The sequence below is a fragment of the Nostoc sp. genome, from assembly GCF_036917755.1.
Classification (GTDB): domain Bacteria; phylum Cyanobacteriota; class Cyanobacteriia; order Cyanobacteriales; family Nostocaceae; genus Nostoc.
Genome location: NZ_JBALFC010000094.1, coordinates 1 through 49,508, shown reverse-complemented (window position 1 = coordinate 49,508; position 49,508 = coordinate 1). Strand labels below are relative to the sequence as shown.

The 49,508-nt window shown below is 41.5% G+C and carries 42 protein-coding genes, 1 other RNA gene and 2 pseudogenes; 28 read left to right on the top strand and 17 right to left on the bottom strand.

Going from position 1 to position 49,508, the window contains the following annotated elements:
• Positions 1 to 19 precede the first annotated feature (19 nt).
• From V7L05_RS20385 to V7L05_RS20370, 4 genes are all read left to right on the top strand, one after another.
• Positions 20 to 262, top strand: a complete 243-nt coding sequence (locus tag V7L05_RS20385; RefSeq protein ID WP_335166647.1) for a hypothetical protein — start codon at positions 20 to 22, stop codon at positions 260 to 262.
• A complete protein-coding gene (locus tag V7L05_RS20380; RefSeq protein WP_335166645.1) occupies positions 219 to 929 on the top strand; it encodes a DUF6391 domain-containing protein in 711 nt (236 codons plus the stop codon). Before V7L05_RS20385 ends, V7L05_RS20380 begins: the two co-directional genes overlap by 44 nt.
• Before the next feature lie 124 nt (positions 930 to 1,053).
• Positions 1,054 to 2,055 carry a glycosyltransferase gene (locus V7L05_RS20375; protein ID WP_335166643.1) on the top strand — a complete coding sequence of 334 codons (1,002 nt, stop codon included), beginning with the start codon at positions 1,054 to 1,056 and terminating at the stop codon, positions 2,053 to 2,055.
• 408 nt (positions 2,056 to 2,463) lie between these two features.
• Positions 2,464 to 2,826, top strand: a complete 363-nt coding sequence (locus V7L05_RS20370) for a hypothetical protein (protein WP_335166641.1) — start codon at positions 2,464 to 2,466, stop codon at positions 2,824 to 2,826.
• A gap of 123 nt (positions 2,827 to 2,949) precedes the next feature.
• On the opposite strand, the gene V7L05_RS20365 is transcribed toward V7L05_RS20370, so the two are convergent.
• The 5 genes and pseudogenes from V7L05_RS20365 to V7L05_RS20345 all read right to left on the bottom strand — a co-directional run.
• Positions 2,950 to 4,152: an FtsW/RodA/SpoVE family cell cycle protein gene (locus tag V7L05_RS20365; RefSeq protein ID WP_335166639.1), complete on the bottom strand. Its 1,203-nt coding sequence runs from the start codon at positions 4,150 to 4,152 to the stop codon at positions 2,950 to 2,952.
• Positions 4,153 to 4,670: 518 nt separating this feature from the next.
• Entirely contained in the window at positions 4,671 to 4,877 is a 207-nt protein-coding gene (locus V7L05_RS20360; protein WP_334826620.1) for a phycobilisome linker polypeptide, read from the bottom strand.
• Between the two features lie 223 nt (positions 4,878 to 5,100).
• Complete coding sequence (apcB, locus tag V7L05_RS20355) at positions 5,101 to 5,589, bottom strand: allophycocyanin subunit beta (protein ID WP_334948665.1); 489 nt, start codon at positions 5,587 to 5,589, stop codon at positions 5,101 to 5,103.
• Between the two features lie 65 nt (positions 5,590 to 5,654).
• The gene (apcA, locus tag V7L05_RS20350; protein WP_292760851.1) at positions 5,655 to 6,143 is read right to left on the bottom strand and encodes an allophycocyanin subunit alpha; all 489 of its coding nucleotides are present in this window, start codon (positions 6,141 to 6,143) and stop codon (positions 5,655 to 5,657) included.
• A 401-nt stretch (positions 6,144 to 6,544) separates the two neighbouring features.
• A pseudogene (locus tag V7L05_RS20345) lies at positions 6,545 to 9,850 on the bottom strand (phycobilisome rod-core linker polypeptide); the annotation flags it as partial.
• Between the two features lie 494 nt (positions 9,851 to 10,344).
• Here V7L05_RS20345 and V7L05_RS20340 point away from each other — a divergent pair.
• Entirely contained in the window at positions 10,345 to 10,875 is a 531-nt protein-coding gene (locus V7L05_RS20340) for a hypothetical protein (protein ID WP_335166637.1), read from the top strand.
• A 28-nt stretch (positions 10,876 to 10,903) separates the two neighbouring features.
• Entirely contained in the window at positions 10,904 to 11,554 is a 651-nt protein-coding gene (locus V7L05_RS20335) for a YdcF family protein (RefSeq protein WP_335166635.1), read from the top strand.
• 16 nt (positions 11,555 to 11,570) lie between these two features.
• Here the strand turns inward: V7L05_RS20335 and V7L05_RS20330 are convergent, their stop codons facing one another.
• The 9 genes from V7L05_RS20330 to V7L05_RS20290 form a co-directional block, all read right to left on the bottom strand.
• Entirely contained in the window at positions 11,571 to 12,554 is a 984-nt protein-coding gene (locus V7L05_RS20330) for an NAD-dependent epimerase (protein WP_335166633.1), read from the bottom strand.
• Between the two features lie 4 nt (positions 12,555 to 12,558).
• A complete protein-coding gene (locus tag V7L05_RS20325) occupies positions 12,559 to 13,674 on the bottom strand; it encodes a glycosyltransferase family 4 protein (protein ID WP_335166631.1) in 1,116 nt (371 codons plus the stop codon).
• A 248-nt stretch (positions 13,675 to 13,922) separates the two neighbouring features.
• Entirely contained in the window at positions 13,923 to 14,723 is an 801-nt protein-coding gene (locus V7L05_RS20320) for a hypothetical protein (protein WP_335166630.1), read from the bottom strand.
• 120 nt (positions 14,724 to 14,843) lie between these two features.
• Positions 14,844 to 15,791: a glucosamine inositolphosphorylceramide transferase family protein gene (locus tag V7L05_RS20315; protein ID WP_335166628.1), complete on the bottom strand. Its 948-nt coding sequence runs from the start codon at positions 15,789 to 15,791 to the stop codon at positions 14,844 to 14,846.
• A 146-nt stretch (positions 15,792 to 15,937) separates the two neighbouring features.
• A complete protein-coding gene (locus tag V7L05_RS20310) occupies positions 15,938 to 17,101 on the bottom strand; it encodes a glycosyltransferase family 4 protein (RefSeq protein ID WP_335166626.1) in 1,164 nt (387 codons plus the stop codon).
• Between the two features lie 16 nt (positions 17,102 to 17,117).
• Positions 17,118 to 18,233: a glycosyltransferase family 4 protein gene (locus tag V7L05_RS20305; RefSeq protein ID WP_335166625.1), complete on the bottom strand. Its 1,116-nt coding sequence runs from the start codon at positions 18,231 to 18,233 to the stop codon at positions 17,118 to 17,120.
• A gap of 103 nt (positions 18,234 to 18,336) precedes the next feature.
• Complete coding sequence (locus tag V7L05_RS20300) at positions 18,337 to 19,521, bottom strand: hypothetical protein (protein WP_335166623.1); 1,185 nt, start codon at positions 19,519 to 19,521, stop codon at positions 18,337 to 18,339.
• Positions 19,522 to 19,575: 54 nt separating this feature from the next.
• Positions 19,576 to 21,102, bottom strand: coding sequence for a lipopolysaccharide biosynthesis protein (locus V7L05_RS20295; RefSeq protein WP_335166622.1), 1,527 nt, complete (start codon positions 21,100 to 21,102; stop codon positions 19,576 to 19,578).
• Positions 21,103 to 21,176: 74 nt separating this feature from the next.
• On the bottom strand, positions 21,177 to 23,372 hold the full coding sequence (locus V7L05_RS20290; protein ID WP_335166620.1) for a GumC family protein: 2,196 nt from the start codon (positions 23,370 to 23,372) through the stop codon (positions 21,177 to 21,179).
• Between the two features lie 763 nt (positions 23,373 to 24,135).
• Between V7L05_RS20290 and V7L05_RS20285 the strand changes: the two genes are divergently transcribed.
• Both V7L05_RS20285 and galE read left to right on the top strand, forming a co-directional pair.
• A complete protein-coding gene (locus V7L05_RS20285; RefSeq protein ID WP_335166618.1) occupies positions 24,136 to 25,548 on the top strand; it encodes a sugar transferase in 1,413 nt (470 codons plus the stop codon).
• A 9-nt stretch (positions 25,549 to 25,557) separates the two neighbouring features.
• The gene (galE, locus tag V7L05_RS20280) at positions 25,558 to 26,574 is read left to right on the top strand and encodes a UDP-glucose 4-epimerase GalE (protein ID WP_335166616.1); all 1,017 of its coding nucleotides are present in this window, start codon (positions 25,558 to 25,560) and stop codon (positions 26,572 to 26,574) included.
• A 19-nt stretch (positions 26,575 to 26,593) separates the two neighbouring features.
• Here galE and V7L05_RS20275 read toward each other — a convergent pair whose 3' ends face one another.
• A complete protein-coding gene (locus tag V7L05_RS20275) occupies positions 26,594 to 27,358 on the bottom strand; it encodes a 2-phosphosulfolactate phosphatase (protein ID WP_335166614.1) in 765 nt (254 codons plus the stop codon).
• 176 nt (positions 27,359 to 27,534) lie between these two features.
• Between V7L05_RS20275 and V7L05_RS20270 the strand changes: the two genes are divergently transcribed.
• The 14 genes from V7L05_RS20270 (at position 27,535) to ssrA (ending at position 37,777) form a co-directional block, all read left to right on the top strand.
• Positions 27,535 to 27,876, top strand: a complete 342-nt coding sequence (locus tag V7L05_RS20270; protein ID WP_335166612.1) for a hypothetical protein — start codon at positions 27,535 to 27,537, stop codon at positions 27,874 to 27,876.
• Positions 27,873 to 28,310: a type II toxin-antitoxin system VapC family toxin gene (locus V7L05_RS20265; protein ID WP_335166611.1), complete on the top strand. Its 438-nt coding sequence runs from the start codon at positions 27,873 to 27,875 to the stop codon at positions 28,308 to 28,310. The genes V7L05_RS20270 and V7L05_RS20265 overlap by 4 nt, the downstream gene beginning before the upstream one ends.
• Positions 28,311 to 28,386: 76 nt before the next feature.
• On the top strand, positions 28,387 to 28,641 hold the full coding sequence (locus tag V7L05_RS20260) for an element excision factor XisH family protein (RefSeq protein ID WP_335166649.1): 255 nt from the start codon (positions 28,387 to 28,389) through the stop codon (positions 28,639 to 28,641).
• Positions 28,629 to 28,958 (top strand): XisI protein, encoded by a 330-nt coding sequence (locus tag V7L05_RS20255; RefSeq protein ID WP_190911841.1) that lies wholly within the window; start codon positions 28,629 to 28,631, stop codon positions 28,956 to 28,958. Before V7L05_RS20260 ends, V7L05_RS20255 begins: the two co-directional genes overlap by 13 nt.
• An 82-nt stretch (positions 28,959 to 29,040) precedes the next feature.
• Positions 29,041 to 30,222: a class I SAM-dependent methyltransferase gene (locus V7L05_RS20250; RefSeq protein ID WP_335166607.1), complete on the top strand. Its 1,182-nt coding sequence runs from the start codon at positions 29,041 to 29,043 to the stop codon at positions 30,220 to 30,222.
• 547 nt (positions 30,223 to 30,769) lie between these two features.
• Positions 30,770 to 31,210 carry an ATP synthase subunit I gene (locus V7L05_RS20245; RefSeq protein WP_335166605.1) on the top strand — a complete coding sequence of 147 codons (441 nt, stop codon included), beginning with the start codon at positions 30,770 to 30,772 and terminating at the stop codon, positions 31,208 to 31,210.
• A gap of 60 nt (positions 31,211 to 31,270) precedes the next feature.
• A complete protein-coding gene (gene atpB, locus V7L05_RS20240; RefSeq protein WP_335166603.1) occupies positions 31,271 to 32,032 on the top strand; it encodes a F0F1 ATP synthase subunit A in 762 nt (253 codons plus the stop codon).
• A gap of 152 nt (positions 32,033 to 32,184) precedes the next feature.
• The gene (atpE, locus tag V7L05_RS20235; protein WP_196521630.1) at positions 32,185 to 32,433 is read left to right on the top strand and encodes an ATP synthase F0 subunit C; all 249 of its coding nucleotides are present in this window, start codon (positions 32,185 to 32,187) and stop codon (positions 32,431 to 32,433) included.
• A gap of 291 nt (positions 32,434 to 32,724) precedes the next feature.
• The gene (locus V7L05_RS20230; RefSeq protein WP_334948645.1) at positions 32,725 to 33,156 is read left to right on the top strand and encodes a F0F1 ATP synthase subunit B'; all 432 of its coding nucleotides are present in this window, start codon (positions 32,725 to 32,727) and stop codon (positions 33,154 to 33,156) included.
• A gap of 161 nt (positions 33,157 to 33,317) precedes the next feature.
• Positions 33,318 to 33,890, top strand: coding sequence for a F0F1 ATP synthase subunit B (locus V7L05_RS20225; RefSeq protein WP_335166601.1), 573 nt, complete (start codon positions 33,318 to 33,320; stop codon positions 33,888 to 33,890).
• Entirely contained in the window at positions 33,887 to 34,441 is a 555-nt protein-coding gene (gene atpH, locus V7L05_RS20220) for an ATP synthase F1 subunit delta (RefSeq protein WP_335166599.1), read from the top strand. The genes V7L05_RS20225 and atpH overlap by 4 nt, the downstream gene beginning before the upstream one ends.
• A gap of 199 nt (positions 34,442 to 34,640) precedes the next feature.
• Positions 34,641 to 36,161, top strand: a complete 1,521-nt coding sequence (gene atpA / locus V7L05_RS20215) for a F0F1 ATP synthase subunit alpha (protein ID WP_335166597.1) — start codon at positions 34,641 to 34,643, stop codon at positions 36,159 to 36,161.
• 128 nt (positions 36,162 to 36,289) lie between these two features.
• Entirely contained in the window at positions 36,290 to 37,237 is a 948-nt protein-coding gene (locus tag V7L05_RS20210; protein ID WP_335166595.1) for a F0F1 ATP synthase subunit gamma, read from the top strand.
• A 150-nt stretch (positions 37,238 to 37,387) separates the two neighbouring features.
• Positions 37,388 to 37,777, top strand: a transfer-messenger RNA (tmRNA) gene (gene ssrA / locus V7L05_RS20205).
• 247 nt (positions 37,778 to 38,024) lie between these two features.
• Here ssrA and V7L05_RS20200 read toward each other — a convergent pair.
• A complete protein-coding gene (locus tag V7L05_RS20200; RefSeq protein ID WP_335166594.1) occupies positions 38,025 to 38,483 on the bottom strand; it encodes a helix-turn-helix domain-containing protein in 459 nt (152 codons plus the stop codon).
• Positions 38,484 to 39,660: 1,177 nt separating this feature from the next.
• Here V7L05_RS20200 and V7L05_RS20195 point away from each other — a divergent pair.
• The 5 genes and pseudogenes from V7L05_RS20195 to V7L05_RS34810 all read left to right on the top strand — a co-directional run bounded on the left by V7L05_RS20195 (position 39,661) and on the right by V7L05_RS34810 (position 45,088).
• Positions 39,661 to 41,379: a diflavin flavoprotein gene (locus V7L05_RS20195; protein WP_335166592.1), complete on the top strand. Its 1,719-nt coding sequence runs from the start codon at positions 39,661 to 39,663 to the stop codon at positions 41,377 to 41,379.
• A gap of 9 nt (positions 41,380 to 41,388) precedes the next feature.
• A complete protein-coding gene (locus V7L05_RS20190; protein ID WP_335166590.1) occupies positions 41,389 to 41,523 on the top strand; it encodes a hypothetical protein in 135 nt (44 codons plus the stop codon).
• Between the two features lie 6 nt (positions 41,524 to 41,529).
• Complete coding sequence (locus tag V7L05_RS20185; protein ID WP_335166588.1) at positions 41,530 to 43,242, top strand: diflavin flavoprotein; 1,713 nt, start codon at positions 41,530 to 41,532, stop codon at positions 43,240 to 43,242.
• A gap of 540 nt (positions 43,243 to 43,782) precedes the next feature.
• Positions 43,783 to 44,241, top strand: a pseudogene (locus tag V7L05_RS20180) (DUF4114 domain-containing protein); the annotation flags it as partial.
• Between the two features lie 667 nt (positions 44,242 to 44,908).
• The gene (locus V7L05_RS34810) at positions 44,909 to 45,088 is read left to right on the top strand and encodes a hypothetical protein (protein ID WP_442937123.1); all 180 of its coding nucleotides are present in this window, start codon (positions 44,909 to 44,911) and stop codon (positions 45,086 to 45,088) included.
• 20 nt (positions 45,089 to 45,108) lie between these two features.
• Here the strand turns inward: V7L05_RS34810 and V7L05_RS20175 are convergent, their stop codons facing one another.
• Entirely contained in the window at positions 45,109 to 46,401 is a 1,293-nt protein-coding gene (locus V7L05_RS20175; RefSeq protein WP_335166586.1) for a dicarboxylate/amino acid:cation symporter, read from the bottom strand.
• 196 nt (positions 46,402 to 46,597) lie between these two features.
• On the opposite strand from V7L05_RS20175, the gene V7L05_RS20170 reads away from it, so the two are divergent.
• Positions 46,598 to 49,228 carry a DNA polymerase III subunit alpha gene (locus V7L05_RS20170; protein WP_335166584.1) on the top strand — a complete coding sequence of 877 codons (2,631 nt, stop codon included), beginning with the start codon at positions 46,598 to 46,600 and terminating at the stop codon, positions 49,226 to 49,228.
• Positions 49,229 to 49,508: the final 280 nt, after the last annotated feature.

Genomic DNA, 49,508 nt, shown 5'->3' with positions numbered 1-49,508 from the left:
GCCCAATGCCCAATGCCCAATGCCCAATGCCCAATGCCCAATGCCCAATGCCCAATGCCCAATGCCCAATGCCCAATGCCCAATGCCCAATGCCCCATGCCCAATGCCCCACGCCCCAACTAAACAATCATCCACAAAAATTAGTAACAATTTAGTGGTGCAAGCGTTACATTTGAAAGAAATATATGTTACTCATCAGCTTGGAGAGCAGTGTTCCAATGAATACTTCTGCTTCTTTTCAGGGTGGCTCGTCTCCCTTTGAATTTTTTAAGTTTGATCTTACGATACCTGTATCTGAGAAAGTTCCGAGTCTTGAAGACCGATTTTCAGACTTTCCGCAACCCACACAAGATGCCGACTTACTCAGACAGCTATCGTTTATTCCAGGGTTGAAAGAAATTTTGATGCTGCGGCAGGTTCACGCTTTAGAACATGCTACTGTTTGGGTTCTTAGCGAATCAAAAAGTGCCTATCCTGCCAAAGGAGAACCCACTAACGTTCAACGAGATAACGAACTATTAGGCGGTTTGTCTACTGAGCAGGGATTCTACCTCTATGGTGAGGTGAATATTAGTGATTTGCGGCGTGCGGTCACACTTGCTCGACATCGCCTCACCAGTGGAGAATGGGATTTGGCTGTACATCCCCGTTGCGGCACAAATTTATCAGTAGCAATGCTCTTAACAGCTGGACTAGCTGTGGGTGTGCATCTGTTGTTACCATTTCGACCAATCGAGCAACTTATAGGTTTAGGGTTAGCTGCGACGACAGCTGCTGAACTCGCACCTGATTTAGGTTCTATGGCACAGCGTTACTTAACAACTGCCATTCCTTTTAACCTAACAATTGAAAATATTACCCGTACACGCGACGTTTGGGGGCGTGAGGCACATTTTGTGAAAGTGGGCTGGAGAGACTTCGGGGGATGAGAAGCATGAGGGAGATGAGGGAGATAAGGGGGATGAGGGGGACAAGAAAAAATTTTCTCCATAGTCTTCCCTATCTACCTCATCTCCCCCTGCTCTCTTATCCCCCCACTCCCCTAAAAAAATTATGAGAAAACTTTACTTTTTACTACCTGGTACAGATGGCAAATTTGCCTGTGGTGGTCTTTGGGCAGAATTAAAAGCACTTAATCTGGTTCAGCATTTCTGTAGTGCTGATGTTGTAACTTACCGTCAACGGGAAAAAGGTAAGCTTTTTATTGATGATTTGCTAAAAGAGAAAGATTTAAATGATGTAATTTTTGTCATCAGTTGGGGATTTGATATAGCTCAACTCGTGGCTAAACTTAAGCAATACAATGTCGTTTACCATGCCCATAGTGCAGGTTATCCATTTAGACTAAGAGCGAGTATTCCGATCATCACTGTTAGCCGCTATACAATGGGATACTGGGGAGAGAAATCACCCAATTCTCTCATTTATTATTTGCCCAATCAAATTTCTGATGAGTTTCAAAATTTAGGTCTGGAACGGGATATTGATGTTTTAGTTCAGGCTCGTAAGTCTTCTGAGTATTTAATTAAAGAATTAATTCCAGCGTTGCAAAAACATTGTAAAGTATTGGTTGTTGACTCCTATATAGAGGATTTACCTGGACTATTCAACCGAGCTAAGGTTTACCTCTATGATTCGGCTGAGTACTGGGCACAACAGGGTGTTAGTGAAGGATTTGGTCTGCAACCAATGGAAGCCCTTGCCTGTGGTTGTCAAGTATTTTCTAGTGTCAACGGTGGACTGGCAGATTACTTAGATCCGGGATTTAATTGCTATAAAATTGCTGGATATTCCCAAGAATATGATGCCCAACGTATTCTGAAAGTACTTAATTCTTCAGTAGAGTTTAGCTTGTCTGAAGATTTTTTGGTTGAGCATCGGACTGAAAATATTATTACTCGTTTCCAAGTTATTCTGGATGAGTTAAATGAGTTTTTTGACCACAAAATCCAGCAGCCTTCTAATATTAAGAGTTTGACAAGAATACGTATGTTAAAGTTATTTGCACAGAGGATATACGATAAGTTGGGGAAGAAATACTTTCACTTGAAATAGAGACTTCCAAATAAAAATATATTCAATTATTTATTGTGGGGTGGGCCGGAAAGCCATTAGTGTCAACTTAAGGTTAAAACCCATTTGTCAACGATAGGTTTTGTGAGAAACGAAGTATAAAGGTGAACTTTTTTCTGCCTTTTATACGCAAGCTGGGAGTGATGCTAATAAACAAAGCATTAATAGTCCCTGAAAAAGTTCGTTTTTTGTCCCTTTCAAACCGAATTTTTCAGCATAAATGCTTATTGACATAGTCAGTTTGAGCTTAACTTGACACCAATGGCATCTTGCCCGCCCAGTAACCAAAGGCGGGCAAGATGCCATTGGTGTCAAGTTAAGAAAAATAGAAACTTGTCAAGTGGCTAAAGCTCAGTAGTTAAACTCAACATAAGGGTGTTGAGAATAGCCATGAGTAAGCTACGGAAAAAACAAGGAAATCCAGACTTTCGACATCAGGTAACTTGCCCAGCCCCAACAAGTCAAGAGATAGAATCACGGTTGCTAGAACTGCTAACTCCAGGGACATTTGCCAATCTCAAAGGGGTAAAAGACAAAGAGCGTAGTTTGCGCGTAGGCGTAGCCCGCCGCTTGTATTTTTTCCATCGCGCACGATGCCGAAGGCGGGCTACGCCTACGCACAATTCACAATTACAACTTATCCCTTGGTTGGTTGAACATCAGCGTTCTATGGGCTTGGTCAATGCCATTCCTCAACGACATCGGCGCAATGCCTCAAGGTCGCTTTACATCTGGGCTGAGGCTTTAACTTGACACCAATGGCATCTTGCCCACCCAACTGAATTTTTGAGGAAGTGCGATCGCTTGAGTCTACTAACTCAATTCCGATTTTTCTGATAAGTTTTTCAGGAAGTGCGATCGCTTGAGTGTACTAACTCAATTCCGATTTTTCTGAAAAGCTCGGCGTCTGCGCCCATTTTCAAACAGAGGTTTTCGCAACGGTACTACCTCAGCTTCACTACTTTCGCGTGCTACCCGAATCAGCAACCCAGTAGCTATTAAGCTGGCAATCATCGAATTACCACCATAACTAAACATGGGCAAAGGTAAGCCAGTAGTCGGTAGAGAACCTGTAGCAACACCGATGTGGAGCAATGATTGTCCTACCATCAAAATCGTCACACCGATCGCTACCAATCGATGTACTATATTTTTAGCCTTCAGCGCCACGATTAATCCGAGAGTAGCGAATGTAGCTAAAAGTGCCAACAACACCATACTGCCAACAAAGCCAAACTCTTCAGCGAACACGGCAAAAATAAAATCGGTGTCCTGAATTGGTAAATAAAACAGCTTTTGTTGAGAAAGCCCATATCCAGCTCCCCAAGTTCTACCAGAACCCACGGCTAGTAGACTTTGCACTAACTGGTAGCCATCTCCTGTAGCATCCGCCCACGGATTCAGGAATGACATCACCCGTTTACGCTGATACTCTTTAATACTAATACTGAGTATGGCCAACATCACTCCACCAATTGCTGTTCCTCCCAGATACTTGTAAGGTAAGCCAGCAGCGAGAGCAATTAGCCAGATAGTCATGCCGCAAAGTGCTGTTGTACTCAAGTTAGGCTGGGCAAGAATTCCTAAAAGTACCAGACCGAAAATACCCAACCAAGACAAGCGAACCCGCCAACTGATTCGTTCCCACTGACCAAAAAGCCGCGCACTTTGCAGCACCAAAAAGGGTTTAATTAATTCTGAAGGTTGAATCGGAATTGGCCCGATCGCAATCCAACGCGCTGCGTCAAAAGCCTTTTTTCCGAATCCTGGGATCAGTGTGACAAAAATTAACGCCAAAAACAGCAACAAAAACCAATGGGATAGTCCCAAAATTTTCTGCAACGGTAAATTAACAATAATATTGAATCCGATTAAGGAAACTAAGACCCAAAGCAGTTGACGCTTAAAGTAGTACAACCCATCATGTTGACGGGCGTCAGCGACGGGATAGGATGCTGAAAATAGCATGATCAAGCCAGCGAACAGCCAAATCAATGTTAACCAGCGCAACAACCGCGCTTCTAATGCCCAGTTGGAGACGGAAATATCAAAAATTGGAATCAGGCGGCGTAGATTCACGATCAGTACAGGTAAAAAGTTAGGAATTAGGAGTTAGAAATAAAACTCATAAATCATAACTTATAACTCATAAGTAGGCTTTGCAACTATAAATCTTAGGGTTTTCAACTTCAATACACCGCTCGATCAATATTTCTGAAAAATTGCGTTGGCCATGCCCGCCGAATGCGAGTGCGTCTCCTAGAGAAGGCATCGCCCCACCGAATGCGAGTGCGTCTCGTAGAAAAGGTATCGCTACTCAGGGTTCATAAAGTAGTATTTTCTACTTTGCAAAGATCCTTTAACAGCGATCGCTCGAAAATATGAGCAATACTTCCGAATTTGCAACGAGTGTGGAGAACGTAAACCATGCGGTTGGATGCCTAGCCAACTCATCTGTCAGAGTTGCGCTGAGAGGAATCACGGTGTTATTTATTAAATACTTAATTACCAGATTTTTTGTAGTATCAATTCTCAACAAAAAAGAGGTCTTTGCTGACCTCTTACCAATTCCCTAAAATAATGTTGTATTTACAGAATTACGACAAGCCAGTATTAGCACCTTGCTTACCAGTTACCAGCTGCACCTTGATGATTTTGCCGCCTGCTTTTTGAATGCGTTGCTGTTCGCGGAACCAGTTCTCATAGGGAACTAGCTTAGTGAAGTAAGTATTTTGCAGTTCGCGTTGGGTACGAATTCGGGTTTGGCTGGGAACTAGAGCAGTAATTTTAAACAAACGGGACATATTCTGAAAATCTCCTGTATACTTTGTGAAAACTTTTTTTATCTCAAAATCTTGAGTGCAAATCTTTTAATCATTCAAAGGCTGGAAATCAAACATCAATACTAGACCACCAACACTCATCAATGATAATTTACCAAGATAAGCAATATAACGTTCTAGCACTCACGGTTGATTTCCAGACCTTAATAAAGCCGCACCTAAATTCTTAAGCGCAAACTACCTCTTAGCTTAAGCCAGAAGAGATATAGTCTAAGTAAACACCGACTTCCTTACCAGCATCAGAACCTACCAAGCTGGCGGCTACTTCCTTGATTGCTTGGATAGCTTGCACGGTAGCACCGACGGGAACGCCTAAAGAGTTGTAGGTTTCCTTCAAGCCATTTAGCACACGCTCATCTAGGATGGAAGGATCTCCAGCCAACAAAGCGTAGGTAGCGTAGCGGAGGTAGTAGTCTAAATCACGGATGCAAGCAGCATAGCGGCGGGTGGTGTACATATTGCCACCGGGACGGGTGATGTCAGAGTACAGCAAAGATTTTGCTACAGCTTCTTTGACGATCGCAGCAGCGTTAGCGCTGATGGTGCTAGCAGCACGTACCCGTAGTTCGCCTGTGGAGAAGTAAACTTTTAGCTTTTCTAAAGCAGCGCTGTCAAGGTATTTACCTTGAACGTCTGCGGAGTTAATGACAGCGGTAATTGCGTCTTGAGCCATGTTGTTAATTCCTTATTTCCAACCGTATTGCAATACTTCTGTTTCAGTAGGTAAACAGCTTTACCCTATCCTAGAAGAGCGCCAACTAGGTAGTCGAAGTAGCTACCAGCTTCACTAGCGTCATCACCAGATAGCAGGCTAGCAGAGACATTCTTCAGCCCACGGATACCTTCAGCAACACCATCGATAGGAGTTCCCAAGGACTTGTACAGTTCACGGGCACCGATAACACCAATTTCTTCGATGGGGGTAACATCACCAGCAACGATACCGTAGGTAACGAGGCGGAGGTAGTAATCGAGGTCACGCAGACAAGTAGCGGTCAATTCTTGACCGTAAGCGTTCCCACCAGGAGACACAACATCAGGACGCTTTTGGAACAGTTGATCGCCAGCTTGCTTAACAAGCCGTTCACGATTTTCTGACAAAATTTGAGCAATCCGCACACGGCGCTCACCACTTGCAACGAAGGATTTGATCCGATCTAACTCACCAGGGCTGAGATAGCGGGCTTCTGCATCAGCATTCACGATAGCTTTCGTGACAATACTCATTAATGGATTCCTCCAATACGAATGAAACCAGGATTTGATTAAACTGGCGCGACTTGAAATTTGGTTTACTGAGTTTGTTTTCTCGTTCTTTTAGACACAACAGTTTGATAACTGCTACGGCTGATAAATTACGAGTTTGCTTGAGTCAACATAAGTTCACAAGCTTTTAAACTCAGTTACCTTCCGCAAAACATTTTCCGGCATTCTGTTGAGCATTTATGACTGCTCTTAACACTTTGTAATATTGCTTTTCAGAATTTACCGTTTAACTGCAATCTGAGAGCGTTATTACGAAAGGTTACGAAGGGGCATTGGGCATGGGGGATGGGGCATGGGGGATGGGGCATGGGGCATTAACTCCCCACTCCCCACTCTCTACTCCCTACTCCCTACTCAACCGCTACGCTGCCGAGGTAGTTACCTACTGGCAGAGATGGGAAGCGGTTGTAAGGCACAACATCTTCACCGAAGTAGCAGCTATATTCTGGGCTTTCGACTATTGCTTCTACAGCAGATGACAAACCGCTATCGGCTAGCAGCTTGTTATACTGGCTAATTTCTTCCTGAGTTGCGGGTGTACGCCCCAACAGGTGGCGGAAGAGGAACTCAATCACCTTGGCATGAGGATAAGGTGACAAGAAGCGCTGGCGATAGATTTGGGAACTGGCTAGTTCACGCACAAACTCCCGGACGGAAATTTCACCATTCTGGAGTTTGCCGTCTAGGTCAGTACGGCGGAAACTATCAGGCACTTCACCGCTAAATACATCCAACACTTGCCGATAAATGGCGTTGATTGCCTGTTGTTTTTCGGCTTGGTTGGTGCTTTCCGTTAAACGGTAAATGCGTGCATTTTTACGCACATCTAGTTCCACGGATTGTCCGCTACCATCGTTGTAGGAACGACCCAGTTCCGCAAAGGAGGGCTTGTTCTGGTTTATACCATTTGTTTGCGCTGCAATATCTGCGATCGCCTGTACCACGAGCGGTGTATCGTTACTAGCTCCGACGCGGGCTTGCACTGGCTTAAAGCTCGGCACAACTACGTCATCGTTTTGCTTGGTTAGCTGGTTGTACAGCTTCTCCGTATTCGGGAAGTTTGCCGCAGGTAGGGTCGGGAAACGACGGTAAGGCACCGTATCTTCACCAAACACTTGGTTATATTCCACACTATCTACCAGGGCACCAATAAAGGCACGAATACCTTGAGTAGCCAAAATCTGGTTATACTTGCGGATTTCTGCTTGGTCTAGTGGCGCACGTCCGAGGAAGTGTTTGGTTCCCAACTCAATTACTTTGGTGTTGGGGTAAGGTGTGTAGAACTCTTTCAGGTAGAGGTTAGAGTAACCCAAACCTTCAATAAATTCCTTCACACTAATTTCGCCATTCCCCAGCTTACTTTCCCATTTAGTAAATTCGTTTTTAGCGATGTAGGGTGCAATATCCCGCTCAAAAATCTGACGATAGGCAGCGCTAATCAAAGTTTTTACTGCAACTTTGTCACTAGTATTCGCCACCAACTTGAAGATTTTGGTTTGTTCTCGTTGCTTGCTGACACCTTGGTTAATGCGGAACTGAATATCTGGTTCTGACCGATTTTCTGTGACTGTACCCAGTGTCACAAAGCTCGGCGTTACTTCCTTCTGGACTTTCGCGGCAACATCATCACGAATGCTACCAACGCGCAATTGTCGCCCTGATACACCACCAGGAGTCAGATACCGTTCGTAAGGAATTGTATCTTCACCAAATGCTTCGTTGTATTCTACGCTGTTAATAATCGCATCAACTACCGCGTAAAAGCCCTGTTTAGCGGCGATGTCGAAATACTTGTTGATTTCTTGACGACCATAGGTTGGACGACCCAACAAGCGGCGGTGAATATACTCGATCGCTTTACAAACATATAGCGATGTCCAGTAGAGATTGCGGAATACATCCGACTTAGCCAAACCACGGATAAACTCCCGCACGGAGATGTTGCCGTTTTCCAGCTTGATTTCCAATACCTTCTGGCGCTGACCTTCGTAGACATCGCGACCGAAAACTTGCAGGTAAGCAGCTCTAATCACTGCTTGGGTGGAGCTTTCGGAGTATCTGACGCTAGAACCTTTGGCAGCCTTTTTACCAATAGTACCAGGCAGTTGATCTAACTTGAACACCTTCGGACCAAGAGTACCAGGAGCTTCACCCCGCGCCTTGGGATTACTATTTTGGTTATTAATCCCTGCCCCTTGGTGAATCAGGATGCGTTTGGTATCCTTACCAAAAGGAGCTGGACTGGTGCTGGGGTTGCGAGTTTCTTTCGGGAAAATCGCCCCAAACTGAATTTCCAAGGGGTCATTACCAGAACCGTAAGGATGCTGATCTGGTAGGGGTTGCTCGTAAGCGGCAAATGTAGTGATGAACTGAGGTATCTTGCGGAAAGGCGCACTGTAGTTAAACAGGTCTTGCTGCGGTCCCCAGTTGCGACATTCTTGTGCTTCTTGACCCAGACCCCGGAGGTAGGGTACCGTTTCTTCACCAAAATAGTCGCCGTATTCAGCAGAATCTACTAAGGCATCTACCAAGGCTGCTAGACCACCCTTAGAAATAATCGAAAAGTATTTTTGTACTTCTTCGCGGCTACTTGGTCCCCGTCCCAAAATGTGACGGAAAGCTAGTTCGATGACTCGGCTGTTAATAAAAGGCTGGTAAAACTGTTTTTGGTAAAGGGGAGATTTAGTTAGACGACGGACAAACTCTTTCACAGAGATGTCGCCATTCTTCACCTTGGATTCTAGGTCAGATATGGACAAGCTATAAGCACGGGTAATGTCGCGCTCAAAGATTTGCCGATATGCAGCTTTGATTACCTCATTTTTTTCGCTAGCTGATAACCCAGTCTTCATCACAAACTTGGGACGCCGTTCTGCCGCATTAAAGTAAATTTGGGGCAGTTGCAACCCTTGCTGGTCGCTAGAGGGGCGTTGGCGCAGTTTATTTGAAGGTGTGGCTGCTTTGAATTCTGTTAACAAAACATCCATGTACTGAGACACAATCTCTGTAGCCTCAGCATCGTTGCGGAAAAAAGAAAGTGACCCGGCTTTGATTTCCTGCAAAGCTACCAGCGTTGCTTCACCAGAGCAGGCATTTTCAATTATTTCCCGCAAACCCCGTGTATTCACCGCTATGATGTTGGGGTCGCCAGCAACGATCGCATAAGTAGCGTAGCGCAAGAACCAGGATAAATCCCGCAAGCTCTTGGCCATGTTGCTCGGACCATAACGAGCAATGTTAATTGGTCTGAAACCTGCGGGTGTTGGGCCACTGGGGGATGAGTTAAAGATTGAGCGTAAATTTTCGAGGAACCCACCACGACTTTCAACGTAGGTTACGGTTCCCAGTTGCATCCCTTGTTGAACATTAGCACCACCACCAGCAGTTACTAGTTCTGCTTCTCTAGGCTTTTCTAAAAAAGCCATTGGCGAACCACCGACAAAAATCCGGTTGGCAGCCCGAGATACGATAATCTCGGCATTTTCCGTGAGCGTCTGGGAAATTTCTAGACGCTTTGCACCAGATGCAAAATAGCTTGCCAGTTCATTTAATTCACCACTTCCCAAGAAACGGTCTTGCTGCTCCGCTTGGGTAATTGTAGCTACTGCTAGGGTTTGATATAGTTGCGGACGCGCAACTGAGCTTCCACCACTCGCCTTAACACTCATCGGATTTGTAAAACTCCCATCATAAGCGTTTATGTGTTAAGTCTGGATCGTTTTGAGGCTTGACACATCGGTGTGTCTATGCTTTATGAGCTTGAGAGTATTGCCTGCAAAACTGCCAGTAAATTAACCCAGTTAGCTTTTAGATTAGAACGTTTTGCGTTCTCAAGGCTGGTTTATTAAGAAGTGTGTAGAACCTCGATCTTGAATGTATCCAGTCTTAAGAATGGGTACTATTGTTTGGCTGAGACAAAATATAAGTTTTGTAACTACTTTTCGGTAGACAGTGGACACCAGACGATTATTGCAACTGGTGCAAAATCTCTGTTGAAACCAAACTGACTTTAGCAACGTCAGTGGATAGTAGTCATTAGGGGATATTAAGTTATTTTTGCTACTACTAGCTTTATGTTAATAAATAACGCCATCCGGGAAATAATTCTCAAATTATGGTGGTTTTAGCTTTAGCTATTAGCATTCTTTAACAGGAAAATACTATGCTCAAAAGTTCTAAATTTAACTATTTATTCAATGTTACCCTGTCTGCGAGCGCAATTATCTTGGCTGTCACTCCGGCAAATGCGCTTCCAGAACAAAACATCAATACCGTTGTTAAATGGGCAAAGACCAGACCTCAACTACCAACTCTGAGATACAACAGCGAAGCCCACGGCTACGAGGGTACAAAGGGAAAATTATACTTTTATGCTGATGTCACTTCTGAAAATGGGATAGTGACTAAAGAAGGAATAACTGTGAGTGGTGACTCAAGCCTGAAATTCACCACAAAAAATGCTAAAGCAGTGAAATTGTTACAAAATATTTATAATTTTAATATTGCCAATGACTTCCAGAAGTCTCGATATGTCACCAAAGTTGGACGTGACCAGTTTTATCGCGGGCAAAAGTTGGCTTACATCGCTGCTGAGGTACAGGGTGGGTCATCATTGCAGATAATTCCTTTGAATAAGTTGCAGGGATTTATAGATAATGCCAAATATTGCCAAACCAATCAGTGTGACATTTAATTAACCCTGTTTTGAAATTTGACATTTTATGCTGAAGGGGCGACGTAAATTTCTCGGCTTGATTCCTGGTTTCGTAGTAGCTAGCAGTAGCAGCATACTTTTGAGTTTCAATACCCAAAAAATATTAGTAATGATCGTTTTGGCGATCGCCTTTTTCTTCGCTAGTATTATTCCTGTAAGAATAGCTGTTGCACTTCATCAAGCCCCAATACCCCAGGCTATTTTAGTCTTAGGGGGTGCTTCCGAAAGAATGGAGTTTGCTGCCCGATTTTGGCGATCGCATACTAATGTAGATATTTGGGTTTCCGATTATGCTAGGAATCTGGATGTTAATCGCCGTATTTTCCAACAGTTTGACGTTCCGAATCAGCGGTTACACTTAGATGGTAGAGCAACGGATACTGTGACTAATTTTACGACTTTGATAAAAGATTTTGTCAGGCAGAAGTTACAGCATATTTATCTAATTACATCCGATTATCACATGAAGAGGGCAAGAGCGATCGCCGCGATCGTTCTCGGTAGTCACGGGGTTGCAGTTACACCTGTGGAGGTTCCTTCGCTAGGAGACAAGTCAGAAACCTTGATGCGGGTGTTGCGAGATTGTGGGCGATCAATTCTGTGGGTTGTGACTGGGAGGACGGGAGCTAGTTTTAATCCGCGTCTTGAAAAACTATGATTTTGTCTACTAAGCACTAAATACCATAGTAAGATTTGAACCACGATGTAAATTTATCTAATCCTACTTCAATTGGTGTACTCGGTCTGAACCCGACATCTCGAACGAGATCATCAACATCGGCATATGTGATTGGAACGTCACCCGGCTGCATTGGCAAAAAGTTTTTCTGTGCTTTTTTACCCAAATGACTTTCTAGCACTTCAATAAAGTGTAGTAGTTCTACGGGTTGATTGTTGCCGATGTTATAGATTTTGTAAGGAGGAATCCTCCCATCTAAATCTGGTGTAGGGATTTTATCAATAACTCTCACCACACCTTCAATAATATCGTCGATGTAAGTAAAGTCTCGTTGCATCTTGCCATAATTGAATACGTTAATTGGTTCACCTGCCAAGATGGATTTTGTAAAGGAATAGTAAGCCATATCAGGACGACCCCAAGGCCCATATACCGTAAAAAAGCGTAGTCCTGTAGCTGGAAGGCAATACAGATGACTGTAGGTGTATGCCATCAGTTCATTAGCTTTTTTTGTGGCGGCATAAAGGCTGATGGGGCGATCAACATTGTCGTTTACAGAAAAGGGGATCTTGGTATTGGCTCCGTATACAGAACTTGAAGAAGCAAATACTAGATGTTTGACTTGGGAATGACGGCAACCTTCCAGAATATTAATGAAACCGCCTAAATTGCTGTCTGTGTAAGCATGGGGATTTTTGATGGAGTAGCGCACGCCTGCTTGAGCAGCTAGGTTGACTACAATATCAAACTGATGATCTCTAAATAATTTTGCTATACTTTCTCGATCTGCTAAGTCTAATTTATAGAATCTAAAGTTCTTATTTTCTTGTAGTTGTTGAAGGCGATCGCATTTTAGTTTAACATCGTAATAGTCGTTTAAATTATCTAAGCCGACAACTGTATCGCCTTGAGATAGCAGTTTTTGACAGAGGTAAAAACCAATGAAGCCTGCTACACCTGTAACTAGAATAGAACTCATAGTCTTATCTTTTTTTCTTAACTTTGTCTGCTAGTACGCGATCATAGATTCCTTCGATTTGTTGCACCATTAAGTTAGCATCAAATAGTTGCCGTGTAAGTTTACGGGCATTGTTCCCCAGTCTTTCTCTTTCTTCTGGATGTTGCAATAAGTAGTTTAAATGTTGAGCTAGCAGTTCTATTTTCTTTGCAGGAAATAGAAAGCCTGTTTCATTGTGATGTACAATTTCGGGAATGCCATAGATGTTAGGAACAACAACGGGCTTTCCGACCAGCATAGCTTCAGTCATGGCGCGTCCTAAGCCTTCCCATAGAGAGGATAGGGCAAAAATATCGGAAACTTTCAGAATTTCAGGAACATCTTCTCGTGAACCGAGGAATCTTACTTTATCTTCTATACCAAGCTGTTGAACTTGACTTTTTAGACTATTAAGGAGGTTGCCATCGCCAACTAACAGTAACAGAGTGTTGGGATAATTTTCTAGAACTTTGGCAAAGGCATCTATAAGAAAGTAAGGAGCTTTTTGTTCGTCTAAGCGACCTACTATGGAAATTGTTTGCCAACCTTCAGGAATTTTCAGGGTATGTCGAGTATGTTGGAGATTAGAGGGACGATCTAATTTGGCAAAGTCGATGCCACTGTATACTGTTTGTGAATTGTCTAAGCTGAGAATGTTAAGCTTTGCAGCTTCTTGACGGTTGAGTTCGCTAACAGTGATAAAAAAATCTGTAAAAGGACGAACGCTGCGTTCTATATTGATATAGAATTGGCGTTTCCATTTAGGCATAAAATCATGAAATGGAAAGCCATGAATAGTATGTACAACAGGAATTCCTACTATTTTGCCAGCCCAACGCCCCAAGATTCCTGCTTTGGAACTGTGGGTATGGAGGAGGTCGAATTTTTCTTGTCGAAGTAACCTTACAACTTCGATTAGCGTCGCAATATCTTGTAAGGGACTGAGCGGATTAACAAGATTAGGAAGGGGGTGAAAAACATCTGCTGCTTTTTGTGCCCGTTCTTGCCAGAAACCATTGGGATTAGAGGCGAGGTGAACTTCAAAATATGAGGAATTATGTTTCTCTAGAGTTAGGAGCGTATTGTCTTGTGCCCCCCCCATAGTGATACTAGTAATTAAGTGTAGAACTTTCATAGTTTAAACATAAGGAGAGTCCAAAGATGGTATTGCCTACAACTTAGCGATAGATGTTCTGCCCATTTACTTCTAATAGGCTGATTGTTTGAAGTTCCGATCCTATAAATGGTTCAGGAATACGAATTCATTCGTTCTTTTGCAAACCAGTAGGCAAAAGTTCAGGATGAGTATTCGTACCATTCCAGGTGAGAAAACATTTATTGGACAAGCCACTACAGCCCAGATAATCTGCGTTGCAGGGTAGCTTTAAATAAAAATGGTAGTCCCTTAAATATCTTCAATAATTTTAAATAAAACTTACCCTTTATAGTGATGCCACGATAACAGTTAAAAGTTTTGACGATTTCTCCACCAAATTTCTCTTTAAACTTGTTAATGCCTAGTTTCTCCTCATCTGTATTACCAGCATACCAACCTCCCCAATCATAAATCCCAATTCCTGAATTTTTGAATCTCACTATATCCTGCCAGTGATGGTAACGATTTGCCCTTCCTAAAATTGACTGATAAGAAGTATCGTCATTTTTTTTGAGAGACGCAGAATACAACAAACGCACTCTATTTTGACTACGATAGTAAACATGCCAAACCAGAGGAGTATCATCTTTAAACTTAACACATGAAATATCGATAAATCCAGCTTCTGCGCGTTTTTTTAGCTGACTTCTATTCATCTTTGATAAACATTTTTGTAAAGCAAATAAATCATAGAAATCAGAAAAAATATTGAGAATATCAGAGTCAGGTTGTTGCCAATATTCATAAACAATATCGTCTTTTTGCTCTGCTCGCCTAATCTTATATTTGTCATTCTTACCTATACTTTCGTAGAGTTCATCATGACTTTTAGTTAGGTCTATCAGTATTGTGTGAAATTCATCAGACTGAACACCCTCAATTGAGTGCGTCCGTTGCATATAATGGAGTGCATCTACATCATGTAGTTTGCCCGGTTCTTCATCAAACCAGACTTCACCTACTGAAAAAATCAGTTTCTTTGTGACAATAACCATCTTTTATTTCTCCTATATCATTGATTAAACTGATTGAAGCTGTATTTTGCAGTAACAGTTTTGAACTCAAATCACCTGAAGATGAACCTGTTAAAAAGCATAAGCATATTAGTACCAGATTTAACCCCGACCATCTACACAAGCAATCCATTTTCCGTCATGGATGAAATGAGGATCGATGTGGTGCATACCACCGCTATTCCAACCAGAACCACTCGGTTTCAACACTAAACTTTGTTCAATTTCTCGTTCTTGATAATTTGTAGTCGTTAACTCGGTAATCTCAAATGCTCTTACTTGAGTACCATAAGTTGGCTGACAGTCTTGGGTAAAACGAAAAATTTTATCATTCATCAGCAAAACTCTACCAGATGGTCTAGCTATGTGTGCATTGTTGCTGACAATTGGACTCTTTGGGTGTTCCAACCAAGAACCGACCAAATCTTCTGCATAGTAAAGACGCAGGGTGTCATGTTTGTGATCAGAGTTAGTTTCAGTAAACATCCACCATTTGTCAGCGTAACGGAAAATAGAGGAATCTACAAAGAATCCATCATTAAGGAGATTGCCAACAAAACTCCATTCTGTGGGAAAATTTGATGCCTTATAAAGTCGGATTGAGTTTGCTTGGTGACTTTCGGGAATCAAGTAATATTCATTTCTCCATTCAAAAACGTAGGGATAAGATAAGTGAAATGGTTCGGCAATTACAATCTGTTGATACTTCCAATCTATTCCATCCTCACTAGTTGCAAATGCAATTTCTCCTCGACGTGTACTTTGATTCAAAACCTCAAAAAACATGAACCAGGTTAGCCCAACTTTAATCATAAAGGGGTCTGCAACACATTCGGCTCTGATATCTGATACATCTCGACGAGTCAGTACGGGATTTTTCGCGCCCTTAGAACTGGCTAAATCAAAAGGAGATTCGCCAGAATAAATGCCGATAGACCACCTGCCCCTCTTATTTAATGCCCCTAATGGCAGTTTATTTACTATGGGAATAGGCAGACTATTAACTAATGTATAGTGCAATTCTTTTATGCTCTTTTTCAATAACTTCATCTGTAAATTACGCTGTGAATAACAGGAGATTTTTGACGATCTTAAACTTATTGCCATTGGACAAATAGAGAAAGTGATTAGCATGAAAAATAGTAAATATGACTCACGAAGGAAGCAATCCCCAAAAAAAAATTACGTTTTTACCTCTAGGGAAAAGATTGTAATAATTTCTTTGCTTTTTGTTTAAATATTTCCTTTGCTTTTTGTTTAAATATTTCCTCGTATACTGCTTTAGTCTCATTTATCATTCGCTCAACTGTAAATTCTTGCTCAAATTTTTGTCTACCAGCTTCACCCATTTGCTGACGAAAGTCAGGAGACTGAATAAGAGTTTGCAATGCGTTAGCCAGTCCTTGTACATCTTTACGCGGTACTAGTAAGCCTGTTTTGCCATGCTCAACTTCTTCAGGAATACCATTGACGCTAGTTGCCACAACAGGTAGACCAGCACGCATAGCTTCTAGAATACTGATAGGCAAACCTTCATAATGGGTAGTGAGAATAAAGATTTGAGATTGGGCTAATAAATTGGGTACATCTGTGCGATCGCCTAAAAAAGAAACCCTTTCTGCAATTCCAAGAGAATGTGCTAAATCTTTGCATAATTCCAGAGATGAACCACTACCAACCAAAGAAAGATGGATAGGGTGGTTAGACAATTGAGCGATCGCTTGGAGTAATGTACTGTGATCTTTTTGTTCATTAAAACGTGCCACCATAATCAGTTGAGGTGGCTGTTGTGAAGGATTAGCAATAGGCACAGGAATGTTAGCAATGCCATTGTGAATAGTACGGAGTAAATTTTGATTACCAACTCCAAGACTTAGAGCTAGTTGGCGATCGCTCTCAGATACGCAGATCAGTTTTGCTGTTAAAAGTGTTAATAGTTTTTCAGATATCAATGCAACGAATCCACGAAGTTTTGGGCTTCCGGGAGTAAATCCCCAACCGTGAGCGGTGAATACAACAGGTATTTTGCAAATCCATCCAGCGATACGTGCTATCACGCCAGCTTTACTACTGTGTGCATGGATGATATCTGGTTTAATTTTTTTGATTAATGAAATACATTCTTTGATAGCTAGAAAATCACTTGATAATTTAATATCACGATTCAAATTTGAAATTAAATATACAGAAACGTCTAAACTGCTAACAACTTCTGTTAGAAAACCGAATCTACTGGTTGCCAAATTAAATTCATAATTTTTATGAATATTTGCGATCAAATCGTAAATATTTTTCTGAGCGCCACCAAGTTCAGACTTTGTGATGATGTAAAGTATAACATATTTTTTTGAATATTTCATACACTGCAATTCCAGCTTATTTAGTTTGTGTAAAAGTGGAAAGGTCATTAACTGACATTTTTTTGTACAAATCTATATATTGTTTGACTGTTTGCTTAATATCAAATCTATGTGCTCGAAGTTGAGCATTTTTGCCCATCGTTAAACGTAGATTTTGGTCTGCGAGTAACTTGCTCAATTTTTTAGCAATATCATCTTCAGACAGAGGGTCAACAAGAAAACCAACTTCAGATATTTCAGTTGATTTTTCAGTTACTGCCTCTCTAACTCCGGGGACATTGCTGACAATTACGGGCAGTTCTGCTGCCATTGCCTCAAGCAAAGCTAGACTAAATCCTTCCCATAATGAAGGTAGAAGAAAAATATCAGCTTGGTGAAGTAAATCAGGAACATCGTTGCGGAAACCTAAAAATTTAACCTTAGATTCGAGGTTTAGAGAATCAACCAGTTCTCTCAACTGTTCTTCTAAAATACCAGAACCCAAAATCCAATACTCAAAAGCCTGCTCGGAAATTTTGCTCAAGGCTCGGATAGCAGTTGCGTAGTTTTTTAGCTCGATTAAACGCCCAATCGATATGATTATAGGGATATTACCTTTGGGCTGAAGTGTAGAATGAGGCAAGAATTCTTGAATATCAATACCATTATGTATAATGGTTATTTTTTTCATTAATTGAGGTTGTGAATGAAGTAGAGCCTCAGCAGCAGCAGAGCAAACACAAATGATTTTCTGATAAAAATTATAGCAGAAGTTATCAATTAATTTACCATAAAATTTATTTCGTCTCCAGTTAAACGTACTATGTTCAGTAGTTATCAAACAAGCTTTTAAGTTTAAATACCTACTAATTATGGGAGTAAAAAATTGTGAAGGAAATAGATGAACATGAATAACATTTAAATCCTTCCACTGCGGTTGAGATAAGAATGAATATAGTTTGAATGGGACTGATAATTGGTAAGGACTATCAAAGCCAAGAGAATAAGCATTTGGTAGACTATCAGCCGAGGATTGCATTAAACTAAGAGCATGACTATCAATACCTTGCTGAAGACACATTTGATGTATCTGAAGAGTGAGTTTCTCTGCTCCGCCGCCTTCAAAGGAGTTAATAACGTGTAGAATTTTCATAGTTTATTACTAATGTGTCATTAAGTCTGTTATAAGTTTGAGAAAATTGAACAAAATTATTCTTCTATCGCATATCCAGTAGATTTTATTAGTTTTCTGAATTCTACGATAAATTTCTTATAGATGCCCGTTTCTTCGCAAAGTGAATAGATGCATATATAAAAAAACTTATCCATGGAAGTAGACGAAGACGAGTATTCGCACCGATATTGTCACTAAATAGAGCGAAAATTCCAACTTGTATCAGACAAGATATCAAAAGAAGTATCTCTTCATTATTCTTATTTTTTATTGTTCTGCTAGACCATGATTGCCACAATTGAAAATATAAAATCCACATACCTATTACTTCAGGTAGAGTAATAAGTGTAACTACAGACCTAACTTGCCAAGGCAAAGGTCCTAACATTGCAGTGATATAGCTTTGTCCATAGGTAAAAATAAAATTAACCGGATTGCTGTAGTCGATAGATATACCAGTTGAACTACCACCTGTTGAATAGGCATGTTCTCTCTGCCTAGCAATTTCTTCAGTGTTCAAGGTAGGGAGTATGTGCTCAAAACCAAATATTCCTTGACCTAAAAAGTAAGGAACTAAGGCACAAGGAATTAGAACTAATGCTAAGACAAATAATTTACGTTGAATTTTTACCTTCCAAATAAATATTAAGTATGCAAAAAAACCCATCAATAGTCCAACTCCTGCGTAATTACGCAAGGAATAGACTATGAACAACGTTATACCCCACCAAATCCAAGTACCCCACCAAATCCAAAGGCTTTGCTTTCCTCTTTTCAAAATAATTATGGATAAGTAAATATTCAGAATTGCGAAAAAAACGAGTAGTAAATCTCTAACTAGTTGTGTAGAGTACCAGAGTGCAGAAGGGTAGAGAGTAAGCAGTATTCCTGTGAAGTTAGCAGCATAGTTTCGGTCTTGCTGAGGGAGATTAATACCGGAAGATAGCTCGTGTGCTAAAATTACGCCGACATATACCGTCAGTGAACCAGCAAAAACACTTAGTATTTTTCCTATAAGTAAGTTCTGCCCAGTGATGCTAAAGAGAGCCACGAGAAAAAAAGGGTAGGAGTTGGGTATATACTCAGGAATTGAGCCACTCAAAATTTCATCAGCAAGCTTCCAGTATAAATCGTCATCATTTCCAGAGGCTAAAGGATAAAAACCTTCAAAACCAGCTTCTAGTGAGTAAATATGTACAGCTAAACACGCAACCATGCGAACAAGAAATGCGATTATCATCCAATTAACTGCAAGTTTGTATAACATCTCAGTTAATTAACTCTCCAAAATTTAATAGATTATATATGAAAGGAAAAAAATCTAGTATTTTTTGTTTTTATAAAAAAATAGGGTTCCTATTTTTTTATAATTAAAATATTTACTTATAGCATTATCTTCTTTTGATTGAGAATCAAAAAACCACTTAATCAACATGATAACTTGTACAATGCCTAAGCAAAAAATACACTCCAAACTATCCTTAACAAGAAATCCAACAATAGCAAAAACAATAAAAGAAAACAATGGAAAACTATACCATCTTAACCAAGTATTTGGATTTATATTGAGATACTTCATTCCCAAAAAGATAATTGATAAAACACACATAAACCCGGCATTACCTAGAACCGCCCCTATTAATCCAAACCTATTTGAAAAAATAAAAATTAACAGAATAGAAAGTAGACTGCTGAATAAGTGAATTACGAAATTCTCTACAACTGCATTCACACTGAACAAAACGTAATATCCTACTGCATACAACGAATAGAGTGCCTCAATGAGAATCTCAATTCGGAATGCCAAAATATATTCACTCTTTACTACATCTCCAAGCATTACATGCATCAGAAACGGTGCTAGGGTAAAAAATACAGTTCCTAGACCTAATGCAACTAGTGTATTAATTTCAACTGCTTGCTTAATCTGTTGTTGCAGCTTATTTTTATCTTTATCTAGTATTGTTATTATCTTGGTGAGAGCAGGAAGTAAAGGCTGCACAGGTAAATCTGATAATCGATTAATCACCGTTGTCAGATCGGTAATTGTTGCATAAACTCCCAATACTTCAGAACCTAATAAAGCTCCTACAATTAGGCGATCGCCTCTGGCAAAAATCATTCCCCCCAACGAGGTTAGCCAAGTCATCAGACTATATCGAGCTATTGCTAATCCTCTTTTTTGGTTCCAGTTTACGTGCAGTTTTATGTTATGGGTTAAAGTTCGGAACACCCAGACATGACTCAATAAAATTGCTATAGCTGCTACAGCTTGCCACTGCATAAGGGCGATTGTCCGTCCTCCTAGCCAAGTCACTATTAACATTCCAAAAGAAAGCAATAGCGATTCAATTGTATTGAATAAATTTGTCAAATCATAACGTTGATAGGCTTGTTCCACACCAATCAAAACCCTTTGAAGCAATCTTGCCCACACTACTAACCCACCAATCTGTAAAGCATGTTGAATTGTTAGTTGTTGGACTTGCCCTAATTTAGGAAATAAACTAACAATTGCTTCAGCACCAAATAATAGAGCAATAGCGGCAAGGGTTGCAAATATCAGCATCCCCCCAAAAGTTACAGTTAATGTCTCTGAAAGAGAATTGGATAAATCATCGGCATCTTCTTTTTCTATGTCCTGTGAAACAAATACTGTAGTTGCGACAGAAAGACCTGCCTCGGCTAAATTAACCACTTGCACTACCGCATAAGCCAGTATCCACAACCCATATTCCTCAATTCCCAGCATCCGAATTAGTATGGGAATTGTGAGTACAGCTAGTCCGATTCGGACTACTCCCCCCACTGTATTGTAGAAACCATTCTTTAGGAAGCTATTTTTCACTAAAAATATTTTCGTTAGATAAATTACTTTCTCTCAAAATACAGAATAAATTGCTTAAAACTCGTACTAAAGGGTTAGGAAAATTCTATATTAGGGAACTTCATTTTATCCTTGCTATTTTGATCGCTACTATTTTTGTCGTAATACACCTTCTTGCTGTAGTACATATAACCACTATCAGCAGTAACTCCATTCACCACCATTCCTAAAACGGGCGATCGCGCTTGCTCAAGCATCATCTTCGTACTCTTAGCAACAGCAGAGTCAAGCACTCCAGGACGTACAACCAGCAATATCCCATCTGCCATCTTGCCTAACATTAGTCCATCACCAAACAGACTCAAGGCAGGAGTATCAATAATGACACAATCATAATCTTTGGCTGCCTCTTCGATTAATAAAGACATGCGCTGCGAGTCTAGTAGTGCTGCCGGATTAGGTGGAATTGTGCCAACAGTTAGCACATCTAAGTTAACCAATACTTCTTGGGTAGTGCGGGAAAACTCTGCTTGACTGACTAAAACATTACTCAGTCCTAGCAAGTTAGGTAATTTCCAGATTTGTTGTTGGCAGGAGTGACGCATATCCGCATCTACCAACAGCACTTTGCGTCCCATATGTGCTTTAGCTACTGCCAGGTTAGATGCCACAAATGACCTACCTTCACCTGGACTTGAACTAACCACAGCAATTACTTTTAGCGGTTTATCAAAAACGGTAAAATCCAAGTTGGTCTGAAGCATCTCAAACGCTGAATTTCCTGCCGAGTAAGGATTGTCTCTCATTGACAGTTCTAATAAAGACTCTGCCTCACCACCTTTAGATTTTTGACCTAAGTGAGGAATTGTACCGAGCAAGGGATAATCAAATAGCTGTTGAGCTTGCTCAATAGTTTTCAGAGATCGATCCATAGCTTCCAACATTAAAGCTATCGCCACGCCTAGCAAAATTCCCAAAAATCCACCTAGCGGGAGGTAGAGTTTAATTTTGTTAGCTGCTTTGTTGGGAACTAAAGCCATAGATACCACCTGTGCATTACCGACATTTTGATTGACAGCGACATCCACTTCTTGCGATCGCTTCAGCAGTTCTTCATAAGTTCCTCGTGCTACTTGCAACTGTCGCTCTAGCTGTTGTTGGTTTTGTTGCAATTGGGGTAAGACACCCAACCGTTTTTGGGACATTGTGTATGCATCCTGCAAAACCTTAATTCGATTGGCTAATGCTGAACGTTCCACATCCGACTGCACCAACTGAGCAGTTAGAGTCTGCTTGAGTTCCCCCATCTGTAAATTTTGCGTTGGTACAGATTTTTCGCTGCCCGCGTTTTCCGAAACTCGCATTCCTAACTGTTTTTTGAGAGCTGCTGCTTTTGCCCTCAAATTAACGATCGCTGGATGTTCATTTGTATAGCGAGTCTGTGCCACCGCTAACTCGTTTTCTACTTTCTGATATTCTGTTAGTACCTCCTGCACACCTTTTGACTGACTTAAATTGCCCATATCTACAGCTTGCAGCGAATTCAATTTCAATTGACGTTGCAGAAGTTGTGAGCGAGTCTCGGCATCTACCAAGTTGGACTGAGCTTGAGTTATCTGACCAGATAACTCATTGAGCCTTTCCACACCTGTGGTAGCTTCTTGGTCTAAGGCAACTACCTTGTTTTCTTCTTTAAACTTACGCAAAGCTGTCTCTGCTCTAACTACCCTTGCCTCTACATCAGGCAATTGGTTACTCAAAAATCTCTTTGCAACCCTTGCCTGGGCTTGATTAACGCTAATATTATTTGCCAGGTAATATTTCATCACCGAATTCACAACAGCTGCGGCTTCTTTTGGATCGCTACTGCGGTAAGAAATCGCCAAAATATCTGTACCTCGGATACTTTTAGCCTTGAGTTTTTTGAGAAACTCATCTATTTCTAGAGGTGTTCCTTTCTTATCTGTCAGGCTTAGGCTAGTAATGGTTTTCTTAACTATTGGATTGGAGCGAATTATCTCTGCTTCTGTATCCAATGGGCTGCTTAGTTGAGTGACACCGTTTAACTCTCCAACTTGTGCCGAGGGACTTGTCAGCGAAGAAACACGGTCAGTTTTACTGAAAAGCAACTTGCCTTCTGCTTCATAAATTGGTTTTTGTCTGATGGCAATTAAAGCTGAGAGTCCAAAAATAGAGGCAGTCACCGCAGCTATGACTAGCCAACGCCTTTTCAGAATCAGCGAGTATTGTTGCAAATCTAGAGAGTTTTGGTCTTCTTGGTTGGGAGGCATAGAATATATTGCCAATACCTGAAATACTTAGTAATTTTGCTTAACAATTTTGGTAGTCCAAGATAGTCATTTGGACATACTTAGGTTTAATATTTTACAAAATTAAGTATATAAAAAATGCCAGATTTATCTGTAACTTTTCCAGTTCACTTTCTTTTTTGTTACATATTTATTAGACTTATCCCAGAAATATTATCTAAATGTCAACGGACTTTTGATATTCTTTATTAAAGTTTTAAATTACTTTAATACCAAATGTATGTGAATATTACTGTACCTTCACCAATGACAATCCTTGACATGAAGTTGATAACAGCATTTTATCAATTAAAATCCTTGATATGAAGTTGCTCACAGCATTTTATCAGATAGAATAAATTTTTTACTATTACTTTATCACTCTGTAAATATGTACTTTCAAAGTAAATTTACTGTAATGATTTAAATTTAAAGTTTATATAGCCTACATTCATGGCATTATGCAAATGTCAAAGCAAGAACTTTAAATCTATTGTGTGAGTCGGACAGCCAGCGCAAGTAAAATGTGTTTTTTATAGACATAGTACCCAAAGGCACTGACAATTACCGTTCCAGCTTCTAATACTCAATACCCAATTGCTTTGAAAAACAGAGCATTATAAAAATTTATCGTTTCTCTATGCTTTGACACAATACGGCTAGTTTTTAGTATTACCATCTTTGAATTTATTGCTGCTTTTAAGAAATAAAGAAATACCAGGATACTGAAAAATAATCAAAATCAATGACTCTTACAAGTTATGTTAGTCACGCTACCAATGCTAGGTTGCCAAATATAGTCCGCAGCCTACCGATATTGCTCTTGTTAGGGGATATTTTTGGCTTGCTCATTTGTTTAGCGATCGCACAATGGTTGCGTTTAGATCAACCCTTACATTGGCTCAATCCATTGCTTTATGGATTTGTTTGCATGATACTTGCAGCATTTTATTTAGCAGATGCTTACTATCCAGATCGGCAAATTGCAGGTTTGAGAGCGCCGGCTCGAATTATTGTTTGTAACGTTGCGATCGCGTTCTTTATTTCTGCGCTCATTTACTTGTCAGGTATTGCCCAACATAATCCGGTATCGTGGCGGAGTGTCTTTCTACCTAGCTTGGGAATCTTTACCATTTGGGCAGTGATATTGCGCTTGGTGGCAGTGAAATTAGTGCGATCGCACGAAGAGAAAAGTCGTTGGTTGATACTAGGAGCAGGGGATAATTCCATTAAATTTACACAAAAATTGCTGGGACTTAATCCTTTAGGAAAGTTGACTGTTCTAGCGGAGGAAAATCAAAAAATCATAGACTTACCAAAAAGCAATCTGAGTTATCAGGGAAATCTGAGCGATTTGTCGCAATGGAGTCAAGAATCCTGGTCTGGAGTCATAGTTACAGCGCAGATAAATTTTTCCACATCTGAAGCACAACAGTTAATGCAGATGCGCTTGCGAGGTATTCCGGTTTACACATTGCCGGATGTTTACGAAACATTTTGGTATAAACTACCTTCATCGCTGCTACAAGATAAATGGTTGGCTTTTAGCGATGGTTTTAACCTAATGCCTGGTTACTTCAGTAAGAAGCTGAAGCGAGTTGTCGATATCATATTGATACTATTTTTACTAGTATTAGTTGCACCACTTCTGTTGTTGGTTGCATTGCTAATTAGATTAGATAGTCCTGGTCCAGTATTGTACAGTCAGCAGCGAAGTGGTTTATACGGTAAACCATTTAGAGTTTATAAATTTCGCTCCATGTATCAAGATGCAGAGAAGTTGGGGGCGCAGTGGGCTAGTCAACGCGATCGACGGATCACCAAAGTCGGATACTGGCTACGTTTGTTACGTATTGACGAATTACCCCAAATATGGAACGTCTTACAGGGTGAAATGAGTCTGATTGGGCCTCGTCCAGAACGACCAGAATTTGATGTCAAACTCAAAGAAGCGATTCCCTACTATGAAGTACGCTATCTGGTAAAACCGGGAATTACAGGTTGGGCACAGGTTATGTATCCCTATGGAGCATCTATTGAAGATGCTTATGAAAAGCTTTCTTACGATCTGTATTACATCAAGAATTATTCCATTTGGTTGGATTTAGCGATCGCCTTCAAAACAATTCGAGTTGTTTTGTTAGGTAAAGGTAGATAAGGAAAAGAAATGAAAAAGAAAATATTGGTAACTGGCGGTGCTGGTTACATTGGCTCCCATGTAGTTCGTCAACTGGGGGAAGCTGGTTATGATGTCGTCGTCTACGACAACTGCTCTACAAGTTCACCAGCATCCGTACTACACGGTAAACTGATTATTGGCGATTTAGTAGACATCGGGCATCTTTATCAAGTTTTTGCCCAGGATGAATTCAGCGCCGTCTTACACTTTGCCGCTAGTCTGATTGTTCCAGAATCAGTAGCTCATCCCCTCGACTACTACGCAAACAACACCCGCAATACCTTAAATTTGCTGCGCTGCTGTAGTGTTATGGGTGTTAACAATTTCATTTTTTCCAGCACCGCCGCAGTCTACGGAGAAGTCGAACAAAATCCTGTTACTGAGTCGAATCCCACACAGCCCATTAATCCTTACGGACGTTCAAAGTTGATGAGTGAATGGCTGATCCAGGACTATGCAGCAGTATCTTCACTAAACTACGTAATTCTACGTTATTTTAATGTAGCAGGTTCTGAACCAAGTGGACTATTGGGGCAAATGTCACCGAATGCTACTCATTTGATTCGGGCTGCTTGTGATGCGGCACTCAAGCGCAAGCCGGAAGTACGAATTTTTGGTACTGATTTTCCTACGCCCGATGGAACCGCAATCCGAGACTATATCCACGTTGAGGATTTGGCGACTGCTCATTTAAATGCTTTGGATTACTTAGAAAAAAGAGGTGAAAGCCAAATTTTCAACTGCGGTTACGGGCAAGGATACAGCGTGCGACAAGTTATTGAAAGAGTCAAGGCTATTTCTGGTGTAGATTTTCCGGTTATTTCCGCACCACGTCGTCCGGGCGATCCTGCCTGTGTTGCGGCTTGTGCTGATAAAATTCGTAGGGTTTTGGGTTGGCAACCAAAGCACAATGATTTAGACGAGATTATCGACACAACCATTTCTTGGGAAAAACAGAAGAGTAACTTGGTAAGGCAGAAGCATCTAAATATGGCATATGCATAATTAGAACTGTAACACCTAATTAACCTTGTAGCCTGTAATTTACATAGGCATTATCAGTAAACAAAGGCACGCAATCACTAACGTTGTAGGCGGCGGACAGTTCAACATCTGACTCAAAACCTTTTTCAATCAACTCTTTACCCGAACTGCATTTTTTCAAGTACCCCGGTAAATCCTGGTGGAAAGCCTGAAATGTTGCCACAGCAACTTCAGATTCTGGTGATAGACTGCCATGTAAATAACTGAGAATTGCCCCAGCAGCAATTAAATCTTCAAATGCAGGACGTAGGCTACCATCATCTTTCCACCTCTCACCGGCAGGAATCACAGCGATTTTATCACCATACTTTTGAGCAAACTGCGCCACAGCTTGACAATTTCGCAAGCAGCCAGCCAAAGTTGGTGTATTCCCTGTATGTAAGGTCAGAAAAGAACCATTAGGTGAGGGTAAAACTAGTCTAGTTCCAGCCGGAATCTGAGCCACCGATTTTGGCGAGAGAGAATATCCTGTTGTAGTCCAACGTTGTCTATGACTTGCCAACTCTGCTCGTACTGACTTGGCATAATCTATGACAGATTCATCTCTGATTGCGTAGGGAAAAATTATCGCGCCGTTGTTGGTGGCAATTTCCACGCAGGTAGAAAAAGAGAGAACGTCAACTATCACAACTACATCACTGATAGAAGCGAGTTGAGCAACTCCTTGTGGTCCCCATTCACAGCGTAAATCAAACTCTGATTGGTTGTAAATCATTGGTGCGATCGCAAAAGACAATATGATCAAAATCAAACCACAAATTAACCAAGCCAGTGTAAATAATTAAAGGTTTGTAGTAATCACTTCAGTGCTAATTTGAGGGCTAAAGCCCTTACTATAAAATCTGCCCACAAGGTAAATATAAGGCTTTAAGTTCAGGTTAGGAGTTATAATCAATATAAAAATTGAACGATAAAAATCTCATGAATTTAGTTGTAAAAACTTCCACTGGCAAGACTGCACCTAAGTTAACTTATGATGTGCTGATTGAAAATCAACAAGATGGCGGAGTTAGTGCGACAGTTTTAGGCTTGCCAGATTTTAGAGGCTCTGGTGTAACTAAAGAACAAGCACTAGAGAAACTAATTCAACTTTTACAAGAGCGAGAACCAGAAATAGTAACTTTGGAAATTGAGCTTCCCCAAACCGAACATCCTTGGATGAAATTTGCGGGAATGCACAAAGATAACCCTCTTTTTAGTGAAGTGCTGGAATACATAGAAGCTGAACGGAGTCAAATTGACTTGGAGAATGAGACAAAGTGAGTATTCTGTGGATATTAGATACAGATCATTTGTCGTTATTTCAAAATAGTCATCCACTAGTTACGCAACGCATAAGACAGCAGAATCCTGAAGATTTAGCCATAACAGTGATTACATTCGAAGAGAAAGTTAAAGGATGGCTGAATGTTATCAACAAATATAATAATCAACCTTCTAAGTATGATAAATTAATATGGGGATACAAGGGATTATGGGATGAAATAGAATATTTCAAAAAGATAAAATTACTTGAATTTGATACTAAAGCTTGTAATGTTTACGATGAATTAGTTAAGCAAAAAATTCGCGTTGGGACTCAAGATTTACGCATTGCAGCAATTACGCTGTCAGTAAATGGGATTTTAGTAACCCGCAACCGCAAGGATTTTGAGAAAGTTCCTAATTTGCGTTTAGAAGATTGGACTATATCTTAATTTGTCTCAAGGCTAAATTGACCTAAATGTTATAATCAATATAAAAATTGAAAGATAAAAATCTTATGGTCAAAAAATAGCTGTAGAAGTGAAATCCTTTATAGGTGCGTCGGAAGTAACTGAATTTCATCTCGCTTTAGGTCAAACCTTGAATTACCGGCTAGCATTAAAAAAAGAAGAACCAGAACGCATTTTATATCTAGCTATTAGCCAAGATACATATCAAGACTTTTTCTCACGTCAATTTATTCAAGATTCTTTAAAAGAATATCAAATTAAACTTTTAATATTTAATTCCTTAAGTCAGGACATTGTTTTATGGAAGGAATAAATTACTCTCAAATCATTCAAGATATTTTAAGTAACCATTCCGCTAATGACGTGGCTAATGGCACAGAGGTTCAATTGTTGTTTGACGCAGAACGCCATCATTATCAAGTCTTAAATATTGGCTGGAAAGAACAACGGAGAATTTATGGAGTCATCATTCATGTTGATATCAAAGACAAAAAAATTTGGATACAAAGAGATGGTACAGAAATCGGCATTGCTAACGAATTAATCGCGGCTGGGGTATCGAAAGAAGATATTGTATTAGGATTTCACGCTCCTTATAAACGCGAATTTACTGATTTTGCTGTTGGATAAGTAGCACGAAATAAGCAATAGTAATCTTTGCCCTGATCATCCACTATCCGGTAAACTCAGAAATACTGCGTTATTCCTGATCATGTCCGATTCCCAAACTGTTAGTGCTGCTGTTGCCAAACTCTACAATACCTACCCCTTTCCGCCGGAAGCCCTGTTGGATGAACCACCTCCAGGCTACAACTGGCGCTGGAATTGGCTAGCCGCTCATAACTTCTGCACAGGTCAAAAACCCCAAAGGCAAGATATTCGGATTTTAGATGCAGGTTGCGGTACTGGTGTGGGTACAGAGTACCTGGTTCACCTCAATCCTCAAGCTTCTGTTGTCGGAATTGACCTCAGTACAGGCGCTTTAGCTGTAGCCAAAGAACGTTGTCAGCGTTCAGGGGCTAACCGCGTGGAGTTTCATCACCTCAGCTTGTTTGACGTGGAACAGTTACCGGGTGAGTTTGATTTAATTAACTGTGTTGGTGTTTTGCATCATACCCCCGATCCGATTCGTGGTATTCAAGCCTTGGCGAAGAAGTTAGCCCCAGGCGGCTTGATGCACATTTTTGTGTATGGAGAATTGGGACGCTGGGAAATTCAACTCATGCAAAAAGCGATCGCACTTATTCAAGGTGACAAAAAAGGCGACTACCGCGATGGCGTCCAAGTTGGGCGGCAAATCTTCTCTTCACTACCAGAAAATAACCGAATTGTCAAATACGATAAACAACGTTGGTCACTAGAAAACCACAAGGATGAATACTTTGCTGATATGTACGTTCATCCCCAGGAAATTGATTACAACATTGAGACGCTATTTGAATTAATTGATGCTTCAGGATTGGAGTTTATTGGTTTCTCGAATCCGAGTTTCTGGGATTTAGAGAGACTTTTGGGCAAAGCACCAGAGTTAGTAGAACGGGCTAAAGATTTGAGCGATCGCCAGCTTTACCGCCTGATAGAATTATTAGATCCAGAAGTAACTCATTACGAGTTTTTCCTCGGTCGTCCTCCCTTAATCAAAGCCGACTGGACAGACGATAACGCCCTATTAGCAGCGATTCCCGAACTTAATCCTTGCATTGAGGGATTTCCCAGTCAATGTTTCTTTAATTACGATTACCAGATTGTTAATTTATCAGTAGCAGAGTTTGAGTTTATGCAAAGATGTGATAATAAATCCACCGTTGCAGAGATTTTGAGAGGTGTAGAACTGGGATTGGATGGGGTAAGAACGCTTCTCCAGCAGCAGCTGATTTTATTGACACCTGCTTAATTACACTGGACTCCGATACTGAGTTAGTAAAACAAATTTATACTCGTGGTGATCAGCGATCGCTGATCACCACTTTTAGCAAATTAATGTAGATTAGAAAAGTGCCGAAGAAACGGGGTATTGTACATCCCAAAAGTTGGAGTTTTCTGGAATTCAGCACTGGTGCGATGTTTAACCACAAGCCGCTACTCTACAAATTCTAATTTGCGGTACGTCCACACACTCCTCAAGCACCAGTTGATTTTCTTGACACCGACTTAATTCAAACACCAAGATGCTATCTAACGTCTTTGGAGGAAATTATTCTCTCAAAAAACCTGGAATTGGAAGAAATTTTGAATTTTCAGGCAGCGATTCTTGATAATTCACCCCCTCACTCCCCCACATCATCAGCTGCTCTCTCGCTTCTGAGGGCGCGATTTTACTGACTGTCCAATGTTGATAAGAAGTTAATTGTTTTTTCCTAAAGTATTGTTACCGCATCGTGATATGATTCATCTGACTGAATGTGCAGTCATCATGTTTAACTGTACTGGTTTCAAGTCCCGTGAGCTTGTCAGACGAATCAATTGCGCCCACTCCGACAACGCAACAAGATGCTAAAACTGATTCTGAAGACACAGAATCAGATAACTCCATGCAAGAGTTCTATCAACTCTTCCAGCGATTGTTGGTAATCACGCTTGTCTTGACGGGGGTTATTTTTATCTCTGTGTGGATTTTTTATTCCTTGAACATTGCTCTTAATTATTTAATTGGGGCGTGTACAGGTGTGGTTTACTTAAAAATGCTGGCTAGAGACGTTGAGCAGCTCGGTAGTGAGAAAACCAGTTTGAGCAAAACTCGTTTTGCTCTATTTATGGGAGTAATGATCGTAGCAACTCAATGGCATGAGCTACAGATTCTACCCATATTTTTGGGATTTCTCACTTACAAAGCCACCCTCCTCGTCTATATGGTGCAAATTGCGTTCATTTCTGATTCTTAAAAAGTCAGGCTCACAAAGACAATAATCCCATCCTCGCTTGTTGGGGAAAATGCTTGAAGAATGCAAATGCTTAGTGTCTTAAACGCCTTTAATTCTTTTCCCCTCGCCGCATTAGAAGTAGGTCATCATTTCTACTGGCAGTTGGGCAATCTTAAAATTCATGGGCAAGTTTTTCTCACCTCATGGTTTGTGATTAGCATTTTAGTAGTGGCTTCAATAGCTGCTACTCGCAACGCACAAAGAATTCCTAAAGGCATCCAAAATTTGATGGAATATGCCCTAGAATTTATTCGTGATTTGGCAAAAAACCAACTCGGTGAGAAAGACTATCGCCCTTGGGTGCCATTTATTGGCACATTGTTCTTGTTTATTTTCGTATCGAACTGGTCGGGTGCGCTAATTCCTTGGAAGCTCATCAAGCTACCTTCGGGTGAATTGGCAGCTCCCACCAATGACATCAATACGACTGTTGCATTGGCACTGCTAACCTCTTTAGCGTACTTTTACGCAGGTTTTAGCAAACGGGGTTTGGGCTACTTTAAGAAATATATAGAGCCAACACCCATTCTATTGCCGATCGCAATTCTCGAAGATTTCACCAAGCCCCTCTCCCTAAGCTTCCGGCTATTTGGTAATATTTTAGCCGATGAGCTGGTAGTAGCGGTGCTGGTTCTGCTAGTTCCTCTATTTGTACCTCTGCCTGTAATGGCCTTGGGTTTATTTACCAGTGCCATTCAAGCCCTGGTTTTTGCTACCCTAGCGGGGGCATACATTCATGAGGCAATCGAGGGACACGGTGAAGAAGAGCATGAGGAGCATTAAACTTCTCAGTTGATAGCACAGTTCCAAGAGCATATTCGCTCAAAACATCGCAAAAGCGATTTGTCAGAACTCGGTGCAGCGAGCGTGAAAAACACGTTTCTAGTCGTTAACGTACATTTGTTAGTTTTGTAATCAAACCAAGGAAAATTAAAATGGATCCATTAGTACAGGCTGCTTCAGTTCTCGCTGCTGCTTTAGCGATTGGTTTAGCTGCAATTGGCCCTGGTATTGGTCAAGGAAATGCTGCTGGACAAGCAGTAGAAGGTATTGCCCGTCAACCAGAAGCAGAAGGAAAAATTCGCGGTACTCTGCTATTAACCTTGGCTTTCATGGAATCCCTGACTATTTATGGTCTAGTTATTGCCCTGGTGTTGCTGTTTGCTAACCCCTTCGCAGGATAAGACCTAAAAGTCTTTGTGAGTGTGGAGACGTGAACCATCACGCCTCTACCATCTAAATATTTTGGGCATTAAATCGTTCTGATGTAGTTGACTAACAATTTTGGATTTTGGATTTGGGATTATCAAGAGTTTTCGGTACATAGCCCTAAGCTTGTCGGTAGAACAAATCTAAAATTGCAAATCTAAAATCCAAAATCCCTTGACCCTTGTTGGCTATGGGTCTTTAAAATATCAAAGGTTGGATAATGTTGCTAGCCAGGAAAACTGCTACTCCAGCCAAAGAGGAGAGAAATGTTTGATTTCGATGCTACCTTGCCCTTCATGGCATTACAATTCCTGCTATTGGCAGCTTTGTTGAATGTAATTTTCTACAAGCCACTGACCAAGGTACTAGACGATCGCGATAATTATATCCGAACTAATACCCTTGATGCGCGGGAACGCTTGGCGAAAGCTGAACGTTTAGCTACTGAATATGAGCAGCAACTCGCAGACGCTCGCAGACAATCGCAAGCTACTGTAGAAGCCGCTCAAGTTGAAGCTAAGAAAATTACTGCCGAAAAAATCGCTGAAGCCCAAAAAGAAGCTCAGTCTCAACGAGAACAAGCTGCTGTTGAAATAGAGCAACAAAAGCAGGAAGCTATGCGTACCTTAGAGCAACGAGTTGATGCTCTAAGTAGGCAGATTCTAGAAAAACTATTAGGACCAACTCCAGTTAGATAAACTAACAAGACTGGTTCTCTTGAAAGCATACGCGCAACTGGGCGGTAGTCCCAGAGCGCTTAATTAAGTGTCAAAAAAGGCACTTTTTCCCTTCGGGAAAGATACTTTATTTCCCCAAACGGAAAATACAACGTATTAGCAAGCGAGCAGCGCACTTGTAAATGGGTATCATGGGCACATTCTTATTACTTGCCGCAGAAGCAAACGCTGTTAACTCTGAATTGGCAGAAGGCGCAGCAGAAGGTGGTTTCGGTCTAAACCTAGACATTTTTGAAACCAACCTGATCAATATAGCGATTCTGATTGGCATGCTATTCTACTTCGGACGTAAAGTTTTAAGCAATATCCTGAACGAGCGACAAGCCAATATTGCCACCGCAATTCAGGAAGCAGAAGGGCGCTTAAAAGAGGCACAGAAGGCTCTATCCCAAGCGCAAGAGCAGTTGACCCAATCTCAGGCAGAAGCAGAACGTATCCGCAAATCTGCCCAAGAAAACGCTATCAAGACTAAAGAAGCCCTGTTAGCGAAAGCAGTGCAAGACGTAGAACGACTGAAACAAACAGCAGCAGCCGATTTAAACAGCGAAACAGACCGAGCGATCGCTCAACTGCGGCAACGAGTTGCTACACTAGCATTGCAAAAAGTCGAATCGCAACTCAAAGGCGGGATTGCCGACGATGCTCAACAAAGTTTAATTGACCGCAGCATCGCACAACTCGGAGACAATGTATGACCAGCAATGTAGCAACAGCCGAAATAGCCCAGCCTTATGCACAGGCACTTTTGTCAATAGCGCAATCGAAAAATTTGACAGAACAGTTCGGGGAAGATGCGCGTACTTTCCTGGGTCTGCTGAGAGCAGACAAACAGCTACAAAACTTCTTCAGCAACCCGTTTATTCAGTCTGAGAACAAAAAAGCTCTGATTAAACAAATACTCGGTGAAGGCGCTAACCCCTACTTACGCAATTTTTTGCTAATACTAGTAGATAAACGGCGCATTGCCTTCTTGGAATCAATTTTTCAACAATACTTGGCGCTGTTGCGGCAGCTGAATCAAACCGTATTAGCGGAAGTAATTTCAGCCGTTCCCCTCACAGAAGCTCAACAGCAGGCAATCATCCAAAAGGTCATTGCCATCACGAATGCTCGCCAGGTAGAACTAGAAACCAAGGTAGACAGCGAGTTAATCGGTGGTGTGATCATTAAAGTAGGTTCGCAGGTAATTGACGCCAGTATCCGGGGTCAGTTGCGCCGCCTTTCATTGCGCTTAACCAGTGGTTAAAAAGTTAGGAGTTAGGAGTTAGGAGCAGAGACGTACAGGAGTTAGCAGTTAAGAGTTAAGTAAACAATAATTTATTTTGACTTTTAACTTGTAATTTTTGCATTTTTAACTCATCACTCTTAATTCATCACTCCTAACTCTTAACTCATCACTCCTAACTCTTTAAATTTTCAGTCTCGAAAGCAAAAAAGATAGACACATGAGCATATCAATTAGACCTGACGAAATTAGCAGCATTATCCAACAACAAATCGAGCAATACGATCAAGAGGTCAAAGTTGCTAACGTTGGTACCGTTCTACAAGTAGGTGACGGTATTGCCCGGATTTATGGACTGGAAAAGGCGATGTCTGGGGAACTCTTAGAATTTGAAGATGGCACAATTGGCATCGCCCAAAACTTAGAAGAAGACAACGTGGGCGCGGTGCTTATGGGTGAAGGGCTAGAAATTCAAGAAGGTAGTTCTGTAACCGCTACTGGTAAAATTGCCCAAGTACCCGTAGGAGAAGCCTTAATTGGACGAGTTGTAAACGCTTTGGGTCTTCCCATCGATGGTAAGGGAGAGATCAAGTCCTCAGAAAGCCGTTTGATTGAATCCCCAGCACCCGGTATCATTGCGCGTCGGTCTGTACACGAACCAATGCAAACGGGAATCACAGCTATTGACTCAATGATTCCCATCGGTCGTGGTCAACGGGAATTGATTATTGGCGATCGCCAAACCGGTAAAACTGCGATCGCGATCGACACCATCATCAACCAAAAAGAAGAAGATGTAGTTTGTGTCTACGTTGCGATCGGTCAAAAGGCTTCCACAGTTGCTAACGTGGTGCAGACATTGCAAGAAAAAGGCGCGATGGATTACACCGTCGTTGTCTTTGCTAGTGCCAGTGAACCAGCTACCCTACAATATCTAGCTCCCTACACAGGCGCAAGTATTGCTGAGTACTTTATGTACAAGGGTAAAGCTACCCTAGTAATTTATGATGACCTTTCCAAGCAAGCCCAAGCTTATCGCCAAATGTCCCTATTGCTGCGTCGTCCACCCGGACGCGAAGCCTACCCTGGAGATGTATTCTACATCCACTCCCGCTTGTTAGAAAGAGCCGCAAAGCTGAGTGACGAATTAGGTAAAGGCAGTATGACCGCCCTACCAATTATCGAAACCCAAGCTGGTGACGTTTCGGCATACATCCCCACCAACGTAATTTCCATTACCGATGGTCAGATATTCCTCTCTTCTGACCTGTTTAACGCTGGTATCCGTCCGGCTGTAAACCCTGGTATTTCTGTATCCCGTGTGGGTTCTGCGGCTCAAACCAAAGCAATGAAAAAAGTTGCCGGTAAGATTAAATTGGAACTAGCCCAATTTGATGACCTACAAGCCTTCGCCCAATTTGCCTCCGATTTGGATAAAGCCACTCAAGACCAGTTGGCACGGGGTCAACGGTTGCGCGAACTCCTCAAACAGCCACAAAATTCGCCACTCTCAGTATACGAGCAAGTCGCAATTTTATATGCTGGTATTAATGGCTATTTAGATGATATCCCTGTAAATCTAATAACCACCTTCACCAAAGGTCTACGGGAATACTTAAAAACTGGAAAAACCCAGTATGCACAAGCAGTACAAGCATCTAAAGCACTAGGTGACGCAGAAGAAGCTGCCTTGAAGGAAGCACTCACTGAATACAAGAAGACCTTCAAAGCTACAGCCTAATTAAAGTTAGGAGTGAAGAGTTAAGAGTTAAAAGTTAATGAAACACTCCTAGCTCTTAACTCCTAACTCCTGTACAGACGCGATTAATCGCGTCTCTGCTCCTAACTCCTAACTTTTAACTCAAGAAAATGGCCAATCTAAAAGCAATACGCGATCGCATTCAGTCGGTCAAAAACACCAAAAAAATCACAGAAGCGATGCGTCTAGTTGCGGCGGCTAGAGTGCGTCGGGCGCAAGAACAAGTGCTAGCAACTCGCCCCTTTGCCGATCGCTTGGCACAAGTATTATATGGTTTGCAAAGCCGTCTGCGCTTTGAAGAAGCAAACCTACCACTACTGAAAAAACGCGAAGTTAAGTCAGTTGGGCTGTTGGTTATTTCAGGCGATCGCGGCCTATGTGGCGGCTACAATAATAACGTTATCCGTCGTGCTGAAAACCGCGCCAAGGAAATCAAGGCAGAAGGTATAGACTATACATTTGTGATCGTCGGACGCAAAGCTACACAATACTTTCAACGCCGCGATCAGCCCATTGATGCTACTTACAGCGGCCTAGAGCAAATTCCCACCGCACCGGAAGCCAATGAGATTGCCGACCAACTACTTTCCTTATTCCTATCGGAAAAAGTTGACCGCATCGAATTAATCTATACCAGATTCCTTTCCTTGGTTAGCTCCCGTCCTGTGGTGCAAACCTTACTGCCCCTCGATCCGCAAGGTCTAGAAGCAGCCGATGATGAAATCTTCCGCTTGACAACCCGTGGGGGTAAATTTGAAGTAGAACGGGAGAAAGTGACTAAGCAAGTCCGCCCGTTGGCTCCTGACATGATTTTTGAGCAAGATCCAGTACAGATTCTCGATTCTTTGTTGCCCCTGTATCTGAGTAATCAGTTATTGCGGGCGCTACAAGAATCTGCCGCTAGTGAACTAGCAGCGCGGATGACAGCCATGAGTAATGCCAGTGAGAACGCCGGTGAACTGATTAACACCCTCACATTGTCTTACAACAAAGCCCGACAAGCTGCAATTACCCAAGAACTCCTTGAAGTTGTGGGCGGTGCAGAAGCACTAACTTAGAAAAATACTTGTTGTAGATCATGGAAAATAGCCAATTGCTAATGGTTTTAAAATTAGCGATTGGCTATTTTGAGTAATTGGAGCCATATATTCCGACTTTGATAATTACGAATTACAAATCGCGTACTATAATTGAAGTATGAAGTGCATGGGTCCGTCACGGTTTCGACAGGTTGGCGAACGCTGCTCTGTGATTCAGGTCGAGAGTGAGTCTCCTCTCGGAAATCAAAGGCTCGAAAAAAAAGTAAATGCGAACAACATCGTTAACTTTGCTCGTCGGCCAGTTCTAGCAACTGCCTAAATACCTCTTATAGGTTCGAGCGTCTTTAGTTTGACTCCGTTAAGGACTGAAGACCAAACCCCAACGGATGCTCTAGCAAGCGTTCTCTGGTTGGCTTGCTGGCTAAGATTAAATCAGAGCATCCTACGTTCGGGATAATGAACGATTCCCGCCTTGAGGGTCAGAAAGGCTAAACCTGTGAATGAGCGGGGGGTCAATACCCAATTTGGACAGCAGTTCGACTCTGCTCGGATCCACTAAAAATAAGCAACAAATCCACCAAACACTTTAATGTTTAGGTGGATTTTGTTTTATCTAAACAGAATTCAGGAGTCAGGAATCAGAATTCAGAATGAATTGGAGTCCGATGGTTACTGAGCTTGCGTTTGCCCTGAAGCCCTTCTCTACGAAACACTACACGTAGCTTGCTTCTCCGTAGGGGTACGCAAACGTCTTGATTCTGACTTCTGACTTCTGAATTCTGACTTCCGACTTCCTCTTCAACAGTTATTCAACAATCAGCGAATTATTCTGTTTCTGGGGTTGTGTGCGTGGCCTTTCAAACCTCCTTCCCCTTTTTTTAAGTACCCGCCGTAATCGGTCTGCACTCAAGCTTACTTGACGCTCAGATGCCAGTTTTTTTGCGAGTTGTTTTGAGTTATAAGTCTGTGGCTCTTGAGCTAAACAATTTTCTAGATAAACCAAATCTGATTCTGAATATCGGGGTTTTCCCCCTCGACCAGGGGCATCCCACAGACCTGCTAAACCCATCTTTTCCCAGCGATGAAGAGTTTGACGTACTGTTGAAATAGCCCAGTTTAAGCCTTTAGCAATATGCTCATTTTTTAAGCCGCGAGCATTCAGCAATAAAACTTGAGCACGATCCTTGGTACGTTGAGGAACATCTTTAGCTTTTCTTAACTCTTCTAAAGTCAGCTTTTCTTCTTCATTTAGAAAGACTTTCAATCGGCATCCCATAAACCATAACCTTTCACATAGTCAATTTTTGGCATTCTTATATCTATTCACGTATCTATTCACGCCTCTATATTTACTCCGGTATGTATTTAATAATACATTTGTAACTTGAATAACAAGTATTAAGTACGCCGAAGTCTAGCCTTATGGCTGTTATGCGCGAAGTATTAGCTTGAGGACATTGTTAATATTTGTAATTTATCATCGGTAATGAATTTGCGTAAAAAGCTAGGTACACAAAAATGACACCCTTAGCCTGTATGGGTATGTACATTGCATAGCCAGACGCCGTAGCTTATGGCTATGATGAAAATAATTTGTTGGGGTTGTTTTGATTAATGGTTAGGTTGATAATAAAGAAACTGTATCATCAAAATTATTAGATTATTCGTATTCTTACGGTCATTCATCGAAACTTTAAAAAAGATTTTTACGCTAGTTTAGACTTGAATGAGCAGAAAAAGGTATACAGTCCCAGTTCTTTTTATTCAACTCGTCTCAGAAACTTGCCCTTGATTATCTCTAAAAAGACATCTGTTTTCTCGACTTTACATAAAATTTATATTTTACGCAACAAGATTCTTGCTTGAGACAACTATATATATAATACCCATTGGAAAAAATAGTAGGAACTGCTCATTTGATGGATATTTAAAATGTCGTCCTACCTTTCCTACCTTTCCTACCTTTCCTACTTAGTTATAAGAAATGACTCAAAAAAACTAACTTTTTCTATTCTCTTAAGACATCGATTTTGCGATCGCCCAATATTCTGCGCCACAATTACAAAGTTTCTTTGTAAATCCTGCTATGTCCTTGGCATTCATACGTCATTCTCAAAAACAAAGGTTACTATAACAGTTGTGGATATGTGATATTTTTTGAAGTTTTAATTTTTTAAGTTTTTATTGTCAAATAATATGATGAACATGATATTTTTGAATTAGGATAAAACCAGATAAATAGCAAAATTACATACTCAGTAATTTTTTAGAAAAAATTAATATTTATGAGATTTTTTGAGTCATATTTTTTGCTAAAAAACAGCAATAATTGATACAAGTTAAATTTTTAAAAAACTGATATTCATTACAACTTAAAATAAAAAAAATAGAGACAATGGGGGCAGAAGAAAAACCTGTTAATTTGCGCTCGGAGACGAAGAATGGTAGCGATCGCAGAGAACGTTCAACATCGGCTAACTATACAAACTGTAGAAATTGCCCCTAACACAACGGCGATTCGCTCTCTTGATTGGGACCGCGATCGCTTCGATATCGAATTCGGACTCCAAAACGGTACAACCTACAATTCATATCTAATTAGGGGTGAACAAACAGTTTTGATTGATACTTCTCACCAGAAGTTTCGCAATCTGTATTTAGAGACTCTAAAAGGTCTTGTCAACCCCAAAACAATTGATTACATAATTGTTAGTCACACAGAGCCAGACCATAGCGGCTTAGTAGAAGATGTCCTCCAGTTAGCTCCTAGAGCTACTGTTTTAGCCTCAAAAGTTGCGCTTCAGTTTTTGGAAGGCTTAGTACATGATCCTTTTTCTAAGCGGGTTGTAAAAACTGGCGATCGCATTGATATTGGTAAAGGACACGAAATGGAATTCGTGAGTGCGCCTAACCTGCACTGGCCAGATACAATCTTTAGCTTTGACCGCAAAACCCAAATTCTCTACACCTGTGATGCTTTTGGGATGCACTTTTGTGACGATCGCACCTTCGACGAAGATTTAGAAGCGATCGAAGCTGACTTTAGATTTTACTACGACTGCTTGATGGGTCCTAACGCTCGTTCTTTGGTGAACGCGATGAAGCGGATGGGCGATCTAGGGAAGATTAATATTATCGCCAACGGTCATGGCCCATTATTATACCACCATCTCGATGTTCTAACCGGGTGCTACGAAAATTGGAGCCAAAAACAAGCTAAAGCAGAAACAACAGTTGGCTTGTTTTTTGTCTCAGATTACGGATATGGCGAACGCCTCGGTCACGCAATTGCCGAAGGTATACTAAAAACTGGCGTTGGCGTAGAAGTACTGGATCTAAGTACTGCTGAAAGCCAAGAAATTCAAGAACTAGCCGGCAGAGCAGCTGGCATCATTATTGGTATGCCCCCAACTAGCGCTGCCGCCGCCCAAGCTAGTATCAGTTCAGTGCTAGCTGTCGCCAAGAACAAGCAATTTATTGGGCTGTTTGAATGTTACGGTGGGGATGATGAACCCATTGATACACTCCGCAGACAATTTCTTGACTCTGGCATCAAAGAAGCTTTCCCACCCATTCGGATTAAAGAGGCTCCCACCGCATCTACATTCCAGTTGTGTGAAGAAGCGGGTAAAGACTTGGGACAATTGCTGGTGCGCGATCGCAACATCAAGCAAATCAAGTCCCTCGACGTCGACATGGAAAAGGCGCTAGGTCGCATTAGTAGTGGACTGTATCTAGTCACGACTAAAAAAGGAAATGTGTCAAGTGCAATGCTGGCGTCCTGGGTAACGCAAGCGAGTTTGCAACCCTTAGGATTCACAATTGCCGTTGCTAAAGACCGCGCCATTGATTCCTTAATGCAAATAGGCGATCGCTTCGTCCTCAACGTTTTGGAAGAAGGCAATTATCAAGAATTGAAAAAGCATTTTCTGAAGCGCTTGCATCCCGGTGCTGACCGATTTGCGGGAGTGAAAACTCAAACCGCGAAAAACGGTTCGCCGATTCTAACTGATGCTCTGGCATATATGGAATGTGAAATACAGAGCAGCATGGAATGCAGCGACCACTGGATTTTATACTGCACCGTCCAAGAAGGTCGTGTCTCCAAAAACGATGGACTGACAGCGGTTCGCCATCGCAAAGTAGGTAATTACTACTAAAGATTGGGCATGGGGCATTGGGCGCGGGGCATGGGGTACAGGGTATGGGTTATTCTCCTTGTTCCCAATGCCCTATTCCCAATGCCCTATTCCCAATGCCCTATTCCCAATGCCCAATGCCCAATGCCCAATTCCCCAACTTAAACAACTATGACCAATTCCAAGCCACGCGACGTCCAAGTTCTACCAATTGCTACAAATACTAAGGCGATCAGAGCACGTAGTTGGTCACGTCTGCGGTTTGAAATTGAATACGCACTTGAAAGAGGTACTACCTCCAATTGCTATTTAATTGAAGCTGATAAAACCGCACTTATTGATCCACCGCCAGAAAGCTTCACCGAAATTTATTTAGAGGCATTGCGGCAGACTTTAGATTTGCAACATTTGGATTATATTATCCTGGGTCATTTTAATCCCAACCGAGTTGCAACCATCAAAGCAATTTTAGAACTGGCACCACAGGTAACTTTTGTCTGTTCTCTTCCCGGTGCGAACAATTTACGTGCTGCTTTCCTAGAGCAAGATTTGAAAGTCTTGGTGATGCGGGGGAAAGAAACTCTGGATTTAGGCAAGGGTCATGTTTTAAAATTTTTCCCCACTCCTAGTCCACGTTGGCCGGAAGGACTTTGTACCTATGATCAGCAAACCCAAATTCTTTACACAGATAAGTTATTTGCAACTCATCTCTGTGGTGATGATGTGTTTGATGATAACTGGGAAGCGCTCAAAGAAGACCAGCGTTACTACTTTAACTGCCTGATGGCTCCCCAAGCTCCTCATGTAGAAGCAGCTTTGGAGAAAATATCAGATTTGCAAGTGAGAATGTATGCTGTGGGTCATGGCCCCTTGGTACGCACCAGCTTAATCGAACTTACCAAAGCTTATGGAGAATGGAGTCGCGCTCACAACGATCGCGAGATTTCCGTTGCTCTACTTTATGCTTCAGCTTACGGGAATACGGCGACTTTAGCACAAGCGATCGCTCTGGGACTAACTAAAGGTGGAGTCGCAGTCAAATCGATCAACTGCGAATTTGCGACCCCTGATGAAATTCGGACTAACCTCGCACAGTCAGAGGGTTTTATCATTGGTTCTCCCACCATCGGCGGTCATGCGCCAACTCCCATTCATACTGCTTTAGGGATTGTCCTATCAAGCGGTGACAACAGCAAACTTGCTGGGGTCTTTGGTTCCTATGGCTGGAGTGGCGAGGCATTTGACTTAATCGAAGGTAAACTCCGCGATGCTGGATATCGCTTTGGCTTTGACACCCTGAAGGTGAAGTTTAAACCTGATGATGTCACTCTCAAATTCTGTGAAGAACTAGGTACAGACTTTGCCCAAGCACTGAAAAAAGCTAAAAAGGTACGCGTACCACAACAAGCCGCTACTCCAGTGGAACAGGCTGTTGGTCGGATCGTTGGTTCCGTCTGCGTGGTGACAGCTAAACTTGGAGAAGTGTCTACCGGAATGTTAGGCGCTTGGGTTTCTCAAGCCACCTTTAACCCACCTGGACTAACTGTTGCGATCGCTAAAGATCGAGCGATCGAATCTTTGATGTATCCAGGCGGTAAGTTTGCCTTAAATATTCTACCTGAAGGCAATCATCAAGATTACATGAAGCATTTCCGTAAATCTTTCGCACCTGGGGAAGATCGATTTGCCAACTTTAGTACAGCAGTTGCGGATAACGGCTGTACCGTCCTTACCGACGCTTTGGCATATTTGGAATGCTCAGTCAAGGAACGTATGGAATGTGGCGATCACTGGGTTGTGTATGCAACTGTGGATGAAGGTAAATTACTCAAACCTGATGCTGTCACTGCCATCAACCATCGTAAAACTGGTACTCATTATTAGACAGTGAGAAGTTTAACCTAACGAAACCGCTTTGCAGAAAAATTCTCTTTTTTCTTCTGGGATGGGCATCTTGCCCGTCCCATTTTTTTGTCGATATGCAGAGTCCGCCCAAGTAAATTTTAGTTCTGCTATTTAAAGCCTCTCGACCTTTCGGGGAGAGCTTTGGAGAGGGATCTATAGTATACTTTGCGACTTTTCAAACAACCTCTTAGCAATCCTGCTACTTGCATAACATACTAATCTTAGTGATTAACGGGACTTAAACATTTTTGAGGGATAAACAAGCCTCAAACCCATGCAGGGTAAGGGAAATACACCAAATGCTCAAAAATGGCTCAAACCCAGATATATCAATAAACCAAGCAAAGCGATGTCAAAGTCTGTCTGTATATAGGTTTGAGGCTTTTTTATTGGTGTTTTTTGTCTAAGTCCCATTAAGTATAATCACGGCACTCGTTCCCAAGCTCAACTGCATATACTTGCATGGATAGGCTTGCGGGGAGGGGGTTGGGGGTGGGGTTCTTGTACCTCACTCAACTGAGAACCGCCAAAGCTGATTTTGCTGTCTATCGGGAAGCAGCTTTCAACGACTTTGTCGGCTTTCATCAAGTGAATGATCCTGATGGTGGCATTGACACTAACGCTGATGGTAAAACTGATCTTCTTCCCGGACAAGCTGGTTATGCTCAAGCCGCACTCAGTAAACGGATTGTGGGCATTGACTTAACAGTGAATAATCAAGGTAGTGCAACTTACACAGGTAGTTTCCAGCCTGGTTTTATCTTCGCACCATTTATTATTGTAGATGGCAAACCCGATGCTATTCTTGATGGTAATCAGAATAATGATCCAGCAGTATACTTTCCTTACTTGGGTGCTAACTCAGATCAAACAGATCACATTCGTTTGTTAGGCAATAATACCTTTGGCTTTGAGGATATGGCAAAGGGTGGTGACAAGGATTTTAACGATATCATCGTTCGAGTCAATTTAACCTAATCGCTGTAACGGTGGAATCAGAAGCAACTCAAAATCCATAACTGGCTACCGAGTTAAGATTCTGGATAGTATGCGATCGCTTCCAAAAATTTTTGCTACAGATGAATCAGCCTGTAAGGGCATACAGATGTATCATTAGTGTCAACTTAAGCATGACTTACGCACAGGTAACGGAAAATCGAACCACAGAAGACGCAGAGAACACGGAGGAATAAGAGTTTCAGAGAGTGCGTAAGTCCTATTAAGGTGAAATGGGCGGTTAGAAACCGCGTCTACACAAACAAAACCTGCCTCCGCAGGTTTCAAATCCTTAATTTTTCGTCAGTCCGCGCAGGCGGACGAGAGTTTGTGTAGCCGCGTTCGCATCGCGTGCCGGAGGCTCTATTCCATTCGCCCAGGCAAAAGTAGACACCAATGACAGATGTACGCCCTTACCAACGTATCTGTAGCAGAAATTTCGTGAAATGGTAGGTGTGACTTTTCACGAGATGTGGAATCAGAAAAATGTGCGTACAATTTCAGTATTAAAGCGGAAACAACATAAATTAACTTGCTAAAATTCCGCAATTGCCACCAAGACAATTGCAAAAACGCAGTGTAGCCTTTAACTAGAAAAACAGTATTAGGCAGCTGCTAGATAAAACTTTTATATTATTTTGTTGATCTTATGACTTCAAAACACACCAAAATTAAATTTCCCTTTTGGCAGTATCTGAACCAACCCCTATTTAGTCGGGATACTAAATTAGTATTGAATCCCCAACGCTTTCTATTGATCTGGCGTCTTCAACTTTTAGAACGCTGCTGGACTAAAGAATGTGACGCCAAAGGTCCTCAACAGCATTAGATATTTGAAAAGCTGGTAAATTAAGCCTCGTCTACAGAACGTGGCTTTTTTCCGTCAAGTAAAGCACTAACAGTCATGTCTCCCATGACATTAATCGCGGTGCGGCAGCGATCCAGAAACCAGTCTACAGTAACTAGCAAAGCGATGTACTGGGTAGGTAAGCCTACAGAAGTGAACACCAGTGTCATTGTTACCAGTCCAGCATTGGGAATGTTCGCCGCACCTACGGATGCAAAAATCGAGGTAAGAATGACAATTAACTGCTGTCCCAGACTCAGATGTTGCCCAATCAGTTGGGAAATATACAACGCAGACATTGCTTCATAAAGGGCAGTACCATCATTATTGAAATTTGCCCCGACTAATGCGCCCAAGGCGGCAGAAGATTCCCTTAAACCGACTTTTGTTTGCAAAACCTCAAAGGTTATAGGCATTGCCGCCGCCGAGGAAGAAGTTGAGAAAGCTGTCAAAAAGGCATCAGAACCGCCAGCGAGGAATTTTAGCGGGTGTACCCAAGAACCAAATTTTACTCTAATTAGGTAGTAGCACGCCTGCAATAGCAGTGCTAACAGCACCGCCACGATAAATGCACCCAAAGATTTAAACGGTGTAAATCCTTGCATAGCAACAGTTTTAGCAACAATCCCAAAGACTGCGAAAGGCACTAAGGCAATTACCCAGTTGAGGACACCGACTACCGCTTCAAATAAAATCCCGATGACATCTTCTATCGACTGGTATCCTTTTTTCCCTTGGGCAAGTTGTTCAGATTTTAATCCTCGCAGGATGATGCCAAAACTCAGGGCAATCACAATTAGTTGGATGACATTATTATCAACTAATGGCTTGAGGACAGCTTCCGGTACAGCATCTTTGAGTATTCCCCAAGGGTCAAGATTCTGAGGAGTTATTTGTGTAGTTGTTGAGGTGGCTACATTGCCCCAAGTTCCCGGACGCAGAACATTTGCTACCAAAAGTCCCACTAAAATAGCTACGGTAGTATTAGTTAAAAGTAGCACTGCCAGCCGCCGTCCGGCTGTACCAGGGATATTGGTAGTCATCAAGGTATGCAGCACTGCTACCAGAATCAGGGGCGTAGCCAAGGCGCGGAGAGCCTTTAACACCAATTCAGCTGGAATTGCTAAATTGTTGATTAAGACGGCATTGCTGGGATTGGGATTCCCCGCACCAAGGGCAATTCCGACGCTGACTGCGGCTACTAAGGCGATGACAATTTGTAAAGTGAGAGGGATACGCTGCCACCAAGGGCTAGCTTTGGTTTGAGGCGAAGTATTGCTCTCTGTTTGACTCATTGGCTAGATACTGGTTAAGTGCTGTAACTATTAAAACTTCACTTTCGGAAGTGAAAATTTCGGAAACAAGTTAATCTAAGATCCCGTTGCTTTGTAAAATCCGGCTCGAAAGGGTATGCGACTGGGTAGACCCCTAGCGATCGCCTGATTACCACTAATGCTTGCGGTAGTTATATTTCTTGATTTTGAATTGCTTATGTCCTTTGTCCCTTTACATATTCACAGTGACTATAGTCTACTCGATGGGGCTAGTCAGCTACCAGAGTTGGTAGATCAAGCGATCGCACTGGGGATGAAAGCGATCGCCCTTACTGATCATGGTGTCATGTATGGCGCGATTGAACTAATCAAAATCTGCCGTAGTCAAAATATTAAGCCGATTATCGGCAATGAAATGTATGTAATTAACGGCGATATTCAGAAACAAGAACGCCGCCCCAAATATCATCAAGTTGTTTTAGCTAAAAATACAAAAGGTTACAAAAATTTAGTCAAATTAACCACAATCTCTCACCTGAAAGGTGTTCAAGGTCAAGGCATTTTTTCTCGTCCTTGTATTAATAAAGATTTACTTAAAGAATATCATGAAGGCTTGATTGTCACTAGTGCTTGTTTGGGTGGAGAAGTTCCTCAAGCGATTCTCAGTGGTAGACCAGATGCAGCCCGGAAAGTTGCTCAATGGTATAAAGATGTATTTGGTGATGATTATTATCTAGAAATTCAAGACCACGGCTCCCAAGAAGACCGAATTGTGAATGTTGAAATTGTCAAAATTGCGCGGGAGCTAGGGATTAGATTTATTGCTACCAATGATTCTCATTTTATTTCTTGTTTTGACGTTGAAGCCCACGATGCTTTGCTATGTATTCAGACTCACAAGCTAATTATTGAAGATAAGCGGATGCGTTATAGCGGCACAGAGTATCTCAAATCTGGTGAGGAGATGCAGCAGCTATTTCGTGACCATTTGCCCGATGATGTAATTGCAGATGCGATCGCCACTACTGAAAAAGTGGCCGATAAAGTCGAGCCTTACAATATTATGGGTGAGCCTCAGATTCCTACTCCCCCCATTCCCTCTGGTCATACTGCTGATACTTACGCCGAAGATGTTGCATGGAACGGACTTTTAGAACGGTTAAATCGTAAATCTCGCCAGGAAGTCGATTCAGTCTATAAAGAAAGATTGGAATACGAACTGAAAATGATTCAGCAAATGGGTTTTTCCAAATACTTTTTAGTTGTCTGGGACTACATCAAATTTGCTAGAGATAATAATATTCCTGTGGGTCCTGGTCGCGGTTCTGCGGCTGGTTCATTAGTTGCTTATGCGATGCGAATTACTAATATTGACCCTGTACATCATGGGTTACTATTTGAGCGTTTCTTGAACCCAGAACGTAAATCAATGCCTGATATTGATACGGATTTCTGTATTGAACAACGGGATAAAGTTATTGAATATGTAACTGAGAAATATGGTGCAGATAGAGTTGCCCAAATTATTACTTTTAACCGTCTAACTTCTAAAGCAGTTTTGAAAGATGTCGCCAGAGTATTAAATATTCCCTATGGGGAAGCTGACAAAATGGCGAAACTAATTCCTGTGGTGCGGGGAAAACCAACAAAACTCAAGGTGATGATTTCTAATGAAACCCCAGAACCAGAGTTTAAAGATAAATATGATAAAGAACCCCATGTTCGCCATTGGCTTGATATGGCGATGCGAATTGAAGGAACTAACAAAACTTTTGGTGTTCATGCAGCAGGTGTGGTAATTTCTGCCGATCCACTTGATGAAATTGTGCCGCTACAAAAGAATAATGACGGTTCTGTGATTACCCAGTATTTCATGGAAGACCTGGAATCAATGGGTTTGTTGAAAATGGATTTTCTGGGTTTACGGAACCTGACACTGATTCAAAGAACCGTTGATTTAATTCAAGAAACGAGAGGATATCGGGTTGATCCTGATGAAATTCCCCGCCAGGAAAGAAAAGCCCAGAAGATTTTAGCTAAAGGTGAACATAGCACTCTACCAAAAGATGTCCAAAAAACTTATGAATTATTAGAAGCAGGTGAGTTAGAAGGGATATTTCAATTAGAATCTTCTGGGATGCGCCAGATAGTCCGAGATTTGAAGCCTTCTAATATAGAAGATATTTCTTCAATTTTGGCACTTTATCGACCAGGGCCATTAGATGCGGGACTGATTCCGAAATTTATTAATCGCAAACACGGGCGAGAAAAGATTGATTATCAACACACGATTCTAGAACCAATATTAGACGAAACTTATGGAATTATGGTCTATCAAGAGCAAATCATGAAAATTGCTCAGGATATGGCTGGATATACATTAGGACAAGCTGACTTGCTGCGCCGGGCGATGGGTAAAAAGAAAGTTTCTGAGATGCAAAAGCAGCGAGAAAAATTCGTAGATGGTGCAGCGAAAAATGGCGTTCAGAAAAAAGTTGCGGATGAATTATTTGAGCAAATGTTGAAGTTTGCTGAATATTGTTTAAGCTATGACACGGAAATATTGACAGTAGAATATGGATTTATGCCGATTGGGGAAATTGTCGAAAAACGCATTGAATGTACTGTGTACAGCGTTGATAATAATGGAAATATTTACACGCAACCTGTGGCACAGTGGCACGATCGCGGACAACAAGAAATGTTTGAGTATTGTCTGGAAGATGGTTCATTAATTCGGGCAACAAAAGACCATAAATTTATGACTGTTGATGGTCAAATGTTACCAATTGATGAAATATTTGAACGAGAATTGGATTTGATGCGGGTAAATGGTTTGCCGGAATGAGAAGAATGGGAACAAGCACAGTAAGGGAAAGTTCAGGCTTCAGCCTTTCTGTTTACTATACGAGTTTGGGCTAGGGGACTTTTATAAGTGAATACGGTTCAGTTAAGGCTTAACTCTTTATCAAATGAATTTTTTTAACGAACCGCAAAGGACGCAAAGAACGCAAAGGAAGAGAAGGAAGAAAAGAAATAGTGCGATTCGTTGATTAGTGAATCACGGGAGTCAGCCCGTACATAACTAATCCAGCCTGACAGCAGATTACTGTCACTTAAAGGCTGAA

Bases quoted from the DNA above. Each gene is read 5' to 3' on its own strand.
- V7L05_RS20385 (WP_335166647.1), top strand. From the start codon at position 20: ATGCCCAATGCCCAATGCCCAATGCCCAATGCCCAATGCCCAATGCCC.
- V7L05_RS20380 (WP_335166645.1), top strand. From the start codon at position 219: ATGAATACTTCTGCTTCTTTTCAGGGTGGCTCGTCTCCCTTTGAATTT.
- V7L05_RS20375 (WP_335166643.1), top strand. From the start codon at position 1,054: ATGAGAAAACTTTACTTTTTACTACCTGGTACAGATGGCAAATTTGCC.
- V7L05_RS20370 (WP_335166641.1), top strand. From the start codon at position 2,464: ATGAGTAAGCTACGGAAAAAACAAGGAAATCCAGACTTTCGACATCAG.
- V7L05_RS20360 (WP_334826620.1), bottom strand. From the start codon at position 4,877: ATGTCCCGTTTGTTTAAAATTACTGCTCTAGTTCCCAGCCAAACCCGA.
- apcB (WP_334948665.1), bottom strand. From the start codon at position 5,589: ATGGCTCAAGACGCAATTACCGCTGTCATTAACTCCGCAGACGTTCAA.
- apcA (WP_292760851.1), bottom strand. From the start codon at position 6,143: ATGAGTATTGTCACGAAAGCTATCGTGAATGCTGATGCAGAAGCCCGC.
- V7L05_RS20340 (WP_335166637.1), top strand. From the start codon at position 10,345: ATGCTCAAAAGTTCTAAATTTAACTATTTATTCAATGTTACCCTGTCT.
- V7L05_RS20335 (WP_335166635.1), top strand. From the start codon at position 10,904: ATGCTGAAGGGGCGACGTAAATTTCTCGGCTTGATTCCTGGTTTCGTA.
- V7L05_RS20330 (WP_335166633.1), bottom strand. From the start codon at position 12,554: ATGAGTTCTATTCTAGTTACAGGTGTAGCAGGCTTCATTGGTTTTTAC.
- V7L05_RS20325 (WP_335166631.1), bottom strand. From the start codon at position 13,674: ATGGGGGGGGCACAAGACAATACGCTCCTAACTCTAGAGAAACATAAT.
- V7L05_RS20320 (WP_335166630.1), bottom strand. From the start codon at position 14,723: ATGGTTATTGTCACAAAGAAACTGATTTTTTCAGTAGGTGAAGTCTGG.
- V7L05_RS20315 (WP_335166628.1), bottom strand. From the start codon at position 15,791: ATGAAGTTATTGAAAAAGAGCATAAAAGAATTGCACTATACATTAGTT.
- V7L05_RS20310 (WP_335166626.1), bottom strand. From the start codon at position 17,101: ATGAAATATTCAAAAAAATATGTTATACTTTACATCATCACAAAGTCT.
- V7L05_RS20305 (WP_335166625.1), bottom strand. From the start codon at position 18,233: ATGAAAATTCTACACGTTATTAACTCCTTTGAAGGCGGCGGAGCAGAG.
- V7L05_RS20300 (WP_335166623.1), bottom strand. From the start codon at position 19,521: ATGTTATACAAACTTGCAGTTAATTGGATGATAATCGCATTTCTTGTT.
- V7L05_RS20290 (WP_335166620.1), bottom strand. From the start codon at position 23,372: ATGCCTCCCAACCAAGAAGACCAAAACTCTCTAGATTTGCAACAATAC.
- V7L05_RS20285 (WP_335166618.1), top strand. From the start codon at position 24,136: ATGACTCTTACAAGTTATGTTAGTCACGCTACCAATGCTAGGTTGCCA.
- galE (WP_335166616.1), top strand. From the start codon at position 25,558: ATGAAAAAGAAAATATTGGTAACTGGCGGTGCTGGTTACATTGGCTCC.
- V7L05_RS20270 (WP_335166612.1), top strand. From the start codon at position 27,535: ATGAATTTAGTTGTAAAAACTTCCACTGGCAAGACTGCACCTAAGTTA.
- V7L05_RS20255 (WP_190911841.1), top strand. From the start codon at position 28,629: ATGGAAGGAATAAATTACTCTCAAATCATTCAAGATATTTTAAGTAAC.
- V7L05_RS20250 (WP_335166607.1), top strand. From the start codon at position 29,041: ATGTCCGATTCCCAAACTGTTAGTGCTGCTGTTGCCAAACTCTACAAT.
- atpB (WP_335166603.1), top strand. From the start codon at position 31,271: ATGCAAATGCTTAGTGTCTTAAACGCCTTTAATTCTTTTCCCCTCGCC.
- atpE (WP_196521630.1), top strand. From the start codon at position 32,185: ATGGATCCATTAGTACAGGCTGCTTCAGTTCTCGCTGCTGCTTTAGCG.
- V7L05_RS20230 (WP_334948645.1), top strand. From the start codon at position 32,725: ATGTTTGATTTCGATGCTACCTTGCCCTTCATGGCATTACAATTCCTG.
- V7L05_RS20225 (WP_335166601.1), top strand. From the start codon at position 33,318: ATGGGTATCATGGGCACATTCTTATTACTTGCCGCAGAAGCAAACGCT.
- atpH (WP_335166599.1), top strand. From the start codon at position 33,887: ATGACCAGCAATGTAGCAACAGCCGAAATAGCCCAGCCTTATGCACAG.
- atpA (WP_335166597.1), top strand. From the start codon at position 34,641: ATGAGCATATCAATTAGACCTGACGAAATTAGCAGCATTATCCAACAA.
- V7L05_RS20210 (WP_335166595.1), top strand. From the start codon at position 36,290: ATGGCCAATCTAAAAGCAATACGCGATCGCATTCAGTCGGTCAAAAAC.
- V7L05_RS20195 (WP_335166592.1), top strand. From the start codon at position 39,661: ATGGTAGCGATCGCAGAGAACGTTCAACATCGGCTAACTATACAAACT.
- V7L05_RS20190 (WP_335166590.1), top strand. From the start codon at position 41,389: ATGGGGCATTGGGCGCGGGGCATGGGGTACAGGGTATGGGTTATTCTC.
- V7L05_RS20185 (WP_335166588.1), top strand. From the start codon at position 41,530: ATGACCAATTCCAAGCCACGCGACGTCCAAGTTCTACCAATTGCTACA.
- V7L05_RS34810 (WP_442937123.1), top strand. From the start codon at position 44,909: ATGACTTCAAAACACACCAAAATTAAATTTCCCTTTTGGCAGTATCTG.
- V7L05_RS20175 (WP_335166586.1), bottom strand. From the start codon at position 46,401: ATGAGTCAAACAGAGAGCAATACTTCGCCTCAAACCAAAGCTAGCCCT.
- V7L05_RS20170 (WP_335166584.1), top strand. From the start codon at position 46,598: ATGTCCTTTGTCCCTTTACATATTCACAGTGACTATAGTCTACTCGAT.